Source organism: Actinospineispora eucalypti (assembly GCF_039543365.1).
GTDB classification, from domain to species: domain Bacteria; phylum Actinomycetota; class Actinomycetes; order Mycobacteriales; family Pseudonocardiaceae; genus Pseudonocardia; species Pseudonocardia eucalypti.
This window is the reverse complement of sequence record NZ_BAABJP010000020.1, coordinates 54,936-110,777: the sequence shown is the minus strand read 5'-3', so window position 1 is coordinate 110,777 and position 55,842 is coordinate 54,936. Positions and strand designations below refer to the sequence as shown.

The following is a 55,842-nucleotide window of genomic DNA, read 5'->3' as shown; positions in this document are numbered from 1 at the left end:
GAACCCGGCCAGCGGGATACCGCAGATGCACGCCTCGGCGCCGCCCGCGATGACCACGTCCACCTCGTTGGCCTTCAGCATGCGCCAGCCCCAGGCCAACGCCTCGGCGCCGGAGGCGCAGGCGGACACCGGGGCGTGCACGCCGCCCTGGGCCTTGAACTCCAGGCCGACGTGCGCGGCCGGGCCGTTCGGCATGAGCATCGGAATGGTCAGCGGCGCGACCTTGCGCACCCCCTGGGTCTCCAGGATGTCGTCCTGGGAGAGCAGGGTGACCGCCCCGCCGATTCCAGTGCCGACGATGACCGCCAGCCGGATCGGATCCACCTCGGGCGCGCCGGCGTGCTGCCACGCCTCACGCGCCGCGATGATGGCGACCTGCTCGCAACGGTCCAGCCGCCGCGCCTCGACCCGCTTCAGCACCTCGGTGGGCTCGACGGCCAGCTGCGCGGCGATCTTCACCGGCAGCTCGAACCGGTCCACCCACTCGTGCTCGATCCGAGACACCCCGGACTTGCCGGCCAGAAGGCCCGACCAGGTGGAGTCGACGTCCCCGCCGAGCGGGGTGGTGGCCCCGAGCCCAGTGACGACGACCTGAGTCATTTGTTGGCGGCGATGTAGTTCACCGCATCGCTGACGGTCTTCAGCTCGGCCAGCTGGTCGTCCGGGATCTTCACGCCGAACTTGTCCTCGGCCTGCACCGCGATCTCCACCATGGACAGCGAGTCGATGTCCAGGTCGTCGACGAAGGACTTCTCCGGGGTGACCTCGGCCGCGTCGATACCGGCGATCTCTTCGACGATCTCGGCCAGGCCGGGGAGGATGTCTTCGTTGCTCACGTGGGTTCCCTTTCGATTGGTTGTACTCAAGAACTGACGGATTACGGGTCAGGGGGTGACGACTACCTGGGCGGCATAGCTGAGCCCGGCCCCGAAGCCGACGAGCAGCAGCACGTCGCCCCGGGAGATTTCGCCGGCCGCCCGCATGTGGTCGATGGCCAGCGGGATGGACGCCGAGGACGTGTTGCCGGAGTGCACGATGTCCTTGGCGATCCGCATGTCCTCCCGCGCGCCGGCCTTGTGCAGGCGCTTGGCCACCGCCTCGATGATGCGCAGGTTGGCCTGGTGCGGGACGAACACGTCGATGTCGGCCGGGGTCAGCCCGGCCAGCTCGATGGCCCGCAGCGCCACCGGTGCGATCTTGGTGGTGGCCCAGCGGAACACCTGCTGGCCCTCCTGGCGGATCGAGTTGCTCTCCGGCTCGATCCGGATCGCCTCGTGCGCCTCGCCGTCGCTGCCCCAGGTGAGGGGGCCGACGCCGACCTCGTCCGGGGTGCCGGCCGGGCCCAGCACGGCCGCGCCGGCTCCGTCGGCGAAGATGATGCAGGTGGACCGGTCGTCCCAGTCCAGCCAGTCGGACAGCTTCTCCGCGCCGATCACCAGCACGTGCTTGGCCGAGCCGGCCCTGATCAGGTCGGCGGCGGCGCCGACGCCGTAGCTGAAGCCGGCGCAGGCCGCGTTCAGGTCGAACGCTCCCGGTGCCTGTACCCCGATCCGGGTGGCCACCTGGGCGGCCGCGTTGGGGATCGGGTTGGGCATGGTGCAGCTGGCCACGATGACCGTGTCCACGTCGGTGGGGGAGAGCCCGGCGTCGGCGATCGCCTTGGAACCGGCGTCGGCGGCGATCTCCACCAGCAGCGTCTCCGGCTCGGCGATGCGCCGGCTCTGGATGCCGACCCGGTCGCGGATCCACTCGTCGCTGGTGTCCACCCGCTGGGCCAGGTCGTCGTTGGTGACGATCTTGTCCGGCTGGGAGCTGCCCCAGCCGAGGACGCGGGCGCCCGGCACGGCCTGGGCGAGGCGGATCGCGCGGCTCACGCGGCACCTCCAGTGATCACGTCGGCGGCCGCCGGTACGGCGTCCGGGCTCTTCAACGGGTAGGTCGGGGTGCCCTTGAGCTCCCGCTTGGCGATGCCGGTGAGGGTGCCGGCCGGGGCCAGCTCGATCACTGCGGTGACGCCGAGGTCGCGCATCCGGGCCGAGCACAGGTCCCAGCGCACCGGCAGGGTCACCTGCGCTACCAGCCGGTTGCGCAGGTCGGCGCCGCTGGTCACCTCGGCTCCGTCGGCGTTGGACAGCAGCGGGCGGACCGGGTCGGCGAAGTCCAGCTTGTCGGCGTAGCCGCGCAGCGCCTCCTCGGCGGGGGCCATGAACCGGGTGTGGAAGGCGCCGGCCACGGCAAGCACGCGGACCTTGGCCCGTTCCGGCGGTTCCTCGGCCAGCCGCTCCAACGCGTCCAGCGGGCCGGCGGCGACGATCTGGCCGGCACCGTTGCGGTTCGCCGGGTCCAGGCCCAGCTCGGCCAGCCGGGCCAGCACCTGCTCCTCGACGCCGCCGAGCACCGCGCTCATTCCGGTCGGCTCCAACAGGCAGGCGGCGGCCATCTCCCGGCCGCGCACGGCGGCCAGCTCCACGGCGGCGTCCGGGGTGAGCGAGCCCGCGATGGCGGCGGCGGCCAGCTCACCCACCGAGTGGCCGGCGGTGAGCGTGCCCTCGGGAAGCTCCGCGTCGGCGGTGAGGTGCTGGTAGGCGAGCAGCGCGGCGGCCACGATGAGTGGCTGGGTGACCGCGGTGTCCTTGATCTCGTCGGCCGTCGCCGTGGTGCCGAGGCGGGCGATGTCCAGGCCGGTCGCCTCGGACCAGCGGGCCACGCTGGCGCGCGCGTCGACCCGCTCGGCGGCCGGGCCGTTGAGCCATGGATCGAGCATGCCGGGTGTCTGGGAGCCCTGTCCGGGGGCGAGCACGACAATCACTCGGGCCAGCCAACACCGTAGCCCGGCTGGAGGGGGATAACGACTGGCACGAAACTCACCGGGTGTGGTTTGGAGGTTTCCTACAAAGCAGACGGCGCCCGTCTGTCTTATGCCCAGGTTAATTTGTAGGGTCGTGCCGGTATCTTGGCTGGTCACGCGCCGTTGTCAGGCCAACTACTCCGGGTTCAAACGGCCCAGTACGAGGGCTATCCGGAGCACCAGCGCGTCCCGTGGGACGGTGGGGTCGAACCCGGTGACTTCTCTCACCCTGCGTAGTCGGTAGCGCACGGTGTTGGCGTGCACGAACAGCGCCCGGGCGCAGGGTTCCAGCGCTCCGCCGCCGTCCAGGTAGTTGGTCAGCGTGCGGTGCAGCTCCCCGCCGGCCGCGACCAGCGGCTCCACCACCCGCTCGACCAGCTCGGCGCGCGCCGCCGGGTCCCCGGCCAGGGTCCGCTCCGGCAGCAGGTCGTCGGCGTACACCGGGCGCGGCGCGGCCGGCCGGCCGATCACCGCGCGCAGGCCCTGCAGGGCGTCCCGGGCGCTGGTGTGCGCGGCGGCCAGGTTCGCCGCGGTCGGCCCGATCACCACCGGACCCGGGCCGAACGCCTTGGCCAGGCGCTCCATGGCGGGCTCCCTCGGGCCGGAGAGCAGCGCGACCAGGCGGGGGCCCTGCACGCCCAGCAGCACCGAGCGGCCGAGGCGGGTCGCCGCCCGCCGGATGCCGGCGAGCGGCTCGGAGTGGTTCTCCGGCGGCGGGGTGCCGACCAGCACGGTCACCGCCAGCTCGGCGTCCCAGCCGAGCGCGGAGGACCGGGAGATCAGTGCGTCGTCCACCTCGCCGCGCACCACGCCGTCCACCACCAGGGCCTCGAGCCGGGCGTCCCATGCGCCCCGGGACTCGGCGGCGCTGGCGTACACCAGCGCGGCGGCGAACGCGATCTCGCGGCCGAACTTGAGGATGCCCTCGGTGAGCAGCCGCCGCTCCTCGTCGTCGGCGGCGAGCAGGGGCAGGCGCTGTTCGAAGACCTCGATGGCCACCCGGACCATCTCCACGGTCTGCCGCAGGCTGACCCGGCGGGCGAGATCCCTCGGGGCGTTGCGGAACGCCTCGGCGGTGAGCGGGATGGTCTCGGTAGGCTTGCTCAGCCAGGCGACGAAGTTGGACACGCCGGCCTGGGTCACCAGCAGCACGCCGGCCCGCTGATCGGCGGACAGCCGCCGGAACCACGGGAACCGCTCGGCCATCATGGCCACACTGCTGCTGGCCAGGCCGCCCGACGCCTGCTCCAGGCGCCGCAAGGTACGGCCGGACACCGCAGGTCCGGTGTGCGCGGTTGTCACGTCGCGCAGCATGGCACGTCATCCGTGCCCGGCAACATTCAACCTAGGGACACGTCGCGTCCCCGGGAAACTCGGAAATGGTGCGGATCAGCCCAGTGGCGTTACTCCTGTTGCCTGTGGGCCTTTCTGGCCCTGCTCAATGTCGAACGAAACGCGCTGGCCCTCGTCCAGGGTGCGGTAACCGCTGCTCTGGATCGAGGAGTAGTGCACGAATACGTCCGCGCCACCACCGTCGGGAGCGAGGAAGCCGTAGCCCTTCTCGCTGTTGAACCATTTGACGGTGCCCTCTGCCATTCTTGCTCTCCTCGTGCCTAAATTCCGGGCTCCAGCCCCGGTAGCGCGCCGGCCCGCAGCGTTCTGAGCAGGCCGGGATGCCATTCCCGGCCGAACTCCTCCGCCGAGAAGAGCAACGGCGGCAGAGTACCGCGCCTGGCCCGAATGGGGGAGAGCGATCGCTAGGAGGGGTGATCGGAAATCGATTTACCAGATCATTCCCGACGCCCCCCGGCCCTGATTCAGTGCGTTCGGCACGCTGATTCAGTCACTTCGGGCGGGTGTCTGGGGCGGGGTGTCGGTTCCCGGCGGTGCCGGTTCGGGGATCGCTCGGACGGCGCGGCTCCGGGCCGAGCCTGGCCTGGGTGCGGCCCGTGACGTTTCCATCGGGACGCTTCGCGGGGCGTTTCGTGATCAACAGGGTTTACGTGATCAACAGGACATGAGGGCACTTACGGGTGCCTTTAAGCGGCCACCATGTCCTGTTGATCACGCGACGAGTTCACAGGAACCTCACCGGCCCCACCGGTTACGTGACGTGCCGGCCGCTCGAAACCGGCGCTTACGCGGAGCCCGGGTCGGAGGTCTGGGGACCGGCGGCCCTCGGGTCGTCGATCCGGTACTTGCCGGCGGCGGAAAGCAGCGCGGCGCGATCCAGCTCGCCCCGCTCCACCAGCGTCGCCAACGCCTGCACGGTGATCGACTCGGCGTCCACGGTGAAGTGCCGGCGTACCGCGGGGCGGGTGTCGGAAAGCCCGAACCCGTCGGTGCCCAGCGTGTGGTACTCGCCGGGGACCCAGGGCCGGATCAGGTCCGGCACCGCCCGCATCCAGTCCGAGACCGCGATCACCGGGCCGGCGTGGCCGTCCGGGTCGGCCAGCGCCTCGTGCAGGTACGGCACCCTCGGCTCCTCGTCGGGGTGGCGCAGGTTGTGCTGGTCGCACTCGATGCCGTCGCGGTGCAGCTCACCCCACGAGGTCACCGAATACACGTCGGCGGCCACCGCCCAGTCCTCGGAGAGCAGCTCCTGCGCGCGCAGCGCCCAGGGCAGCCCGACCCCCGAGGCGAGCAGGCGGACCCGGCGCTCGTGCCGGTTCGGCGCCGGGCGGTACCGGTAGATGCCGCGCAGCAGGCCGTCCACGTCCAGGTTCTCCGGCTCGGCCGGCTGGGGATACGGCTCGTTGTACAGCGTCAGGTAGTAGAAGACGTTCGGGTCGCGCCCGGCCCGCGCCTCGTCGTCGCCGAACATGCGGTCCAGCGCGTCGCGCACGATGTGCCCGATCTCGAAGGAGAACGCCGGGTCGTAGGCGAGCACCGCCGGGTTGGTCGCGGCCAGCAGCAGCGAGTGCCCGTCGTTGTGCTGCAGGCCCTCACCGGTCAGGGTGGTCCGCCCGGCGGTGGCGCCGAGCAGGAAGCCGCGGGTCATCTGGTCGGCGGCCGCCCAGATGCCGTCGCCGGTGCGCTGGAAACCGAACATCGAGTAGAAGATGTACAGCGGGATCATCGGCTCGCCGTGGGTGGCGTAGGAGGTGCCGGCCGCGACGAACGACCCGACCGAGCCGGCCTCGTTGATGCCCTCGTGCAGCAGCTGGCCCTGCTCGCTCTCCCGGTAGGCCAGCATCAGCTCGGCGTCCACCGAGGTGTACCGCTGGCCGTGCGGGTTGTAGATCTTCTGCGTGGGAAACATCGAGTCCATGCCGAACGTGCGCGCCTCGTCCGGGATGATCGGCACGAACCGCCCGCCGATCTCCTTGTCCTTGATCAGGTCCCGGAGCAGCCGGACGAAGGCCATGGTGGTGGCCACCTCCTGCTTGCCCGAGCCGCGCCGGACCACCTCGTAGACCTTGTCGCCGGGCAGCACCAGCGGCTGGGCGCGGTCGGGCCGGCTGGGCACCGGGCCGCCGAGCTGGCTGCGCCGCTCTTGCAGGTACTGGATCTCCGGCGCGTCCTCGCCGGGGTGGTAGTACGGCGGCAGGTAGGGGTCGCGCTCCAGCTCCTCGTCGGTGATCGGGATGCGCTGGGTGTCCCGGAAGCTCTTCAGGTCGTCCAGGGTCAGCTTCTTCATCTGGTGCGTGGCGTTGCGGCCCTCGAAGTGCGAGCCCAGCCCGTAGCCCTTGATCGTCTTGGCCAGGATCACCGTGGGCTGGCCGTGGTGGCCGACGGCGGCCGCGTAGGCCGCGTGCACCTTGCGGTAGTCGTGGCCGCCCCGCTTCAGGTTCCAGATCGCCTGGTCGGACATGTCGGCCACCAGCGCCTTGGTGCGCGGGTCGCGGCCGAAGAAGTGGTCCCGTACGTAGCCGCCGTCGTTGGCCTTGTAGGTCTGGTAGTCGCCGTCCGGCGTGGTGTTCATCAGGTTGACCAGCGCGCCGTCCCGGTCGGCGTGCAGCAGTGCGTCCCACTCCCGGCCCCAGATCACCTTGATCACGTTCCAGCCGGCGCCCCGGAAGTAGGCCTCCAGCTCCTGGATGATCTTGCCGTTGCCGCGCACCGGGCCGTCCAGGCGCTGCAGGTTGCAGTTGATCACGAAGGTGAGGTTGTCCAGGCCTTCGGTGGCGGCAACGTGGATGAGCCCGCGCGACTCCGGCTCGTCCATCTCGCCGTCGCCCAGGAACGCCCACACGTGCTGGTCGGAGGTGTCCTTGATGCCCCGGTCGTGCAGGTAACGGTTGAACCGGGCCTGCATGATCGCGTTCAGCGGGCCGAGGCCCATGGACACCGTGGGGAACTCCCAGAACCCGGGCATCAGCCGGGGGTGCGGGTAGGAGGGCAGGCCGTGGCCGGCGCCGCCGTGCGAAAGCTCCTGGCGGAACCCGTCCAGCTGGTCGGCGGACAGCCGCCCCTCCAGGAACGCACGCGCGTAGATGCCCGGCGAGGCGTGGCCCTGGATGTACACCTGGTCGCCGCCGCCGGGGTGGCTCTTGCCCCGGAAGAAGTGGTTGAAGCCGACCTCGTACAGCGAGGCGGAGGAGGCGTAGGTGGAGATGTGCCCGCCGACGCCGACCCCGGGCCGCTGCGCGCGGTGCACCATGATGGCCGCGTTCCACCGGATCCACCGGCGGTAGGCGCGCTCGGTCTCCTCGTCACCGGGGAACCACGGCTCCCGCTCGGTGGGGATGGTGTTCACGTAGTCCGTGCTGGTCAGGGCCGGGATACCGACATGCCGTTCGCGGGCCCGCTGGAGCAGCCGGAGCATCAGATAACGAGCACGCTGCTGGCCGGCCGAGTCGAGCATGCCGTCGAACGATTCGAGCCATTCCTCGGTTTCGTCCGGGTCAACGTCGGGCAGATAGGCCGCCAAGCCGTCACGGATGACGTGTACTCTGCCGCTGCCCTGGGGGTTCTGGCCGGTCACGGGGGTCTCCCTGGAGTCTTCGGTGCACGTGCTGCGATCTTCGTGGGTCGCGATGAGTACCATCCTGCCCGCAGCCGGGGGCAGTATGCAGGATGGCCCCTGGACAATAGGACGAAACAACTCGGTGCGTCCGGTTGCGGTGGAGGGCGCCGACGTGTTCCGATTCCGCAACCGCAATAGTGGTCAATCTCGCACGCGGGGGTCGCGAGCAAGAGCACACAGAGAAAATGGGAGGACGCAACGTGGTCGCCGCCGCGGGAGACGCCGGCAAGGCGGACATCGCTGGGAAGCTCGGCATCGAGCCGGGCATGGTGGTGCAGGAGCTGGGCTGGGACTCCGACGTCGACGAGGAGGTCCGCAACGCCGTCGAGGAGCGATGTGGGGACGACCTGGTCGACGAGGACTCCGATGAGGTGGTTGACGTTGTGCTGCTCTGGTGGCGCGACGGGGACGGTGACCTGGCGGATGCGCTGATCGGAGCCGGCACCCCGCTGACCGAGAGCGGCGTGGTCTGGGTGTTGACGCCCAAGACCGGCCGGCCCGGGCACGTGGAGCCGAGCGAGATCGCCGAGGCCGCTCCCACCGCCGGACTTTCCCAGACGTCGAACGTCAGTGTCAGCGACGAGTGGGCGGGCGCCCGCCTGGTGGCGCCCAGGGCGGCCAAGTCCCGGCGCTGATCAGCTGTAGTCTCGTAGCGGCCGTGCTGACCGGTGCGGCCGAGTTGAACGCTGCGCGTGGGAGGCAGTTGTGGCACCCCAGGTCGGGTCGGAAGCACCCGATTTCACCCTGCGGAATCAGAACAACGAGGAAGTGACGCTGTCCTCTTTCCGGGGGAGGCAGAACGTGCTCGTGGTGTTCTACCCGTTCGCGTTCTCCGGCATCTGCACCGGTGAGCTGTGTGCGGTGCGCGACGACATCGGCACGTTCCAGAACGAGGACGTTCAGGTGCTCGCCGTCTCGGTGGACCACCCGTTCGCGCTCAAGGCCTGGTCCGATGCGCAGAACTACGACTTCCCGCTGCTGGCCGACTTCTGGCCGCACGGTGAGGTGGCGAAGGCCTACGGTGTGTTCGAGGAGTCGCGCGGCATGGCGGTGCGCGGCACCTTCCTGGTCGACAAGTCGGGCGTGGTGCGCTTCGCCGAGGTGAACGCACCGGGCGAGGCCCGGGACCAGGAAGCCTGGAAGAAGGCGCTCGCCTCCGTGTGAGGTGAAGGCCGGGCGTGTAGCTCAGCGGGAGAGCACTCGGTTTACACCCGAGCGGTCGCTGGTTCGAATCCAGTCGCGCCCACCAAGCTGGTCTGGTGACGATCATCAGACACAATCCGGACGCCGTTTTTCCGCCGTACTCGAACTACAGCCACGCGGTCGAGGTGCGCGGCGACGTGCGGATGCTGTTCATCAGCGGCCTCAATGGGTATCGCTCGGATCGGGTGACGATGCCGGAGTCGTTCGAGGGGCAGGCCGAACAGATCTGGCAACACCTAGGGACGGTCCTCCGCGCCGCCGAGATGGGCTACGGCGACCTCGTCTCGGTGCGCACCTACCTTGCCGCCCCGGAGTATCGCGCGGCGAACACCGCCATACGGGCCAGGTACCTGGGCGATCACTGCCCTTCCCTGACCGTGGTCTGCAGCCAGCTCCTGGACCCGGCGTGGAAGCTGGAGCTGGAGGCCGTGGCCGCGCGCTGAGGCCTCGCGAGTCGCCGAACTTGGTGTACGTGCACCCATGCCTCCTTGTTCAGTCTGTGCACAATCATTGCCGGCAATGAGCACAAACCCCTGGCAATCACCGGACAGTGGCAGTCGTCGATGCGCGTTCTGATCGTGACCGCGGGTTCGCGGGGCGACGTCGCCCCGTTCACCGGCCTGGGCCGGCGGCTGCGGCAGGCCGGCCACCAGGTGGCCCTGGCCGCACACGACCGGTTCGCCGGTCTGGTGCGCGAGTGCGGGCTGGAGTACCGGGCACTTCCCGGCGATCCGCTCGAGATGGTGCGCGCACGCACGGCCGCGCCCTCCCCGGAGGACGCGCGGTCGGTGTTCGCCGCGTTCCTCGACGACCTGGGCGAGGGGGTGGTGTCCGCGGTGGCCGCCGGCACCGACGTCCTGCTCACCGCCTTCGGCCCGGCCCCGCTGAGCCGGCTCGTGGCCGAGGGCTTCGGAATCCCGAGCCTCGGGGTGTATCTCGTGCCGGGTGTCCCCACCCGCGAGTTTTCACCTCCCGGCTGGCCGGTGACCGGGGAACCCTCGCCGGCCGACAACCTCGCGGCCGGCCGGGAGCTGCTGGCCCGGACCGACGCCCTCTACTCCGGCGTCCGGCGGCGCCTGCGCGCCCGGCTCGATCTCCCGGCCGCCGGGGGAGCGTCGGACACATCGGACGACTGGCCGATCTGCCACGGCTTCAGCCCGGCGGTGGTGTCCCGACCCGCCGACTGGCCGGCCATGGCGCACGTGACCGGGTACTGGTGGCCGGCCGTACCACCGGAGTGGAGACCTTCCGACGCACTGACCGACTTCCTGCGGGCCGGTCCGCCCCCGGTGTACGTCGGGTTCGGCAGCATGACCGCGGACAACGAGCGGCTCCCGGAGATCGTCGCGGCCGCCGTCAAACGGGCCGGCGTGCGGGCCGTCGTCCAGTCCGGCTGGGCCGGGCTCGGGACCGCCGGTGACGACATCCTGCTCGTCGGTGACCTGCCCCACGAGTGGTTGTTCCCCCGGACGGCCGCGGTGGTCCACCACGCCGGGGCGGGCACCACCGGGGCGGGGCTGCGGGCGGGGGTACCGGCGGTCCCGGTGCCCGTGCTGCTCGACCAGCCCTTCTGGGCGGCCAGGTTGCACGGCCTCGGCGTGGCGCCGCCCCCGCTGCCGCTGCGCGAGCTGACCGCCGAGAACCTGTCCGCCGCGCTGCGGTCCTGTCTCGACCGGCCGGCCTACCGCGACCGCGCCGCTGAACTCGCCCGCCGGATCCGGGCCGAGGACGGCGCGGCCGAGGTGGTCTCGCTGGTCGCGCATCTCGAGGGCGGACGCGGACGGCGCTCCTGAGACGCACAGCTCGAGGCCGGTCGCGCCCCGAGCCGAACTCCATGGTCATCAGGGCGTGGCGGCTGTCTCGGCCCTCCAAAGCGGCCACAGTGCCCTGATGATCACGCCGGTGGTGCGGTGACCGGCCTAGTTCTCGTTGTTCCCGCCCTCGTTGTTCCCGCCCTCGTCGTTGCCGTTGCCGGCGTCGCCACCGTTCTGGTCGTCGCCGCCTTGGTTGCCGTTCGGCTTCTCGTCCTGGTTGTTGCCGCCGGCGGGCTTCTTGCACTGCGGGAGGTTCGGTTGGTTGTCGCACGGGTTGGCCGACCCGCCGGGTTGGGCCGGGCCGCCTTGCTGGCCGATCTGGCCCTGCTTACCTTGCTGACCGGGTTGTCCTGGCTGGCCTTGCTGGCCTTGCTGGCCGGGTTGGCCTTGCTGGCCCGGTTGGCCGAACGGGCCTGGCTGGCCCTGCTGCCCGAGCTGTCCCGGTTTGCCCTGCTGACCGAGTTGTCCTGGCTGGCCTTGCTGCCCGAGCTGTCCCTGTTGGCCTTGCTGTCCGAAGGGCACCGGCTGCTGCCCCTGTTGGCCGAGCTGACCTTGCTGCCCGGGTTGACCTTGCTGCCCGGGTTGCCCTTGTTGGCCGGGTTGCCCCTGCTGGCCGAACTGACCTGGCTGACCTTGCTGGTTTTGCTGGCCCAGTTGACCCTGTTGGTTCTGTTGGTTCTGCTGGTTTTGTTGGCCGGCCGGGTCCACGAGCTGGTTCTGCTGCTGGAGGGGTTGGGCGCCCTGCTGGTCCTGACCGCCGTCCTGGGGCTTGCGCCCGGCGGCCTTGTCGGCGTCCTCCTGCGCCTTGCGCGCCGCCTCGTCGGCGGCCTGCTTGTTCTTCTCGACGGCCTGGGCCGCCTTGGTCTGGAAGTCGGCCTGCTGCCTGGCCGTGCCGGCCTGGTCCCGGGCAGCCTTGGCCGCCGCGGCGGCATCCTTGAACGCCTGCTGCGCGGCCGGGTCGTTGGGGTTGGCCGCGAGCAGTTTGGCCTTGTCGTCGCGGATCTTCTCCAGGGCCAGGGCGTCGGCATCCATGTTCTTCGCGTTGATCTCGAACTGCCGGGCCTTGTCGGCGGCGTCCTTGGCCGCCGTGGCGGCATCCTCGGCCGTCTTCTTCGCCTCGGCCGCCTTGTTCTCCAGGACGGGGTCGGGGTTGACCGGCTTACCGGGTTTCTCGTCGGGCTTGTTGCAGAGCGGGTTGTTCCCCGGACCGGCGACACCCTTGCAGGCAACCGGGACGCCGTCCGGGTCGCACTGCTTGGGGTTGTCCCGGCAGAACTTCTCGCGGGGCGACTCCTGCTTGCCGCCGCCCTTACCTTCACAACCCTTCCAGTTCGGGTGCTTGTCGCACCAGTCGTCCCGGTTCGGGCGGTCGCAGCCCTTCGACCCGCGATGCTCCGAGCACCAGGACTTCTTGACGATGACCACCTTCCGGTGGATGTGGTAGTGGTTGTAGTTGACGATCACTACCCGGCTCGGCCGGACGTAGGTGACATAGGTGGGCTGGAAGGAGTTCCACCGATCGCCCACGAAGTCGGCCTCGCTGAAGTTGGCGCCCCTGGTCAGCGGGTTGCCGTTGTAGCACTTGACGGTCGGCTCGCCGTAGCCGTTCACGAACACCGCCGTGCCGGCCTGCAGCACCGCCGGGTAGGCGAGGAAGGTCGGCGCCTGGTACCCGTGCTCGGTCACCGCCGTGTCCGCGCGCAGGACCACCGGGACCAGGGACTGCGCGTAGACCGGGATGTCCGACGGCACGATGTTCAGGGCCTGCGCCCACGCGTTGGCCTTGGTCGCGTCCGCCTGGAGGTTGGTCAGCAGGTTCTGCACGGTGCAGGCCGGCTTGTCGTCCTCGCCGTAGATCCCGGGGGTGTCGCCGGAGAACTCACCCGAGGCGTTGGCCGGCGGGGTGGCGCCGGTCTGGTCGTCGCCGACCGGCGCCATGAACGGGTTGCCGCCGGCGGACGAGGTGCGCTCCAACTGCACCTCCTGCGCCTCGGCCGTGCCGCGTCCGCCGAGGGCAAAGATGACTCCGGCGGACACCGCGATGACGAAGACCAGCCCGGCGACCAGGAACAGCCTGGGCCGTCCGCTGCCGCCCGCCCTGCCGCCCGGACTGCTCGGCGGCGGTACGGGATCTCCTGCCCATTGACCAGTCATGGTGGCCCCTCCCCGCAGGCAGACAGGTCGGCCACCGTATTCCTTGCGTCCCCCACCCGGGTATCTGTAGCCACTCGAATGGATGACGATCTGGATACGTAGGGTGCCTGGGAATTCGTGCGCGCCGGTGCGCGTTGGACAGGCTGCTTGGGTCGGGGCGGTGTGTCCCCGGGTCTCACATAAGAATCGCTGCCAGGGAAGATCGTTCGGCTGAAGCCCTGGTAAGCCACGCGCCGCGAGGCGACCACCACCCGGCCCAAGCCCTCGAGCCAAGTCCGGCTACGCATCGACGCATTCGCTGAGCGGGCCAAATGGCTGTTCTCGCGCCTGGGCGCGAGGGAATCATGGCGGGCGTGACCCAGGGCGAGCGCTCGGCACCGCGCGGACTTTCGTTGCTGCTGATGATGGCGATGGCGGTGGCCCTGCTGCCGCTGTTCCTGATCGGCGCCCTCGCGCCCTATCTGGTGCGCGAGTTCGACCTCAGCGCGCCACTGCTCGGGGCGCTCGTCACGGTGGGGTACGGCGGTGCCGCCGTGCTCTCGCTGGTCATCGGGTCGGCGGCGAGCGCGGTCGGCCCCCGCTACTGCCTGGTCGCGGTGTTCGGCATCTCGATCGTGGTGCTCACGCTGTTCGCCGGCGCGGGCTCGTACGGCTGGCTGGTAGCGGCGATCGCCGTCTCGGCGCTCGGGCAGTCGCTGGCCAACCCGGCGACCAACCAGTTGATCGCCACCTGGGTCCCGCTCACCCGGCGGGCGGGAGCCACCGGGCTCAAGCAGTCCGGGGTGCAGTTGGGCGGGGTGATCGCGGGCCTTCCGCTGGCGATGGTCGCCGCTTCCTCGGGCTGGCGGGTCGCCGTCGGCGTGGGCGGTGCGCTCGCGGCGGCGTTGGCCGCGACGGCCCTGTGGGTGGTGCCCAGGGACCCGGCGGTCGTCCGCTCGACCAGTCGGCGCGCCGCGCGGGCGAGCCGGGACGCGGTGTGGCTGGCGGCGTTCTCGGTGTTCGTCGGCGCGGGGATCGCGGCGGTCAGCACCTACGTCGCGCTCTACGCCAGCACGCAGCTCGCCCTGTCCACCACCGTCGCCAGCTCGCTGGTCGCGGCGCTGGGGGCGGCGGGCGTGGCCGGCCGGCTCGGCTGGGCCGGCGTCGCCTCGCGCCGGAGCTCGCCGGCCAGCCTGCTGGCGCCGTTGGCGGCGGTGTCCGTGCTCGCCGCGGGCGTGCTCGCCGCGTCGGCCTGGTGGGGCGCCGCCTGGCTGTGGGTGGGCGTGATCGGGGTCGGCGGGTGCGCGGTGGCGGCCAACGCCGTCTCCATGATCACTGTGATCGCCCGGTCCCGGCCCGAGGCGGTGGGGCACGACACAGCGGTGGTTTCCGCCGGGTTCTTCAGCGGTTATGCCGTCGGGCCGCCGGCGATCGGCGCGCTGGCCGAGCTGGCCGGGCGGTACCAGCCCGGCTGGTTCGTCGTCGCGGGATGCTTCGCCTGCGCGGCCGTGCTGGCCTTCTTCTGGCAGCACCGCTGATCATCGGCGCCGGTAGGTGAGGACGACCAGGTCGTCGCCGAGGGTGCGGGTGCCGGCCAGGCGGAGGGGCCTGGCCGCGCTGGTCCCGCCGAACAGGCGCTCGCCGGCGCCGAGCACGACCGGGAACACGATCAGGCGCAGTTCGTCGACCAGGTCGTGTTCCAGCAGGGTCTGGGTCAGCCGGGCGCTGGCGTAGACCACGATCTCGCCGGCCAGCTCACGCCGCAGCCGGGCGGCCTCGGCGACCACCTCCCCGCGCAGCACGGTCGCGTTGCCCCAGCGCGGCTCCCGCGGGCTCGAGGACACGACGTACTTGGGCATGCTGTTCAGCCGGTCGGCCCACTCACCGGTCCGGGGCAGCCAGCGGGCGGCGAACCATTCGTCGGAGCCCCGGCCCAGCAGCAGGGCCTCGGCGCGCAGGGCCTCTTCCAGTTCGAGCTCGGCCCACTGCTTGCGGTCCTCCTCGCCGACCTGGGGGAACCAGCCGCCGCGCTCGAAGCCGTCGTCGCCGGTCGGGTCCTGGACGACCCCGTCCAGCGTGACGTTCATGCTGATGACGATCTTTCCCATCGGTCTCTCCTAAAGTGTTGAAGCACTACCACCGATGAAGACACCGCGACTGGTGGAAACGGGGCGCCGGAGGTGAAGAACGTGGTCGCTGGCGACCTGCTGGACCGCGCGCGGGCCGGGGACGGCCAGGCCTTCCGGGAGCTGACCGAGCCGTACCGCCGGGAGCTGCAGGTGCACTGCTACCGGATGCTCGGCTCGTTCCAGGACGCCGAGGACGCCCTGCAGGACACGATGCTCGCCGCCTGGCGGGGCTTCGGCGGGTTCCAGGGCCGGGCCTCGCTGCGCACCTGGCTCTACCGGATCGCCACCAACCGGTGCCTCAACGCGCGCCGCTCGGCCGGCCGGCGCCACGCCAGGGAGTGGGACATCCCCAACGTGGAGCCGCCCGAACCGACCGGGCTCGGCGAGGTCGTCTGGCTCGAGCCGTTCCCGGACGCGCTGCTCGAGGAGGACGTCGCCGCCCGCCCGGAGGCCCGCTACGAACAGACCGAGGCCATCTCGCTGGCCTTCGTCACCGCGCTGCAGCTGCTGCCGCCGCGCCAGGTCGCCGTGCTGGTGCTGCGGGACGTGCTCGGGTTCCGCACCGACGAGGTGGCCGGCATGCTGGACGCGACCCAGGAGTCGGTGAAGAGCGCGCTCAAACGGGCCCGCGCCACCCTCCGGCCGGTGCCGCCACCGGCCGCCGCGCCGGCCGATGCCGCCGAGGGCACGGTGGTGGCCAGGTTCGTGCGCGCATGGGAGGCCGCCGACGTGGGTGCGCTGGTCACCCTGCTGACCGACGATGTGTTCATGTCCATGCCGCCGATTCCGTTCGAGTACCGGGGGCGGGACGTGGTGGCCCGGTTCTGCGCCGCCATCTTCCGCGCCGGCCGGCGGTTCGACCTGGTGGCGACCCGGGCCAACGGCCAGCCGGCGTTCGGCGCCTACCTGCGCACGCCCAGCGGCCTCCGCCTGGGCACCGGCCTCTACGTGCTCGCCCTCGACGGCGGCCGGATCAGCGCCATGACCCGGTTCGACGACACCGTCCTCCCGTCGTTCGGCCTGCCCCCTTCGCTGCCGGCGAGCTGATCACTCCGAGCGGATCTGCTCCAGGTAGTTGTAGGCGGTGACCCGGGAGATGTTCAGCCGCCGGGCCACCCGGTCCACCGCGCGCTTCACGAAGAAGGCGCCGCGCTCGTCCAGGAAGCGCAGCACGGCCAGCCGGTCGTCGCGGTCCATCACGGCGGGGGTCTTGCCGGTGTGGGCGATGGCGCCGTCGATGAGGTTGTCCAGCACCTCGCTGATGTCCGAGGCGAAGATCTCCTCCTGGACCGGGTTGTCTTCAGCGGTCGGGCGCAGCGCGGCGTCCAGCGCGGACCGGGCCACCTGCAACGGGGTCAGGTCCACGTTGATGCACAGCGCGGCGATCACCCGCCCGTCCGCGTCGCGGAAGTAGGTGGACGAGGAGCGCAGCTCCCGGCCATCCCCGGTGCGGCCCTTGTAGCCGTACTCCTCGTGGTCCTCGTCCTCCCGGCGCAGCAGCTCGAGGCCGAGGTTGGTCGACGGCCCGCCGACCTTGCGGCCGGTGACGTGACCGTTCTCGATGGCCACGATGGTGCGCTCCATGTCCCGCTGGGACAGGTCGTGCAGCACCACCTCGCAGTGCGGGCCGACCGCGCCGGCGATCGCCTTCATGATCGGTTCCAGCGTGGCCAGCAGCTCGTGCGGGGTGCGGGGTAACGAGCTCATATAGAAATTCTGTTCAAGGCGTTGACTTTTTGTCAAATCCGCTTGCACACTCACCGACATCATCGGGCCGCCGGAGGTTCGCCATGACCCAGACCCCAATGGACACGCCACCCATGGGCACCGACACCGACCGTTCGACCCTGCGAAGGGTCGGCATGTCGAGCTTCGTCGGTGCGTTCGTCGAGTGGTACGACTTCTTCCTGTACGGCCAGGCGGCCGCGCTGGTGTTCGGCAAGCTGTTCTTCCCCTCGGGTGATCCGCTGACCGGCACCCTGGCCGCGTTCGCCACGTTCGCGGTCGGGTTCGGTGCGCGGCCGATCGGCGGGGTCATCTTCGGGCACCTGGGTGACCGGTTGGGGCGCAAGTCCGCCCTGGTGGCCACGCTGTTCCTGATGGGTGTGGCGACCTTCCTGATCGGCTGCCTGCCCAGTCACGCGGCGATCGGGGTGTGGGCGCCGGTGCTGCTGGTGGCGCTGCGGCTGTTGCAGGGGGTCGCGGCCGGCGGCGAGTGGGGTGGCGCGGTGCTGATGCTGACCGAACACGCCCCCGCCGAGCGGCGCGGGTTCTACGGCGCCTGGCCGCAGATGGCTTCCTCGGCGGCGCTGATCGGGGCGACCGGGCTGATGTTCGGCATGTCCCAGTGGCTGGGCGACGAGGCGTTCCTGTCCTGGGGCTGGCGGGTGCCGTTCCTGGTGTCGGTCGTGCTCATCTTCGTCGGGATCTTCATCCGGCTGCGCATCCCCGAGTCGCCGGAGTTCGAGCGGGTGAAGGCCACCGAGCAGGTGGCGAAGCAGCCGGTGGTGGAGGCGGTGCGCACTGAGTGGCGGTCGATCCTGCTGGTGATCGGCATGCGGGTGGCGGAGAACGTGTGTGGCTACCTGGTCTCGGTGTTCGCCCTGTCCTACGCGACGAAGAACCTGGGCCTGGCGGCCAGCCTCGGCCTGCTGGCCAACATGCTGGCCGCGACCGTGCAGTTCTTCATCACCCCGCTGTACGGGGCGCTGTCCGACCGGATCGGCCGCAAGCCCGTGTACCTGTTCGGCGCGGCGATGCACGTGGCGCTGGCGTTCCCGTTCTTCATGCTGGTGCAGACCAAGAGCGTGCCGCTCATCCTGCTGGCCTGGGTGCTGGGTTACGCGGTGGCCAACGGCGCGCTGTTCGCCACCCAGCCGGCGTTCTTCACCGAGCTGTTCGGCACCAAGGTCCGCTACTCGGGCATCTCCATCGGCTACCAGTTCTCCGCGATGATCGCGGGCGGGCTGGCGCCGTTCTTGGCTACCTGGCTGGTCGCCGAGGCCGGCGGGGCCACCTGGCCGGTGTCCCTGTACTGGGTGGCGGTCGGCCTGATCACCTTCGTCACCACGCTGTTCTGCCGCGAGACGGCGGTCCGCCGGGCAAGATGACCGCATACGACACGCTGTTCACCGGCGGGGAGCTGATCGACCCCGGCACCGGCCGGGCCGGGCGCTACGACGTGGCGGTCCGGGCCGGCCGGATCGCCGCGGTGGCTCCGTCCCTGTTACCGGAGGATGCCCGGGAAACCGTCGACGTGACGGGGCTGCTGCTCACCCCGGGACTGGTGGACCTGCACACGCACGTCTTCGGATCGGCCACCTACTGGGGCGTCGACCCGGACCCGGTCGCCTGGTACTCCGGCGTGACCACCTGGGTCGACGCGGGCTCGGCGGGGGCGTACGCGCTGGACGCCCTGGCCGCCACCGCGCGCGGCTACCGGGTGCGGGTGGCCGCGCTGCTCAACGTCTCCTCGGTCGGGCTGACCGGTCGCACCGGGGAGAGCGTGGACATCGACAACTGTGACGTCGACCTGGCCATTGCCGCCATCCACGCGCACCGAGACCTGGTGCGCGGCGTCAAGGTGCGGATGGACCGGTTCACCATCGGCGGCAACGGACTCGAACCGCTGCGCCGGGGGATCGCGGTGGCATCGGCGTGCGACATGCCGGTGATGGTGCACGTGGGCTACCCGCCGCCGTCGGTGCGCGAGCTGCTGCCGCTGCTGCGCCCGGGCGACGTGGTCACCCACTGCGCCAGCGGGGCCACCAGCGGCGTCACCAGTGGCGGGGTACTGGACCCGGCGATGAAGGAGGCGTACCAGTCCGGCGTGGTTTTCGACATCGGGCACGGTTCGGGCGGCTTCGCGTTCGACGTGCTGGAGACCCAGCTGGCCGGGGGCCTGGTGCCGCGCACGGTGTCCACCGACCTGCACGCGCGCAGCCTGCACGGGCCGGCATTCGACCTGCCGACCACCATGAACAAGATGCTGGCCGTTGGCCTGCCGCTGCCCGACGTGGTGGCGGCGGCGACCGTGCGCCCGGCCGAGGTGCTCGGCCTGCCCGCCGGCACGCTCCGGGTCGGCGCGCCCGCCGACCTCGCGGTGTTCCGGCTGGAGGAGGGCGAGTTCGCCTGGGCGGATGCACACGGGCAGCGGCGGACCGGGCGCCGGCGGCTGGTCAACGAGGCCACCTATCTGGCCGGGGTGCCCCTGCCGCCCCGGCTGCCGGCGCCGCCACCGCCGTGGGTTCCGCTCACCGCGTCCCAGCGCGCCGCGCTGCGCGAGCGGGAACGGGCCGTTCGTGCGCTACTCACCACTCCGCTGGTCGATCCGGAAGGATTGACCGAGCAGTTCCCCCGTCATAGGGACCCGTGAGTGATTTGTGTGGCTACAGCCACACAAATCACTCACGGGTCCTGGTAAGGACAGTTGATGACAGTTCATACCGCGCCGCTCGCCGGCGCCGTCGCGGAAAGCGCGGCCGAGCCGCTCGGCCCGCACTTCCGCAATTTGCCCCGCACCACCGGCACCGTGGGCGACATCGGCGAGGCCGGCTGGCACGTGTCCGACCTGCTGCTGCCCACCGTCACCCTGCGCCGCTCGGCGCTGGCGCACAACGCGGAGCTGTTCGCCCGCTGGTGTGCCGAGCAGGGCGTGGACCACGCGCCGCACGGCAAGACCACCATGAGCCCGCAGCTGATCGCCGACCAGCTGGCGGCGGGGGCCTGGGGCATCACCGCCGCCACCGTGGCCCAGGCGCGGGCCATGCACGCCTGGGGCGTGCCGAGGGTGGTGCTGGCCAACGAGGTGGTCGACCCGGTGGGGCTGCGCTGGCTGGCCGGCCTGGACGACCCCGGGTTCGAGGTGTACGTCCTCGCCGACGGGCCGGCCGGGGTGGACCGGATGGCCGCCGCGTTGGCCGGCGCGCCCCGGTCGCTGCCGGTGCTGGTCGAGCTGGGCATCCCGGGCGGGCGGGCCGGCGTGCGCTCGCGGGCGGAGGCACTCGCCGTGGCCCGGAAGGTGGCCGAGTCACCAGGCCTCGAGCTGGCCGGTGTGGAGTGCTTCGAGGGCGTCTACCCGAACGACCGGTCGGAGCGCTCGGTCGCCGGGGTGGACCGGTTCGCGTCCGACCTGGCCGAGGTGCTCGCCGACCTCGATCCGCTGGTGGAACGGGACGAGGTGGTGCTCACGGCGGGCGGGTCGGCCTACCCGGACCTGGTGGTCGGCGCCTGGCGATCCCTGCCGGCCACCTCGCGGCCGGTGCGCAAGGTGGTCCGCTCCGGCGGCTACCTCACCCACGACCACGGCATGTACGAGCGCAGCTCGCCGTTCGCCTCGGCGGCGCACCACCCGCTCGGCGCGCTGCGGCCGGCGCTGGAGCTGTGGGCCTACGCGCTCTCCACCCCGGAGCCGGGCCTGGCCATCTGCGGCTTCGGCAAGCGGGACGCGCCCTACGACGTCGACCTGCCGGTCCCGCTGCGTACCGGCAACGGCCCGCTGCCCGGATCCACCGTGGAGAAGCTCAACGACCAGCACGCCTTCGTCCGACACGGGGGCGAGCTAGCCGTCGGCGACACCGTCGTCTTCGGCCTTTCCCACCCGTGCACCGTCTTCGACAAGTGGTCGCTCGTGCCGCTGCTCGACGACGCCGACCAGGTGGTCGGCGCGGTGCGCACCTATTTCTGAACCGGAGGTAACTCAACACCCATGGCCAAGCGCGTCGTCTCCACCCCGGAAGCCGCCCCGCCCGGTGGGCCGTACTCCCAGGCCGTGGTCGCCGGTGACCACGTCTACCTGGCCGGAGCCGTGCCTACCCGGCCGGACGGCACCCCGGTCCGCGGCTCGTTCGAGGAGCAGGGCCGGCAGGCCTTCACCAACCTGCGCAAGACCGCCGAAGCGGCCGGCGCCTCGCTGGCCGACGCCGTGCGGGTCGGCGTCTACCTGCGCGACTTCGGTGACTTCCCGGCGATGAACGCCCTGTTCGCCGAGTTCTTCGGGGAGGAGAACCGGCCGGTGCGCACCACGCTGCCCATCGCCCTGAGTGGTTTCGACATCGAGGTCGACGCTGTGCTTTACACCGGTCCCTGACCGTTTCGAAGCCGGGCCCCTACACCGGTCCCTGACCGTACGAGCGTAGGCCAACAACCGTTGGCCTACGCTTGTTGAATGCCTTTCACCCATCGCTCCGAGGCGAGCCGGACGGCGATCCTGACCGCGGCTCGGCGGCTGCTGGCCGAGCGCGGCTACCAGGGCGCGACGATCCGCGCGGTGGCCGCCGAGGCGGGCATCGACCCGTCCATGGTGATGCGCTACTACGGCAACAAGGACGGGCTGTTCGCCGCGGCGGTGGACCTGGACCTGCGCCTGCCGGACCCGACGGACTGGCCGCGCGCCGAGGTGGGCGCACGGCTGGCCCGGCACGTCGTGGCCGGCTGGGAGCACGGGGCAGTCGTGGTGTTGCTCCGCTCGGCGGGCACCAACAAGGCGGCCGCCGAGGCGCTGCGCAACGTGCTGGACGGCCAGCTCGAGGGGTTCGTGGCCCGGTTGGTCGGCCCCGGGCCGCCGGCCCGCCGCCGCGCCGGCCTACTGGCCGGCCAGCTGCTCGGCGTCGCGCTCTGTCGTCACGTGCTCGAGCTGGACGCGGTCGCGGCGATGGATGGTGACGCGCTCGCCGCGACGCTGGCGCCGGTGGTCCAGCACTACCTGTTCGGCGAGCTGTGATCCTCCGCTCCTGAGTTGCTTCATTGAACTCAGCATGGCTAAGTTGGTGAAACCTACTCAGCTACGTGGAGGATCCCGTGGAGATTCAGAACTCGGTCGCCCTGGTGACCGGCGCCAACCGCGGCCTCGGCCGGCACCTGGCCCAGCAGCTGCTCGACCGCGGCGCGGCGAAGGTGTACGCGGCGGTGCGCAACACCGACTCGGTCGACCTCCCGGGCGTGGTGCCGGTGCGCCTGGACCTCACCGACCCGGAGTCGGTCACCAAGGCGGCCGAGCTGGCCGCCGACACCACCCTGCTGATCAACAACGCCGGCATCAGCACCGGCGTCGGCCTGATCGACGGGGACCTGGCGAAGATCGAGCTGGAGATGCGCACGCACTACTTCGGCACGCTCGGCGTGACCCGGGCCTTCGCCCCGGTGATCGCCGGGAACGGCGGGGGAGCGGTGCTCAACGTGCTGTCCGTGCTCTCCTGGGTGCACCTGCCGCACGTCGGCGGCTACAGCGCGGCGAAGGCGGCGGCGCTGGCGATGACCAACGTGGTCCGGACCGAGCTGGCCCCCTCCCGCATCGACGTGATCGCCCTGCACGTGGGCTACATGGACACCGACATGGCCGCGCACGTGGACCCCTCGGGGAAGATCGACCCCGCCCTGGTGGCCGGCCTGGCGCTGGACGGCATCGAGAAGCGGGCGCTCGAGGTGGTCGCCGACGACACCAGCCGCAACGTCCGTGCCGCCCTGTCCGGTGAGCTGGACTCGCTCTACCCGGGCCTGCCCTACCCTGCCTAGATGGGGCTGGATTCTCCCGCGCGCGCCGAACTGGGCGCGCGCTCGACCGGCGCGTCCCGCGCGTTACCCGCCGCCGAGGTGCGCTGTTCGGTGCAGCGCACCCTGGAGGTGCTCGGCGAGCGCTGGACGCTGTTGATCCTGCGCGAGGCGTTCCGGGGCGCCACCCGGTTCAGCGAGTTCCGCGAGGCGCTGGGGATCGCGCCGGACGTCCTGACCCAGCGGCTGGGCGTACTGGTCGATGCGGGTGTGCTGGAGAAGCGGTCCTACCGCGAACCCGGCTCGCGGGGCAGGGACGCCTACCACCTGACCGATTCCGGCCAGGCGGTGAAGCTCATCCTCGGTGCCCTCCAGCAGTGGGGCGACCAGTACCGCCCGCACCCGGACGGCCCCCGGGTGGCCCAGCGCCGCAACGGGACCGGGCGCGGCCTGCGGGTCGTGTTCGTCGAGGACGGCGAGCCCGGGGTGCCGCTGGACGAGGTGAACCTGCTCGGAGAGCGGTAGTTTTCGGTGCCGGTCGCCGGCTTCGGGCGGTGGTTTTGAAGATCGGCTTGGACGGCTGCGGTTCGGGTGCGGTGCCGGTTTGGAGATCGGCTTGGACGCTGCGGTTCGGGTGCGGTGCCGGTTTAGAGATTGGCTTGGACGGCCGCGGTTGAGGTGGTCTGCCGCAGCTTCGGCTCGGCCGTTGGGTTGGGTGCGGGGCGGAGCTTGGCTACGCGGTGTGACGGCTGGGAGAGTCTCCGGGGGGACTTTGGGCCGGTTCAGTTCGTCGAGATCCACCTGAGCGGGGTCAATTCGAAGATCAAACCCCGCTGAGGTGGATCTCGTGAACGAACGCTCGCCGAGCCCGGCCGGCTAGGACTACGTTCCGTAACCGACAGGCGAACCCGACGCCAAGGCCCGCGCCGCTTCCCGGCGCAACGGCCGAGCCGAAGCCGCGGCAGACCAGCCCACCCGCGGCCGTCCAAGCCGATCTCTTAAACCGGCACCGCACCCGAGCCGCGGTCGTGCAGGCCGAACCGGCACCGCACCCGAGCTGCGGTGTCCAAGCCAAACCGGCACCGCACCCGAGCCGCGGCCGTCCAAGCCGATCTTTAAAACCACCGCCCGAGGCCGGCGGCCGGCACCGGAACGGTCAGTCGGGATCCTCGTGCTCCAGCAGTACCCGGGTGGTTTGCTCGATGTGGGCGGTGAGGGCGGCGACCGCGGCGTCGGGGTCGTGGGCCAGCACCGCCTCCAGGATTTTCCGGTGCTCGCCGGCGACGTCCCGGTCCTGGCCGCCCAGTGGCCATGACCAGCGCCGGTACAGCTCGGCGGCGGCGCGCAGCGACTCGGCCACCCCGACCAGCCGCGGGTTCGGGCAGCCGGAGAGCAGCGCCGCGTGGTAGTCGCGGTGCGCGGCGGCCCACTGCTCGCTGATCCGCTCGGGGTCGTCCGGCTCGGTATGCGGGGTGCGGGCCATCCGGTGGTGTGCGGCGAGCACCCGGGATTCCCACTCGATCCCGCCGTGCGCCACCGACTCGCGCAGCACCAGCGACTCGATGGCCACCCTGGCTTCGGTGAGGTGGCGCAGGTCGGTCTCGGAGATCGGCACCACCCGGAAGCCGTGCCGGGGCACCGCCTCCACCAGGCCCTCGGCGGCGAGCCGGGCCAGCGCCTCCCGGGCCACGCCCATGCTGGCCCCGTACCGCTCGGACAGCGCGGTGAACTGCAACCGGGCGGACGGGCGCAACCGGCCGGCCAGGATGTCCGCGCGCAGCACGGCGTACAGCTGCTCGACCCGGGTGGGTGCCTCACTTCGGGGCATGCCTGGAGGCTAGCAATCTTCAATACCGGTGAACAATGTCGAAAATCTATTGACATAGCGACACTTGCCGCGAAGGCTCTTGGCTCAGAGTCCCCAACGAAGGAGCCTGCAGCGTGCGCATCGGCAACCTGTCCGGTCGGCTGACCCTGTTCACCGACGCGGGCGCGATCGACGTGGCGGATGCCTCGGACGACCGCTTCGGCCCCGATCCGCTGGACGCCTACCGGCACTGGGCGGAGTTCCGGGCGTGGGCGTCCGAAGGCCCGCACGGCCCCGCGACGCCGTTCGAGCCGGCCGAGCTCGGCCCGCCGGTGCCGGCGCCCGGCCAGATCTTCGGCATCGGGCTGAACTACCGGGACCACGCGGCGGAGGCCAACCTGGCGGTGCCGGAGGGCTTCCCGCCGGTGTTCACCAAGTTCCGGGGCGCGCTCACCGGCCCGTACACCACGGTCACGCTGCCCGAAGGCGGGAACACCGACTGGGAGGTCGAGCTGGTCGTGGTGATCGGCCCGACCGCCGACCGGGTGTCCAAGGCGGATGCGTGGCAGCACGTCGCCGGGCTCACGGTGGGCCAGGACCTGTCCGAGCGGATCGGCCAGATGGCCGGCCCCGCGCCCCAGTTCAGCCTGGGTAAGTCGCACCGGGGGTTCGCGCCGGTCGGGCCGTGGGTGGTCACCGTGGACGAGCTGGCCAACCGGGACGACCTGGAGCTGGGCTGTGCCATCGACGGCGAGCCGGTCCAGAAGGGCCGCACCAGCGACCTGATCTTCGACGTGGCCGCACTGGTGGCCGGGCTGAGCGCGGTCACCCCGCTCTCCCCGGGCGACCTGATCTTCACCGGCACCCCGGCCGGCGTGGGCATGGGCCGCAAGCCACCGCGCTTCCTGAAGGCGGGCGAGGAGCTGGTCACCTACATCTCCGGTATCGGGGAGCTGCGGCAGAAGTTCGTCGGATAGGGAGCTCGGCATGACGCTGCACCGTTTGTCTTCCGTGGTCATCGGCGTGCCGAACGTGGCCGAGACCGCGCGGTACTACACCGACTTCGGGCTCACCCCCAGCGGCCCGGACGCGTTCGCCACGGTGGACGGGGGCGAGCAGTTGCGGCTGGTGCACTCGCCGCTGCGCCGCGCGGTGGAGATCGTGGTCGGCGCGGACGACCCGGACGACCTGGACCGGGCGGCCGCCGGACTGACCGGCCTGGGCGTGCCGGTGGAGCGCGGCGCCGACCGGGTGGCCGGCGTCGAACCGGTCACCGGCGTGCGGGTGAGCGTGGTGGTCGAGCCACGCATCCGGCAGCCGGAGCAGCCGGCCACCGCCTACAACGGCCCCGGCCGGCTGGAACGGGTCGGCGGCCGGGCGCCGGTGCTGTCCCGGTCCGGCCCGGTGCGGCCGCGCAAGCTCGGGCACGTGGTGGTCGGCACCACCGACCCGGCGACCACCGAGCGGTTCTTCCTGGAGGGCATCGGGTTCCGGCTGTCCGACCGGATCGCCGGTGCCGGCGCGTTCATGCGCTGCTCCATCGACCACCACAACGTGCTCGCGCTGAACGCCCCGGTGCCCTTCCTGCACCACACGTCCTGGCAGGTGGACGACGTGGACGAGATCGGCCGGGGCGCCTCGGACATGCTCGCCGGCCACCCGGAACGGCACGTCTGGGGGCTGGGCCGGCACCACGCGGGCTCCAACTTCTTCTGGTACCTGATGGACCCGGCCGGCAACTTCTCCGAGTACTACTCCGACATGGACTGCATCGTGGACGACCAGCTCTGGACGCCGGAATCGTTCGAGGGGGCGAAGGGCCTGTTCAGCTGGGGTCCCCCGCCACCGCCGTCGTTCGTTCACCCGGACGACCTGGCCGAGCTGATGGCCGGCGCACACGCCGGCTGATCGCCCGACGCCCTAGGCAAAGTGAGTGCGCACTTCTACTCTTGGTTGAGGTAGCTCAACGGGGAGTGGATCATGAACACACGCATGATGAAGCTGTGCTCCTGGAGTGGTGTGGCGGCGATCGTGCTGATCGCCGGTGGGTTCGTGCTGGCCGGGTTCGTGCCGCCGCCCCCGCCCGGCGCGGACGCGGCGCGGATCGGCGAGCTGTTCCGGGAGGACGCCAACCGCATCCGGTTCGGCATGATCCTCGGCATGTACGGCGCCAGCCTGCTGATGCTGTACGCGGCGGTGATCGCCATCCAGATGCGGCGGATCGAGGGGCGCAACGCGGTGCTCGCGCTGGCCCAGTTCGGCTGCGGCGCGATCTTCGTGCTGGAGTTCATCTACCTGGAGTTCTTCTGGGTCGCCGCGACCTTCCGGGCCGAACGGGCGGACGACTCGTTCCTCCTGCTCAACGACATGGCCTGGATCCCGTTCATCGGCATCAGCTCCACGGTGGTGATCCAGAGCCTGCTGTTCGGCATCGTCATCCTGCGGGACTCCGGCGCGCGGTACTTCCCGCGCTGGCTGGGCTACTACAACATCTGGGCCGCGCTGTCGTTCACCCCCGGCACGTTCAACATGTTCTTCAAGAGCGGCCCGTTGGCCTGGGACGGCGTGCTGGCCTTCTGGTTCCCGGTGCTGGTCTTCGTGTCCTGGCTGATCATCAACCCGCTGTTCCTGGCCAAGTCGGTGGACCGGGCCTCCGAGGCCGAAACCGGCACCGATCCCACCGCCCTGGCCGCCGAACTGGGTGAGCTCCGGGAAAAGCTCGCCCGCCTGACCACGAAACTGGGCGCCAACGCCTGACCGTAGTTCTCGTCGAGGTGTGTGCGGCGCCGGTTTAAAGATTGGCTTGGACGGCGCGGCTGGCGGGTCTGCCGTGGCTTGGGTGCGGCCCGTTGCGGTGGGCTCGGAATGCGGTTACGGAGCGTGGCCAGGTGAGGGCCGTGGCGGGGCCGCAGTGGTTCCGCCCTGGTGAGAATCGTGGGGTGATCGCCGTCTCTGGCGGTCTAGCCTCGATATTCGACGCTGAACCGCCACTAACGACGATCCCCCCTTCCTCCCAGTCGTCACCGTGCGTCACGGCACGCCGAACGCAACAGGCCGCACCCAAGCCGCGGCAGACCACCCACCCGCGCCGTCCAAGCCGATCTTTAACCCGGCACCGCGCCTAACCGGCACATCGGGCCGAGCCGAGAAGACCGAAAAAGGCGTCTACCAGCTGGTCGAAGCCGAGCGTCGCGCGCCTCAGCAGGAGCAATCGGCTGGACCGCAGCATCGCGGTGGCGGCGCGGGCGTAACCGGGGTCGTCCAGGGTTTCCAGGTCGCTCACCTTGGCCAGGCCGATGGTCCGGCGGGCCGCCTCGCAGCCGGCGAAGCCCAGCGCGTCGGCGCGGATCTCGGCCAGCCACCGGGTCAGGTAGGCGTCCGGGTACTTGGCCGGGCAGCGTCGGTCCGGCCAGTGCCCCCGCAGCCGGGTACGGAACCGGTCCCAGGTGATTTCGCAGGTGGCCACCAGGTCGCGCGCCCTCGCGTGATCGCCCAGCACCTCGGCCCGGGCGGCCGCGAACAGCATGTTCGCCCACAGCAGGCCCAGGTCGAAGCCGACCGGGCCGTACCAGGCGAACTCCGGGTCGAAGGCCTTCACCGAGAAGTCGGGGGAGCCCTCGGTGCCCCGGACGAACACCGAGCCGGAGTGCAGGTCACCGTGCAGCAGGGCCTCCTGCACGGTGACGAACCGGTGCTTCATGGCCATCGCCGCGTCGACCCAGGCCGGGTCCGCCTGCAGCTCGGCGACCAGCGGCTCGGCGCTGGGGCGCACCGAGTTGCGCGCGGCGCCGAGGAACGGCTCGGTGAGGATGAGGTCCTCGGTGATGGCGCAGAGCTCCGGGTTCGCCGCGGCGGCCGCGCGGCGGCGGAACTCCTCCTCGCCCAGGGCCAGGAACGAGGTGCCGAAGGCCACGTCGGCGACGTACTCGGCCAGCGGCTCGGTCACCCCGGCGTGCGGGCCGCCGGCGTTGAGCCGGGTGCGCAGCACCTCGTGGTCGGACAAGTCCTCCAGCACGAGCACGTACCGGTCGGCGTCGAAGTCGATGAGCCGGCAGATGTTGTCGGACAACTGGCCGTGCACGCGCAACGCGTTGGCCTCCCGGGTGGCCCGTTCCTCGGTCATCGGCCAGTCCGGCCCGACCAGGCGGACGTAGGGCAGCGCCTGCTTGAGCACCACCCGTCGGCCGGCCCCGTCGGCGCAGATGAAGACCAGGTTCAGGTTGCCGTCGCCGACCTCGGACACGGTAAGCGTCGCCGGGTCCACCAGGCCGCACAGCGCGGGGCGGGCGGCCAGGTACGAAGGGACCTCGGAAGCGGTCAGGGAGGTCATGTCGCCGCCGCCCGGCGCCGCCGACGGAGAGAAAACGACATGAGCAGGGCGAAGATCAGTACCAGGCCCTTGATCAGGTCCTGGGTGAAGTAGGGCAGGCCCAGCTGGGTGAGGCCCTGCAGGATCAACCCGATGAAGATCGCGCCGACCACCGTGCCCAGCGCGTTCGGCTTCTTCGCGCCCAGCACCGCGTAGCCGACCAGCGTCATCGCCACCGCGTCCAGCAGCGCCGAGTCGCCCGCCGTGACGTCGCCCTGGCGCAGCCGGGAGGCCAGGATGATGCCGGCGATCGCGGCCAGCACCCCGGAGATGGCGTACGCGCCGAACTGGTAGCGCCGCACCCGGGCACCGGCCAGCCGGGCCGCCTCGGTGTTGCCGCCGACCGCGTAGAACACCCGGCCGTACCGCGTGCGCTCCAGGAACACCCAGACCAGCACCGCGATCAGCGCGAACAGGTACACCGACAGCGGGATGCCGAACACCTGGCTGCCGTCGATGGCGGTGAAGTCGTCGGTGAACCGGCCGGTCACCCGCTCGCCGCTGGGCAGGGTCATCCCGGTGGTCAGGGTCTGGCCGTCCACCAGCCAGCGCTTGAGTCCCTGGATGGTGAACATGGTGCCCAGCGCGGCCAGCAGCGGCGGCACGTTCAGCAGCACGATCAGCGCCGCGTTGGCGCAGCCCACCAGCAGCCCGGCCAGCAGGCAGGCGCCGATCGCGGTGCCCCCGGTGAGCGCGAACCGGACCATCACCACCGCCGCCACGGTGACCGAGAGCCCGGCCACCGCGCCGACCGAAAGGTCCAGGTCACCGACCACGGCGGTGAGGGTCATGCCCAGTGCGGCGATCGCCGCCACGGCCTGGGTCTGCAGGATGGACACCGCGTTCGCCGGGGTGGCGAACCCGTCGATGGCCACCGAGAACACCACCGCGATGAGCACCCCGACCAGCACCACGCCGTAGCGCACGAAGAACTCGGTGACGGAGAAACCGTTGCGTTCAGTGACGGACACCTCGGTCATCCGGCCGCCCCCCTTCCACTCATCGCGTCGATCAGCCGCTCCCGGGTGGCGTCGGCCAGCTCCAGGTCGGCGGTCAGCCGCCCGTGGTTGAGCACCACGAACCGGTCGCCGACCTCGAGCGCCTCGTCCAGGTCGGAGGTGGCCACCAGCACGGCGGCCGAGTCGGTCAGCTTGCGCACCGTGGCGCCGATGTCGTGCCGGGCGTTGATGTCCACGCCCCGGAACGGCTCGTCCAGCAGCAGCACCGAGGGCGAGCCGAGCAGCCAGCGCCCGATCATCACCTTCTGCTGGTTGCCGCCGGACAGCGTCTGGATCGGGCTGGACGGGTCGCGGGCGACGATGCCGATGTCCGACATCATCTCGGCGGCGGCCTTCCGCTCGGCCGGCGCGCGCATCAGCGCGCCGCTGCTGAAACGCTTCAGGAAGGGCAGCGTCATCTGCTCGGACACCGACCAGCCCGGGATGATCGCCTGCTCGTGCCGGGACTCGGGGAGCAGGTAGACCCCCTGGCCCACCGCGTCGGCGGGGTGCCCCGGGTTGAACGCCGCACCGGCCAGCCGGCGTTCGCCGGCCGGAATCGGCCGGGCGCCGAACACCCACTCCAGCAGCTCGGTCTTGCCACTGCCCAGCAGCCCGAGCAGCACCGTCACCTGGCCCTTGCGCAGGTCCAGGTCGAACGGCGGCGAGTCGGCGAGCACCTGGGCGCCGCGCAGCCCCAGCACGGTCTCGCCACCGGCCAGCCCGGCATGCCGCATCTCCGCCGGGGTGCGGTCGAACAGCGCGGTGAGCACCTTCGGCCACTCGAACGCCGCACCGCCCGCCCGGTAGAACTCGCCGCGCATGGCGCCGTCCCGGAGCACCCCGACGTGCTGGCAGAGCCGGTCGAACTCGGCCAGCTTGTGGCTCACGAACAGCACCGTCATACCCTCCGCCACCAGTGAGGTGACCAGCTCGAACAGCCGGGTGGTCTCCTCGGCGGAGAGCGCCGACGTGGGCTCGTCCAGGATCAGGATCTCCGGCCGGCGGGACAGCGCACGGGCCAGCACCAGCAGCTGCCGCTCGGAGACCCCGAGCCGGCGCACCGGCGCGCGCAGCGCCGGCCGGCTCAGCCGCACGCCCAGCGTGTCCGCCACCTCGAGGGCATACCGCTCGGTGCGCCGGTGGCTGAACCCGATGGGCCCGCGCGCGTCGGTGAGCCGGTCCAGCGCCAGGTTCTCCGCCACTGTCATGTCCAGCACCACGCCGTCGTTCGGGTTCTGGTGCACGGTGCCGACGCCCAGCCGGTGCGCGGCGGTCGGGTCCGGGAAGGTGACCACCCGGCCGCCGACCCTGATCTCCCCGCCATCCGGGGGATACGCCCCGGACAGGATCTTGATCAGCGTGGACTTGCCGGCGCCGTTCGCGCCCATCAGGCCGTAGATGCCGCCCCTGGCCACCTCGAAGCTGACGCCCCGCAGCACCCGGTTGGCGCCGAAGCTCTTGGTGATGCCGTCAATCCGTAGGACGGCGTCGGACGACGCCACGGCGTTACGAACCCGGCTTGATCTGCGGGATCCAGGCGGCGCCGACGATGTCCGGCGTGTTCAGCTCGGGCAGCGCCGCGCGCAGCTGGTCCATGCCGGCCACCCCGCGCTGGCGGAGCATGTCCTGGGTGATCAGTGCGGCCGGGATGGTCAGCTTCTGCGGGGTGCTCACGCCGGCCCCGGCGGCGACCGCCATCCGGGCCACGATCGCGCCGACGTTGGCCGGGTCGGTGGCGGCGGTGGCCCGCCACGGGCTGCCCGGCTCGGTCATCAGCTGGATGTCGGCGGTGGAGATGTCCACCCCGTACACCTTCACCTTGTCTGACATGTTGTTCTGCCGCAGCGCGATCAGGGTGCCCTTGGCCAGCTCGTCGTAGGCGGCGATGGACACCGTGGTGCCCGGCGCCGCCTTCAGCGCGGACGCGCCCTCGGTGGCGGTGTCCGAGGCCACCGACTCGCTGTACTTGCCGAACTTGGCCACCTGGGTGAACGACGTGTTGTCCTTGAGGAACTGCTGGTAGACGGCGTCCCGGGAGTCCAGCGGGGCGATCCCAGAGACGTTCACGTAGGCGATCTTGCCGCCGCCCGGGTTGTCCTGCTTCAGGTAGTCCAGGATCTTCGTGGCGATCGAGGCGTCGTCCTGGGAGATGTACGTGGCCTTGCAGTTGGCGATGTTCACGTCGTAGACCACGACCGGGATGCCCTTGCCGATCGCCTCGTCGATCTTGGGGTTCACCGAGTCGGCGAGGCCGTGGTCGACGATGATCACGTCGGGCTTGGCGGCGATCGCGTCGTTGAACTGGGCGACCTGCTTGGCGTTGTCGCCGCGCGCGTCGTACGAGGTGACCTTGCCGCCGGCCGCCTCGATCTGCGCCGTGGCGCCCCGGCCCCACTGCTCGAAGTAGTCCCCGACGCCGGACTGGCGGACCAGTGCGACGGTGAACCCGTTCTTGAAGCCGGCCGGCTTTTCGGCCGGGGGCTTGAAGTCGTTCTGCACCGTGCGGTCGCAGGGCTGCCCGGGGGCCGGCCCGCCGGCCTGGCCGCCGCCGCTGGGCTGCTGGGCGCAGCCGGCCAGTGCCACCAGCGCCAGTGCGGCCGCTGCCGCGCCGAGCGATGTACGGATCTTCATGCTTCCTCCTCGTTGAGGGCCGGGGTGCCAGGTTGCTCGGGGGGCCGGACCACGCGCCGGTCGGTGACGATCGCGGTGATCAGGCGGGCCGGGGTGACGTCGAACGCCGGGTTGAGCGCGGTGGCGCCCTCCGGCGTGGTGCGCACGCCGTGGAACTCGCACACCTCGGCCGAGCCGCGGTCTTCGATCTTGATCTGTTCACCGGACGGAGTGCCGCCGTCCACCGTGGTCTCCGGGGCGACCACCAGGAACGGCACGCCGGCGTGCGCGGCGGCCAGGGAGAGTGCGAAGGTGCCGATCTTGTTCGCGGTGTCCCCGTTGGCGGCGATCCGGTCCGCGCCGACCAGCACCGCATCCACCCCGCCGGCGGCCAGCACGCTCGCCGCCGCCGAGTCCACGAGCACGTCGTACCGCGCGCCCATCCGCTCCAGCTCCCAGGCGGTCAGTCGGGCGCCCTGCAACAGCGGCCGGGTCTCGCAGGCCAGTGCGCGCGCCAGCCGGCCCTCGGCGTGCAGTTGTTCGACCACGCCGAGCGCGGTGCCGTGCTCGACGGCGGCCAGCGCCCCGGTGTTGCAGATGGTCATCACGGTGAGCTCGATGCGGCCCGGACACAGCCGGGCCAGCAGGTCGACGCCACGCCGGGCCATCGCCCGGCAGGCCGCGATGTCCTGGTCGCGCATCCGCAGCGCGGCGGCCAGCGCCGCGTCGGGTCCGCCGGAGCGGAACGCGGCGAGCGCGGTGTCCACGCCCAGCGCCAGGTTCACGGCGGTCGGCCGGGCCGCGCGCAGCCGCGCGACCTGCCCCATCGCCTCCTGCGCCGGCAGCGTGTCCACGGCCAACGCCACGCCGAGCGCACCGGCCACGCCCAGCGCAGGGGCGCCGCGCACGGCCAGCCGGCCGATCGCGTCCACCAGCTGGTCCACGGTGTGCACGTCCAGCTCGACCAGGGACCCGGGCAGCCGGGTCTGGTCGATCAGCCGGATGTGCCCGGTGTTCGGTCCCGGCACCCAGTCGATCGTGCGCATGGTGTTCGTCTTAACCCCTCGGTATTTCCATCTACCGGGTGAGGTTGTCGGACAAGTGCGCGCGAGTCAAGATGTTCCCATGGCGACTCCGGCCCGGCGCCCGCTCGCGGACGACATCGCCGCCGTCCTCAAGGCGGAGATGCGCGACGGCGTCCACCCGCCGGGCGGCCGGCTGCCCAGTGAGGCCGACCTGTGCCGCCGGTTCGGGGTCTCCCGGGCCACCGTGCGCAGCGCGATCAAGGAGCTTGACGTGCTCGGCCTGGTGCGCACCCAGCACGGCGTCGGCACCTTCGTGCGCCGCCGGCCGGCGGTGCGCGACGGGCTCGAGCGGATGGGTTCGATCAGCGAGTCGATCCGGGCCAGCGGGAAGGTGCCGGGCCACGAGTACGCCCGGCGCACCCTGCGCCCGGTGCTGCCGGACGAGGCCGAGCGGATGGGCGTGCCGGCGGACACCGAGGCGCTGGAGCTGCGCCGGCGCATCACCGCCGACGGCGAGGTGGTGGCCTACTCCTACGACCTGATCCCGCGCGGCCTGCTGCCCTCCGACTACACCCTGGACGAGCCGAACGGCTCGGTGTTCGACTACTTCGAACGGCGGATGGGGGTGCGGGCCACGCTCGGCGTGGCCCGGGTGCACGCGGTGGACTCCGCGCACATCGCCTGGGGTCCGGATGCCGGCAAGCACCGGCTGTTCATCCTGCTGGACCAGCTGCACTACGACACCGCACACCGCCTGCTCGCCTACTCACGCACCTACTTCGTCGAGGGTGCCTATGAGTTCTCGCTGGTCCGCACCGGGGATTAGGGGGACACGCGTCGGCGGCTCTCGGCGAGGTTTCGGTGCGCCGATCGGGCCTCCATCCATGGTCACCATGACGTGGTGGTCGCATCGGGGCGCCGGGAGCGGCCCTGATGTCATGGTGACCATGTAATCGGTGATCATCAGGCTGTCAGGGTGGCTTCGGCGGCCCGGAAACAACCTCGCATCGGTGGCTTCGCGGCTGTCCGGGCTGGCCTCAGCGTGACCAGCGCAGCACGTCCTCCAGGACGTCGATCAGCTCCTGCTTCGGCGGGGCCGGCCGGGGGGAGCCGAGGGCGTGCCGGGCCTGCTTCTCGGCGCCCTCGTCGGGTGAGGGCGTCGGGTCGGGGACCAGCCGCAGGTGCGAGGCGCGCCGGGGCTTGGGCAGATCAGGGGTCGGGTCCAGGGACATCGCCGGTGGCACGGTGCCCTGGCCGGCGGCCATCAGGGGCGGCTCGGTCGGCCGGGGGATGGCCGGCATGATCCCGTACGGCATCGCGTCGCCCGGGGAGGTGCCGCCCAGCATCGCGCGGGCCGGCATGTTGCCCGAGTAGGTCTCATGGCGTGGTCGGTCGAGTCGCTTCGAAGGGGACTCGACCGAGCGGGAGATGAGTGCGCGAGCCGACTGCTCCAGCGGCCAGGAGGAACCCGCCGCCCGCGCCGGCAACTCGGCGACGGCCGACGAGCCGGCCGGGGTCCGCTCCGGCGACCAGGACGGTGCCGGGGGGAGCGTCGGCTTCGCCGGCCAGGACGGCCCGGACGTTCCGGTGGGGAGGGACGGGCGGGCTTCCCAGGACGGACCGGCGGGCAGGGACGTTCCGGTGGGGAGGGACGGGCGGGCTTCCCAGGACGGACCGGCGGGCAGGGACGGGCCGGTGGGGAGGGACGGGCGGGCTTCCCAGGACGGACCGGCGGGCAGGGACGGGCCGGTGGGGAGGGACGGTCCCGCCTCCCAGGACGGTCCCGCTGGCCAGGACGGGCCGGCGCCCAGCGAGGGAGCCGCATCCAGGGAGGACGCCGTGGTCAGGTAGCGACCCGCGTCCGGCGTCGGACCGGGCGACCACGACGGGGCGGCCGACCGGGGCGGCGGTCCGGAGTACGACCCCAGGGGCGGCTGGGCCGACCACGAAGACGGACCCCGCTGGTTCGACCGGTGCTGTTGGGGCGAGCGTGGGGGCGGCGCCGGGCGGCCCGGCGGGGCGGGATAGGAGGGCCACGGGGCGCGGCCGGCAGGCGGGCGCCCCGGGCCCCGGTGCTGGTCCGCACCGCGATACCGGCCCGCGTTGCGGGACTGGTTCTGATGCGGGTAGCCGCCCTGGCGCGGCACGGGCGGCATGCCGTCCCCGTGCGGTCCGGCCCACGAGGGGTGCAGGGCGTCTTTCCGGTCGGCGTCCACGCTCATCTGGTAGAGCTCGCAGGGCCAGCGGCTGACCTCGCAGTCGCGGCAGTTGCCGTTGGCGTCCGCGACATGATCGGCCTGGATGCGCCGTCGCAGATCCGGCATCCGGACCAAGAGCTCCACCATCAGCATCGTGGGTGTCGACCTTCCGTGGGGTACAGCGGACCAACGCCACGCATTGTGCTCAAAGGTCGTGTCCCACGGTGCTCGGGGTAGCCCCTCAGCGGCCAGTGTTCCTGCGGAAACGGTGAATGGCGGGTTCTGGCGGCCGGTTGGCGGAATTCGTTTCACCCAGACGAGGCAGTACGAATCATCACAGAGGGTGATCGCCTGATCGGGTCCGGACCCGCTTACCTGATCTTCTGGGCCAGCTCGGCGAAGCTGTCCAGCTCGGTGAGCGCCTCGGCCTCCGGCTTGGTGCTCAGCAGGAAGGTGACCCGGTCGAGCCCGGCTTCGGCGTACCCGTTCAGCGCCGCGACGTCCCGCTCGGTGCCGAACAGCGTCACCGGCACGTCGGGCCGGCCCCGCTCGGCCAGCCATTCGCGCACCTCGCGGATCCGCGCCAGCGGCGTACCGACCCTCGGGAACCACGCATCACCGTGGTGCAGCAGCCGCTCCAGGGCGGGGGCGGTCTCCCCGCCGACGTAGATCGGCGGGTGCGGCCGTTGCACCGGCTTCGGCCAGGAGAACACCGGGTCGAAGTCGACGAACTCGCCGTGGAACTCGGCCCGTTCCTCGGTCCACAGCTGCTTCAGCGCGGCCAGCCGCTCATTGGTCAGCGCGCCCCTGGTCTTCGGGTCGGCGCCGTGGTTGCGCATCTCCTCGCGGTTCCATCCGCTGCCCACGCCGAGCACCGCCCGCCCGTTCGACACCAGGTCCAGGCTGGCCACCTCCTTGGCCAGGTGCAGCACGTCGCGCTGGGGGATCAGGGCGATGCCGGTGCCGACCAGGATGCGGGAGGTGTGCGCCGCCGCCGCGGTGAGCGCGACGAACGGGTCCAGGGTGCGGTAGTACCGGCGGGGAAGGTCGCCGCCGCCGGGAAACGGGGTCTCCCGGCTCGCGGGGATGTGGGAATGCTCGGTGACGAACAGCGAGTCGAAGCCGCGTTCCTCCACGGCCGGCCCCAGCCGGTCGGGGCGGATGCTCTCGTCGGTCACGAAGGTGGCGATGCCGAATTCCATGCACCGTCGAACGCCCTCGTGGGCCGGCGACATTCCCGGGAGAGTACCCCGCAACCTTGTGCTGGGGGCACGAAGCGTCGCGGAGAGTTCGTGTTCCAGCGACATGGGCATTTCACCCGTGCGGTCTAGCGTCTGGCAAGCGGAATTGTCGTACTTGATCGGAGCGCCGCCGTGGGTTTCATCAACGCTGATCTGCCCGACGTCGACCTGGCCACCTGGAAGGACCGCCCGCACCTGGAGCGGATGCGCATCCTGGCCCTGCACTGGATCGACGCCGGCGCCGGCACGCCGAAGATCATCCACTTGATGTACGCGGTGAAGATACTGTTCTACATCGCGGGCGGCCTCTTCTTTGCCTCGTTGACCGCCGGCATCGGCTCGATGTTCGACGTGGCGAGTTGGTGGACCCAGCCGATCGCGTACCAGAAGATCCTGGTCTGGACGATTCTCTACGAGGTGCTCGGGCTGGGCGCCTCGTGCGGGCCGCTGGCCTTCCGGTTCAAGCCGTGGGTGGGCGGTGTGACCTACTGGCTGCGGCCGGGCACGATCAAGCTGCCGCCGTGGGCGGACAAGAACCCGGTCGCCGGCGGTTCCCGGCGCACCTGGTTCGACGTGCTGGTCTACGGCGCCATGCTGGTCAGCGCGCTGGTCCTGCTCGTCTCGGACGGAGTCCCGCACGCCGGGCAGCCGGAGGGCAGCCTGGGCCTGCTCGACCCGAGGCTGCTGACCGTGCTGATCGTCCTCACGGCGGTCGCCGGCCTGCGTGACCGGCTGATCTTCCTGGCCGCGCGCAGCGAGCAGTACTGGCTGATGTGCATCATGTTCGCCGCACTGCCGTACGTGGACATGATCGTCGGCCTCAAGCTGGTGATGTTCGCGGTGTGGTGGGGCGCGGCGGCGTCCAAGCTCGGCAAGCACTTCTCCTACGTGGTGCAGGGCATGACCACCAACGCGCCACTGATGGTCTCCAAGTGGTTCCGGCACAAGATGTGCCGCGACTACCCGAACGACATCCGCCCGTCGGCGGCCACCGCCGTCCTGGCGCACACCGGCACGGTGATCGAGTTCTGCATCCCGGCCATCCTGCTGCTGTCCACCAACCGGGAGCTGACCCTGGTCGCGGCGGCGGTCATGGTGATCTTCCACATCTACATCACCGTCAACTTCCCGCTCGCGGTGCCGCTGGAGTGGAACATCTTCTACTGCTTCTCGCTGGTGTGGCTGTTCGTGCTGCACCCGGCGCCGGAGTTCGGCCTGGCCTCGGCCGGCTCGCCGTGGCTGGTGCCGGGCATCCTGGTGGTGCTGTTCGGCGTGATCATCCTGGGCAACGTGCGGCCCGACCTGATCTCCTTCCTGCCCTCGGCGCGCTACTACGCGGGCAACTGGGCGACCGGCATGTGGGCGTTCCGCAAGACCGGCGACGGGTTCAGCATGGAGGAGCGGCTGGACGAGAAGATCGTCAAGTCGTCCAAGAACCAGGTGCAGCAGCTCACCGAGATGTACAGCCGCGAGGTCGGCGAGCTGTTCATGCAGAAGGTGCTGGCCTGGCGGCACATGAACACCCACGGCCGGGCGCTTTCCTCGCTGATGCTGACCCACCTGGACGACCCGGAGAACTACACCATCCGGGAGGGCGAGTTCGTGATGAGCTCGGTCGTCGGCTGGCAGTTCGGCGACGGCCACCTGCACAACGAGTTCTTCATCCAGGCGGTCCAGGATCGGTGCAACTTCGCGCCGGGTGACGTCGTGGTGGTCATCCTCGAGTCCCAGCCGATGCACCGGATGATCCAGCACTACCGGATCGTCGACGCGGCGCTCGGCGAGATCGAGCGGGGCTGGGTGGACGTGCACGACATGATCGCCGTGCAGCCCTGGCTGGAGAACGGCCCGATCCCGTTCCACGTGGAGTCCACCGGCGGCTGGCCGGCCCCCGGCAAGGCGGCCGAGAGCCGGGAGTCGGAGCGTCCGAGCCCGGCCGCCGCCCAGGGCGACTGAGCGCCGAAGCGGGCTTCGCGGGCCTAGACTGGTGTGAGGTCAATCTATATATTTGACCTTGCTAATAATTGCTGATCTCGCGGCTTGCCCGTCGCGCGAAATGCGCACAGACCTCGGCGAGCAACCACCGAGACATAACGGTCACGCGGAGGGAGGTCTTGAGCATGCGAGCGGCAATTGTCGCCTTCTCGATGTTGGGTGTGGTCTTCGCCGGCGTTGCCGGGTTGACGCCGACCACCGACACCGTGCAGGCACAGGGTTGTTACACCCCGCCGCCCGGCGGGCCCAATGTGCCGGACTACGGCACCGCGGGTTGTATGAGCCCGTCCGGCAGCGGTAACAGCAGTAACAGTCAGCCCACTTTCAAGAACCCGTAGCTGACGCGGCACCGGCTCGGCGTCGCCCTCACCGGCGGCGCCGAGCCGGGATGCCGGGCCCGCGGCTATTTCCCGCCGGCCAGCTCCCCGAGCGCCGAGCCGAGCGCCGCGACGGCCAGCTCCACCTCGTCGCGCTGGATCACCAGCGGCGGGCCCAGCCTCAGCGTCTGGCCGTGGGTGTCCTTGGCCAGCACGCCGTGTGCGAGCAACCGCTCGCACACCTCCCGGCCGCTTCCCAGCGCCGGGTCGATGTCCACCCCGGCCCACAGGCCGATGCAGCGCACGTCGGTGACCCCCCGGCCGGCCAGTGAGCGCAGCCCCTGCTCCAGGTGGGCGCCCAGCTCCCGCGCGCGCCGCTGGTACTCACCGGTCGCCAGCAGGCCGACCACCGCCCGGCCGACCGCGCAGGCCAGCGGGTTGCCGCCGAACGTGGAGCCGTGCTGCCCGGGGCGCAGGGCCTGGAACACCTCCGGGTCGGCCACCACGGCGGACACCGGCATCACCCCGCCGCCGAGCGCCTTGCCCAGCAGGTACATGTCCGGCACCACGCCGTAGTGCTCGCAGGCCAGCGTGGTCCCGGTGCGGGCCAGCCCGGACTGCACCTCGTCGGCGATGAACAGCACGTTGTTGGCGTCGCACAGCTCGCGCACCCGGGCCAGGTAACCCGGCGGGGGAAGGATCACCCCGGCCTCGCCCTGAATCGGCTCGAGCAGCACGGCCACCGTGGTTTCGTCGATCGCCGCCGCCAGCGCCTCGGCGTCCCCGAACGGCACCGCACGGAAGCCCGGGGTGTACGGGCCGAACCCGGCGCGCGCCTCCTCGTCGTCCGAGAAACTGATCACGGTCGTGGTCCGGCCGTGGAAGTTGTGCGCGGCGACCACGATGCTGGCCTGGTTGTCGGGGACGCCCTTGACCTCGTAGCCCCACTTGCGGGCGACCTTGATGCCGGTCTCCACCGCCTCGGCGCCGGTGTTCATCGGCAGCACCATCTGCTTGCCGACCAGTTCGGCCAGCTCGGCGCAGAACGGCCCGAGCTGGTCGTGGCCGAACGCCCGGCTGGTCAGCGTGACCCGCTCCAGCTGGGCGCGCGCGGCGGCCAGGATCTCCTCGTTGCCGTGCCCGAAGCTGACCGCCGAGTAGCCGGAGAGGCAGTCCAGGTAGCGGCGGCCGTCCACGTCGGTGGCCCAGGGCCCCTTCGCCGAGGCCAGCACCACCGGCAGCGGGCTGTAGTTGTGTGCGGCGTGCGTGTCGACCAGCCGCAGGTGCTCGGTCGCCTCGGTGGTGATGTTGTCCGCGAGCAGGGTCATGACCGGACCTCCAAGGTGCAGCACTTGGCGCTCCCGCCGGCCTTGAGCAGCTCCGACAGGTCGACGCCGATGGGGTGGAAGCCGCGTTCCCGCAGCTGTTCGGCCAGGTTGACCGCCTTCTCGGCGAGCACGACGTTCCGTCCGTCGGAGACCGCGTTGAGCCCGAAGACCATCGCGTCCTTGGCGCCCGCCAGCACCGCGTCCGGGTACAGCTCGCGCAGCACCGACCGGCTGGCCGCGCTGAACGCTTCCGGGTAGTAGGCGACCGTGCGGTCGTCCAGCACGGCCAGCGCGGTGTCCAGGTGGTAGAAGCGCGGGTTCACCAGCTCCAGGGAGACCACCGGCAGGCCGAAGTACTCGGCCACCTCGGCGTGCGCCTTCGGGTCGGTGCGGAAACCGGTTCCGGCCAGCACCCGCCCGCCGACCACCAGGAAGTCGCCCTCGCCCTCGTTGACCTGGACGGCCTGTTTGGCCGGGAAGCCGGCGGCGCGCAGCCAGGCCAGGTAGGCCGGCCCTTCGTCGGCGCGCTGCGGGTAGGCGAAGCGGGCGGCCAGCGCCCGGCCGCCGATGACCAGGCCGCCGTTGGCCGCGAAGACCATGTCGGGCAGCTGGGGCAGTGGCTCGATGATCCGGACGGTGTGGCCGAGCTCCTGGTAGATGTCCCGCAGCCGCTGCCACTGGCGCAGTGCGAGCGACACGTCGCAGGGCTGGTCGGTGTCCATCCACGGGTTGATCGCGTACTCGACGGTGAAGTGCTCGGGTGGGCACATCAGGTACTGGTGCGGGCGCGCGAGGCGCTCCCCGGCGGTGTTGGGGGCTTCCAGCGTTACGGTCACAAATCAACGGTAAGGAGCCATCTTTACGCAATCAATACGCAACTCTTGCGCCTTTGCGATAACTTTATTGCGTCCTTGACGTGACCGTGGAGGTTTGTTGTGCTCGACGTGATCGACCGGCGCATCGTGGACTGCCTGCTGCACGACGGGCGCGCCACGTACGCCCAGATCGGCAGCCGGGTGGGGCTGTCCGCGCCGGCCGCGAAACGCCGGGTGGACCGGCTGCGGGACAGCGGGGCGATCCGCGGCTTCACCGTGCTGCTGGACCCGGCCGCGCTCGGCTGGCGCACCGAGGCCTACGTGCAGGTGTACTGCACGGGCACGGTCAGCCCGCAGGAGCTGCGGCGGAGCCTGGGACGGGTGCCCGAGGTGATCAGCGCGTGCACCGTCTCCGGCGCGGCGGACGCGCTGCTGCACATGGTGGCCACCGACATCCCGCACCTGGAGGAGGCCATGGAACGGGTGCGCGCCGAGCCGAAGGTGGAGCGCACGGAGAGCGTCATCGTGCTGTCCCGGCTGGTCGACCGGCCGATGAGCTAACGCGGAACGCGTGCCGAGCGCGCGCCCAGTTCGGCGCGCGCGGGAGACGCTAGCCTGCCTGGGAGAGGACCCGGCTGCCGAGCTGGCGGCAGGCCACCAGCGCGACCTCCACGTCCAGTCGGCCCTCGGAGAGGGGGCGGCCCCGGATCTCCTCGGCCTTGCGCACCCGGTAGTGCACGGTGTTCTTGTGCAGGTGCAGTCGGGCGGCCGCGTCGGTGAAGCTGCCACCGGTCTCCAGGAAGATCCGCACGGTCTCGCGCAGCCGCTCGGTGGCCTCGTCGTCGCGGGCCAGGGCGCCCAGCGTGCGGCGCACCCAGGTGCGCAGGGAGTCGAGGTTCTCCGACAGCAGCGCGGCGATGCTGACCTCGGCGAAGCTGACCACCCGGGCCACCTGGTCGGGTGAGCTCTCCGCCGCCTCCGCCACCGAGCGCGCGGCCATCGCCTCCCGGTGCGTGGTGCGGAAGCCGTCCAGGCCCTGAGCCGGCTCGCCGATCGCCATCCTCGGCGCGTAACCGAGCGGCCCGCCGGACGCCTCGAGCGCGGCGGCCAGGCCGAGATGGTCCAGCCGGATCGGTTCAACGCTGGTCACCCAGGCCCAGAGCGTGTGGTCGTCGGACAACACGGCCAGCGGCCGCCGCCCGTGCACGGTGGACAGCAGCTGGGCGGCGGACTCCAGGCGGCGCGCGGTGTCCGGCACGTCCTTGTCCATCCAGGCCACCGCGCCGACGTGCCAGCCGCGCATCCGGTAGCCGACCATCGCCTCGGCGGTACCGAGATCCAGCGCCTCGTCGTCCAGCACGGTGCGCAGCGCGATCGCCCGGGCCGCGTCGGTGCGCTGCGTCCACAGCTTGCGCTCGGTCTCGTAGATCTCCACCAGGTGCTCGGAGATCTGGTCGATGTACCGGCCGGCCACCTGCACGATCTCCTGCGTGCAGGCCAGCACCACATCGGCGTCCAGCTCGCGCTGGCTGAGCCCGCGCAGGCACCACTGGTTGAACCGCACCGAGCCGAGCCGGTAGGCGCGCAGCAGGCTCTCGAGCGGCAGGTCCCGCTGGGCGAACCGGCGGGCGTAGGCCGCCGCGGCCGCCGGCACCACCAGCTGCTCGGTCGGCAGTCCGTGTTGCAGCAGGTCGAACATGGTGGACAGGTTCGCCGCCGTGCTGGCCGCCATCAGCTCGCGGACCGCCTCCTCGCCCTGGAAGGCCGGGATCTCCTCCAGGAACAGGTTGGCCAGCTCCGTGGTGCGTTCGGGCAGCTGCGCGGTGAGCTCCTTGGCGACCTGCGCGACTACCCGCCGGGTGTGCGCATCGGTGGCCATGCCACTGGACCCTAATACCGATGGGAATCGACGCGCTCGCGGGTGACGGGCCCGGCGCGCCCGCCGATCATCGGGCGTTACGCTCGCCACATGGCCAAGTACTTCGACGTCCACCCGGACAATCCCCAGAAGCGGCTGGTTGGCCAGGTAGTGCAGCTCGTGCGCGACGGCGGGCTGATCGCCTACCCGACCGACTCGTGCTTCGCCCTCGGCTGCCAGCTCGGCAACCTGGACGGGCTGGGCCGGATCCGGGAGATCCGGCACCTGGACGACCGCCACCACTTCACCCTGGTCTGCGCGGACTTCGGCCAGCTGGGCAGGTTCGTGCACATCGGCAACGCGGTGTTCCGGTCCATCAAGGCCGCCACCCCGGGCAGCTACACGTTCATCCTGCCGGCCACCAAGGACGTGCCGCGCCGGCTGATGAACCCCAAGAAGAAGACCGTCGGCGTGCGCATCCCCGAGCACACGGTGGCCCAGGCGCTGCTGGCCGAGCTGGGCGAGCCGCTGCTCTCCAGCACGTTGCTGCTGCCCGACGAGGAGGAGCCGCTCACCCAGGGGTGGGAGATCAAGGAGCGGCTGGACCACCAGATCGACGCGGTGGTGGACTCCGCCGACTGCGGCACCGAGCCGACCACGGTGGTGGACTTCTCCTCCGGCGAGCCGGAGGTCATCCGCGTGGGCGCGGGTGATCCCGCTCGCTTCGAGTAGCCCGACCAGGCGTTAAGCGGGCCGGCACCTGGGAGCCGCGTTAGGCTCCCGAAATGGCCAGCACACGGGAGTGGTTCGAGAGCGTCGCCGAGGCCCAGCGCCGCGCCAAGCGTCGGTTGCCCAAGTCGGTCTACGGCGCGCTGATCGGCGGCGCGGAGCGCGGGGTCACCCTCGAGGACAACGTCAACGCGTTCAGCGAGCTGGGGTTCCGGCCGCACATCGCCGACCTGCCCCAGCAGCGCGACCAGGCGACCACCGTGCTGGGCCAGGAGATCTCCTTGCCGGTGATCATCTCGCCGACCGGGGTGCAGGCGGTGCACCCGGAGGGCGAGGTCGCGGTGGCCAGGGCGGCGGCCGAGGCCGGCACGGCGATCGGCCTGTCCTCGTTCGCCAGCCGGTCGGTGGAGGACGTGGCGGCGGCCAACCCGAAGACCTTCTTCCAGATGTACTGGGTGGGTTCCAAGGACCGGCTGCTGCAGCGCGCCGACCGGGCCCGCCGCGCCGGGGCGAAGGGCCTGATCATCACCCTGGACTGGACGTTCGCCCACCGCCGGGACTGGGGCAGCCCGCCCATCCCGGAGAAGCTGGACATCCGGGCGATGGCCAAGTTCGCCCCGCAGGTGGCGCTGCGCCCGCTGTGGCTGGCCGAGTTCCTGCGGGCCGGGCAGCTGCCCGACCTGACCACGCCCAACCTCTCCGACGGCCCCGGGCTGCCCGGCCCGACCTTCTTCGGGGCCTACGGCGAGTGGATGGGCACCCCGCTGCCCACCTGGGACGACATCCGCTGGCTGCGGGACGAGTGGGGCGGTCCGTTCATGATCAAGGGGATCATGCACCCGGACGACGCCCGGCGGGCGGTGGACGTCGGCGCCACCGCGATCTCGGTCTCCAACCACGGCGGGAACAACCTGGACGGCACCCCGGCCAGCATCCGGGTGCTGCCCTCGGTGGCGGACGCGGTCGGCGACCAGGTGGAGGTGCTGCTGGACGGCGGCATCCGGCGGGGCAGTGACGTGGTCAAGGCGCTCGCGCTGGGCGCCAAGGCGGTGCTGATCGGGCGGGCCTACCTGTGGGGAATGGCGGCCAACGGGCAGGCCGGCGTGACCAACGTGCTGCAGATCCTGCGCAGCGGCATCGACGAGGCGCTGCTCGGGCTGGGCCGGTCGTCCATCCACGAGCTGGTCAAGGACGACCTGATCATCCCGGCCGACTTCACCCGGGCGCCCGGCCCGGCGTAGGACACGCGCTCAGCGGCGGGTCCAGCCGCGGACCATGCGGGCGCCGACCAGGCCGGCCAGCGCCACGCCGACCAGTGCGCCGATGCCCAGGGTGATGCCGGTGTTCGGGAAGACGGCGGCGGTCACCGAGTAGGCCGGGGCCACCACGGTGGCGATGTTCGAGCCGGTGGCCAGCTTGGCCAGCTGTCCCTGCAGGTCGGAGACCTGGGCCTGCAGGTCGCCCACGGTGGCCGGCGGCGTGGCCGGGTTGGCCAGTTGCCGCTGCGCATTGTCCAGCTGGGCCTGCAGCGCGGCGGCCTGGCCGGAGGCGTTCGCCACGTCCAGGTAGCGCTTCGCCACGGCGTTCGCCAGCTGCATCCCGGACGCCCGGTCCGGGTGGTTGACCTGGATCTGGATGATCTCGCTGTTCGGCACCACCACCGCGGTGGCGTTCTTGGTCAGGTAGTCGACCGGAACCCCGGTGGAGTCGGCCACCGGCTGCAGCACCTCGCGGCCGGTGATGATCACGGTCTGGGTGGTGAGGGTGCGCTCCGCGTCGCTCGAGCGGTCACTCAGGTTGTACCGGATCGTGGTCTGAGCGGCGTAGACGTGCGGCAGCGCGATGGTCGCGACGAAGCCCAGCGCGACGCCGATCACCACCAGGATCGCCGAGACCAGGCCGAGCCGCATCTGCTGCGCGCCGGTGAGCGCCGGCCGGGACTGCGGCGGCATGGGCGGCCGATAGCCGGGCGGCGGGCGGAAGCCGCCGGGCACCGGCGGCGGCCCGGGCAGCCGCGGGGCCGGGCGGCCAGCACCCCCGGTGGGGGCTGAGCTGGGGGTAGCCATCGACTTAGTTGTCTCCTCGAGCGTGTGCGGCGCCGGCCGGTCTCGACCATACAAGCCACCACTCAGGCTAGAGGCGCCCCCCTGAGAAAGCAGCGGTGATTTACAACAGGAAGCGGAAGAGGGGGCTGTCCGGCGGCACCCGCTCGATGTGCGGCGGGGCCACGCGCATCCGCTCCAGCAGCGCGTCCAGGTCCCCCGGGCGGCCCAGCTCGATGCCGACCAGCGCCGGCCCGGTCTCCCGGTTGTTGCGCTTCACGTACTCGAACAGGGTGATGTCGTCGTCCGGGCCGAGCACGTCGTCCAGGAACCGCCGCAACGCGCCCGGCTCCTGCGGGAAGTCCACCAGGAAGTAGTGCTTGAGCCCCTCGTGCACCAGCGCCCGCTCGACCACCTCGGCGTACCGGCTCACGTCGTTGTTCCCGCCGGAGAGCAGGCAGACCACCGTCTCTCCGGGGCGCACGTCGAGGGTGCCAGCAGCCAGCGCGGCCGAGGCGAGCGCCCCGGCCGGCTCGGCGATCACGCCGTCCTGCTGGTAGAGCTCCAGCATCTCCACGCAGACCATTCCCTCGGCCACCGTGCGCAGGCTGGTGGTGCCGGTCAGCACGGCCTCCCGGGTGATCGGGTAGGTCACCTCGCCGGCCCGGCGCACCGAGGCGCCGTCCACGAACGGGTCCAGCTCCGGCAGGTCCACCGGGTGGCCCTCGGCCAGCGCCGCCGCCATGCAGGCCGCGCCGGCCGGCTCCACGCCGATCACCCGCACGTCCGGGTGCCGCTCGCGCAGCCAGATCAGCGTGCCGGCCAGCAGGCCGCCGCCGCCGACCGGCACGACCAGCACGTCCGGTGCGCGGCCGAGCTGTGCGACCACCTCGCGCACCACGGTGCCCTGGCCGGCCACCGTGCGCGGGTCGTCGAAGGGCGGCACCAGCACCGCACCGGTCTCCCCGGTGTCACGCAGGGCGGCGGCCGCCGCGTCGTCGTACGCGTCGCCGGAGACGCGCACCTCGACCACGTCGCCGCCCAGCGAGGCCACCCGGTCACGCTTCTGCCGGGGCGTGGTGCGGGGCAGGTAGACCCGGGCCCGCACGCCCAGCCGGGCGCACGCGTAGGCGACCCCCTGGGCGTGGTTGCCGGCGGACGCGCACACCACGCCGGCGGCCCTGGCCGCCTCGTCCAGCTGGGAGATCAGGTTGTACGCGCCGCGCAGTTTGTAGGAGCGCACCGGGAGCAGGTCCTCCCGCTTGAGCCAGACGGCCGCGTCGGTGCGGGTGGAGAGGCGGGCATTGTGTTGCAGGGGGCTGGGCGCGATCACGCCGCGCAGCCGGGTGGCCGCCGCGTCCACGTCGCTGGCGCTCACCGGTATCACCGAGGTCACCCGGTGACCGTGCCACGCCCCGCCGGACCGCGCGCACCCGGGCCCACCTAACCCGCCATATCGCGGGTTCTACCAGTCCGTGTCGCGGGTTTCGGCATGGCGATATCCGCGACATGCGGTGGTGAAACCCGCGATATGGCTAGGAGGGGTCGGGTTCGGCGGGGGAGCAGACGCCCTTGGCGGCGAGCACCCGGGCGGTGGCCTGGTCGGAGTCGGGCAGCTGGCCGGCGTCGGCGGCCGCCTGCAGCCGGTCCAGCACCGGGCCGACCGGGTCGCCGGAGGTCCACAGCGCCACGTCCGCCCCGGCGCGCAGTGCGGCCAGCACCGCGTCCGGCAGCTTGTACCGGTCGGTCACCGCCTTCATCGCGCCGAGGTCGTCGGTGAACACCAGGCCGTTGAAGCCGAGCTCCTGGCGCAGCAGCCGGTAGGCGGCCGGGCTGAGCGTGGCCGGGTCGTTGCCGGTCAGCCCGGGCACGTTGAGGTGGCCGAGCAGCACGGCGGACGGGCCGGCGGGCAGCAGCCGGCGGTACGGCTCCAGGTCGCTGGTGCGCAGCGCGTCCAGCGGGGGCGTGGTCACCGCGCCGGTGTGCGAGTCGCCGCTGGCCCGTCCGTGCCCGGGGAAGTGCTTGAACACCGGCAGCATGCCGGCGTCGCGCAGTCCGGCGGCGAAGGCGCCGGCGTACTCGGTGACCTTGGCCGGGTCGGTGCCGAACGAGCGGTCGCCGATCACGCCCCGGGGCTGGCTGGTCATGTCCAGCACCGGCGACATGGCCAGCGTGACGCCCCGGGCGCGCAGCTGCTCGGCGCGGCGTTTGGCCAGCGCATGCACCTGGTCCGGGGTCATCGTCTGGGCCATCACCCGGGCGCTGGGCATCGGGCCGTCCAGCTCGTCGATGCGCTGTACCCGGCCGCCCTCCTCGTCCACCGCGACGAACACCGGCAGCGGGCTGGCCGCCCTCATCGGGGCCAGGGCATCGTTGCGCAGGAGGTTGGTCGCGGTGCCGCCGATGAACACGCCGCCGACGCCGTGGTCCGCGACCACGGCCCGGGCCGCGTCCGGCTTGGTCGGGTCGACCCCGACCATCAGCCGCTGGGCCAGCCGGGCGCGCGGGGCGAGCTGGGCCACCCGCTCGGCGCAGCTGGCGCGGTGCTCGTCCACGCCCGGGTCGTGCGCCAGCCGGGTGAGCCCGAAGGTGAGGCCGAGCGCGATGACCACGGCCAGGGAGAGGCCGATCAGCCTGCGCCGGGCCGAGCGGGACCCGCCAGGCCCCGCTTGCGGGGTCCGGTCGGTTTCGGGGAGCGGTCGATCGATGCGCCAGAGCCTACGCGGACGCCTCGCGGGCCCGGCCGGGGTGGGGGAGGATCACCCGCATGACGGAGACCTTGCGCGTGCAACTGCCCGGCCGGCTGGGTAATCCGGCGATGACCCTGCGCGACGACCCGAGGGCGGACCCCCGGGTGGTCGCCGCGCTCAGCCGGTTCGGGCTGGATGTGCCCCCGCCGCCGCCCCCGGTGGGCCTGGACGCGCCGCTGGCCGACCTGCTCGCCATCGCCGACGCCGCCGAGGCCGCCTTCACCCAGGTCTTCGCGGAGGTCTTCGCCGGGATGCCGCCGGTACCCGGGGTGACCACCGAGACCAGGGTGATTCCCGGCCCGGACGGCAACGAGATCACCCTCTACGTGCACCGCCCGACCGGCGCGACCGGTCCGCTGCCCGGCATCGTGCACCTGCACGGCGGCGGCATGGTCATGTTGACCGCCGCCGACGGCTGCTACGTGCGCTGGCGCGAGTCACTGGCGGCGGCCGGCCTGGTGGTGGTCGGGGTGGAGTTCCGCAACGGCGGCGGCAAGCTGGGCGCCCACCCGTTCCCCGCCGGCCTGAACGACTGCGCCACCGCGGTGGCATGGACCCTGGACAACGCCGACGAGCTGGGCATCGGCAAGGTGCTGGTCTCGGGAGAGTCGGGCGGAGGGAACCTGACCCTGGCGACGACCCTGCTGGCCCACCGGCAGGGCTGGGCGGACCGGATCGCCGGGGTCTACGCGCTGTGCCCGTTCATCTCCGGCCGGTGGGCCGAGCGACCGGCCGAGCTCACCTCGCTGCACGAGAACGACGGGTACTTCCTCGCCGCCGAGCTGATGGGCCTGCTCGCCCGGGTCTACGACCCGGAAGGCGCGCACGCCGACGACCCGACCTGCTGGCCACTGGTCGCCGACCCGGCCGACCTGGCCGGCCTGCCGCCGCACGTGATCTCGGTGAACGAGCTGGACCCGCTGCGCGACGAGGGCCTGCTGTACGCGCGCAAGCTGTTCGCGGCCGGGGTCAGCGCGGTGGGTCGGGTGGTGGTCGGCACCAGCCACGGCGCCGACGTGATCCTGGCGACGGAGATCCCCGAGGTCTACGCCGCCACCATCCGGGACATCAAAGGCTTCGCCGACTCGGTGTAGGACGCTTTGGCTCTGCGTGGAGATATGCAACGCCCGGCTTTGGCTCTGCGTGGAGATTTGCAACTGCGGCTAATCCGAGTTCGCTTGGCGTGACAGTTGGGACTGTACGAGTTTGGTGAGACTCGGTCGGTGAACCGCGACGAGCTCGGCTGGGCCGGTGGACCGTCGAGTCGCATCGGTGAATCGGTATTAGCCCCTGGTGGGCGGGCGCAACAGTGTCGGCTGCCGGGCTGGCGATGAGTTCACGCCCACTCGGGCGGTCCTACCCGCATGATTAACCTGGGACCGGCCTGCGGCCGGATGATCGAACTGTTGCACGGCGTGCCGGCGGAGGCGCTCAGCCGGCCGACCCCGTGCGCCGAGTACACGGTGATGGACCTGATCGCGCACGTGGACCAGGTCGCGCGGGGGTTCACCGCGATGGCCGTCAACCAGCCGGAGCAGCCGGCCGGCGCGGACCCGGGGGACGGACTGCCGGAACGGGTCAAGGCGCTCGGCGAGGCGTGGTCCGACGAGGCCGCGTGGCGGGGCACCGCCGTCATCGGCGGCGGCCTGGAGCTGCCCAGGGAGCGCTGGGGCAAGATCGCGCTCACCGAGGTGGTGGTGCACGGCTGGGATCTGGCCGTCGCCACCGGCCAGCCGTTCGAGCCGGACGAGCGGACGCTGCGCGACTGCCTGGCCCACGTGGCCGAGTTCGTACCGGGAGCGCCACTGCCCGAGCTGTGGGGGCCACCGGTCGCGGTGCCGGCGGACGCCCCGCTGTTGGACCGGATCCTGGGTATCACCGGTCGCACGCCGTAGCGCCACGGCTACGCACTGCACGCCGTGGAGGGATCTACTACCGTCTGCGCTGGCGCCGGTGTGTCCCCGAAACCGCCGGTCGCCCAGTTTCGTGACCGCGAAAGAGGGGAATCGATCCGTGCTCACCCGACGAGGGAACCGCTGGCGAGGCGTGGTCACCGTGGCCGCCGCCGCGCTGGCGCTCGGTGTATCCACCGGGGTCGCCGACGCCGCCGGCCTGCCGACGCTGCGTTCCACGCTCGCCACGCCGCAGCCGGTGGCGCCCGGCATGGGCGGCACGCTGAACTACGAGATCACCAACCTGGGGGCCACGCCCACCGAGGGCGTGCTGATGAACGTGTCGCTGCCCAAGCACGTCAAGCTGCCGGCGGACCGGCACTGCCAGCGCACCGGGGCCAACCCCCAGGGCGGCGACCTGATCAGCTGCAACTTCAGCGACGAGCTCGGCAAGCTGGCCCCGGGCCAGACCCGCAGGGCGGCCACCCCGTTCACCGTGGCGCCGGACGCCCCGGCGCACGCCGACCTCGGCCGGATCGGCGTGCTGGTCGTTCCGCTCAAGGCCGGCAAGCCGGCCGAGGACTGGCGCAACCTGACCGGCCGCAACACCGCCTGGACGAACATCAAGACCAACTAAGCGGTGTAGCGGCTGATCCCGTCGGGGTCGGTCCGGTGCAGCCGGCCCTGCTCGGCGAGCAGGTCCAGGTGGGCGGAGGTCTCGGCCACCGCCATGCACTGGTGCGGCAGCTCCAGCTCCTCGAGCTGTCGGCCCCGGCGGGTCCAGGTCAGGCTCTTGGCCACCTCGTAGGCGGTCGCCGCGCCGGCGGCAACCGTGGCGGCCATGGTGTCCAGCCGCTCCGCGTGGTGCGCGAGCAGCTCGTCCACCCGGTTGTGCACGCTGGGCGCCACCGGCCCGTGCGCCGGCAGGTACCGGCGGTCCGGCAGGCCGCGCACCAGGCGCAACGAGTCCAGGTAGTCGCCGAGCGGCGAGTGGGTCAGCTTGGCCTCGAAGCCGATGGACGGCGTGATGTGCGGCAGCACGTGGTCGCCGGCGAACAGGGTGTCCCGCTGCTCGTCCACGAACACCACGTGGCCCTGGGTGTGCCCGGGCGTGGGGATGGCGTGCAGGGTGCGGTCGCGCAGCTCCACATCGGTGGGCGGGGCCAGCCACTTGTCCGGCTCGGCCCAGTCCTGCGCGCGGTGCGTGTCGTCCGAGTCGACCGGCGCGGCGGCCAGCATCTCGGCCAACCGCCCCGCCCCGCCCCGGCGCACCTGCACCAGCATCGACGCCCACGGCGGCCGTTTCGGGTCGGCGGTCAGCCGCAGCGACTCCCGTTCCCGGATGCCCAGGCTGATGTGGTTGCCGAACTCCCGGCGCAGCCGCACGGCCAGCGTGTAGTGGTCCCGGTGCACGTGCGTGATGAGGAACCGGTGCACCTCGCCGAGGTGGTTGCCGATCGCGGCGAGTGCCTTGTCCAGCACCACCCGGGCCTCCTCGATGGCCCAGCCGGAGTCGATCATGACCAGGCCGTCGCCGTCGCGCATCGCGTAGACGTTGACCGCCTTCAACCCGTCCGAGGGCAGCGGTAACGGAATGCGGAAAAGGCCGGGGGATACCTCCCAGGCCCCAGGGGTGGTCCAGTCGCCGTCCGGGTCGTCGGGCTCGAGTCGCATCGGGACTCCTCTCCTCGGCGGACACCCGGTCTTCGTTGACCGGCGTTCGCTCTTGCCCTTGATAAGAACCGTTGCGCGGCGCAACGGCAAGTTGGATGGGGCCGGCGCGACGGACTGTGGCCGGCCTCACCTCCGGGGTTTCCGGCGGCTTTCCGCCTGCACGGCGGGTGCCGGTTCGGGCAGTCTGGTCGGGTGAGCGGAGAGCTGTTGCCGGCCGGATGGCGGGTGCCGATCGGAGTGGTCGTCACGTTGAGTGGCGCTGCGGTACTGGCGCTGAGCTGGCGGTATGCCGGCGCGGACACGGCCGGCCGGTTCGACTCGGCGGTGATCGAACCGCTGGTGGTGCACGGCTGGCAGCGGCACCTGACCTGGTTGGTCGCCGACCTGGGCAGCCCGCCCGCGTTGCTGCTCGGCATGGTGGCGCTGGTGGTGGCCGCGCGCCGGACCGGCCGGCGGGCCGCCCTGTGGCTGGCCGTCGCCGGACCGCTGCTGGCCGTCGCGCTCACCGAGTTCGTGCTGAAGCCCTTGGTCGGGCGCACCTACGACGGCGGCCTTTCGCTGCCCAGCGGGCGGGCCACCTGCATCACGTCCATCGCCTGGGTGCTGGTGCTGGCGTTCGTCGCGGTCGGTCTGCCGGCGGCCGGCTGGTTGCGCGCGGCCCTGGTGGCGCTGGCGGTGGGTGTGGTGGCGGCGGTGTCACTGGCCGTGGTGGCGCTGCGGGTGCACTACCCGACGGACGCGCTGGCCGGGATGCTGGTGGCTACCGCCGTGGTCGGTGCGGTGGCGCTGTTGCTGGACAGATCGGCCCGGTTCAGAGTCTCCGGTGCGCGCCGAACTGGGCGCGCGCTCGGCGAGCGCGTTCCGCGCTAACCTCCCGGGGTGACGCAGACCCGGCGGCGGCTCGGCCCGCGCGACCCGGCGGTGACCAGCCGGATGATGTCCCGGGTGCGGCACAAGGACTCCAAGGCCGAGCTGGCGCTGCGCCGCGCGCTGCACGCCGCCGGGGTCCGCTACCGGTTGCACGCGCCGGACGTGTTCGGCCGGCCGGACCTGGTCATCAGGTCGCGGCGGCTGGCGGTGTTCGTGGACGGCGACCTCTGGCACGGCAACCCGGCCGAGGTGCGGCGCCGGGGGCGGGAAACCCTGGCCGACCTCTTCCCGACCCGCACCGACTGGTGGGTGGCCAAGATCGAACGGACCATGGCGCGGGACCGCGAGGTGACCGAGCGGCTGCGGGCCGAGGGGTGGACCGTGGTGCGGCTGTGGGAGCACGACGTGCTGCACGACGCCCCGGCGTGTGCCCGGACGGTGTGCCGCGCGATCGGCCGCTGACCCGCTGCGCCTCGAGTAGATCGTTTGTCACGTTTTGATGTAGCGTGCAGATGCACGTGCAGCAGAAAGTGCGACGCTTCCGGAGGGGTGGCCTGGCACGGTGCCGTGCGCGGGGAGGGGAGGCACGATGGATCGGTACGACGTGAGCGAAGACGGGGTGAACCCGCACGCCGGCGCGTTGGCCGCCATGCCGGAGGTGTGGCGGCGCCTGCTTGACTCTCATGTGGACGACGGGCACGGCCGCTGCGTGGCCTGCCGCAACTCGAGCACCGCCGGAGTGCCATGGCCCTGCACGCTGCGCGTCATCGCGGAGGACGCGGCGGGCATCTACAACGACGAGCAGGCCGCCATCCCGCGCGAGCTGGCCGGCTGAGGATTCCGCTCCCCAGAGCCGCCGGGCTGGTGCTGGGTGCGGCTGCGGACGCAGTCCTCGGCGACCCGTCCCGGTACCACCCGGTGGCCGGTTTCGGCCGGTTCGCCAGCTGGCTGGAACGGCGGTGCTACCGCGACTCCAAGCCGGCCGGCGCCGGATACCTGGCGCTGGCCGCCGGGTCGGCGGCTGCCTCGGCCACGGCGCTGCACCTGCTGGTCAGAGGCCGGCCGGTGGCCCAGACGCTGGCGGTGGCGGCGGCCACCTGGACCGTGCTCGGCGGTACCTCCCTGGCCCGCGAGGCCACCGCGCTGGCCGACGAGCTGGAGGCGGGCGACCTGGCCGCCGCGCGGGCCCGCATCCCCCACCTGTGCGGCCGGGACCCGGCGGCGCTGGATGCCGCCGGGATGGCCAGGGCCGGCTGCGAGTCGATCGCGGAGAACACCTCGGACGCCGTGGTCGGCCCGCTGTTCTGGGGCGCCGTGGCCGGGCTGCCCGGGCTGATCGGCTACCGGGCGATGAACACCCTGGACGCGATGGTCGGCTACCGCTCGCCCCGGTACGCGCGGTTCGGCTGGGCGTCCGCGCGGGCCGACGACCTGGTCAACCTGGCCCCCGCCCGGCTCACCGCCGCGCTCACCGTGGCCGCCGCGCCCCTGGTCGGAGGGTCCCCCTCGGCCGCCGCTCGAACCTGGCGCCGCGACGCCGGCCGCCACCCCAGCCCGAACGCCGGACCGGTCGAGGCGGCCTCCGCCGGCGCACTCGGCCTGCGCCTCGGCGGCCCCACCCGCTACCCGCACGGCACCGAACTGCGCCCGACACTCGGCGACGGCCGCCCCCCTGAGCCTGCCGACCTCCGCCGGGTCGCCCGCCTCTCCCGCATCGTCACCGCCGGAACCGTCCTGGCGGTCGCGGCGGCCGGCTGTCGAGTGCCGGGTTCTCGAGTGCCGGGTTCTCGAGTGCCCTGAATGTTGCGTATCTCCACGCAGAGCTAGTTGTCGCGGCCCCTGGCGCGTAGCCGTGGTCCGGGCTCGTCCGGGACGGTGGTCGGCTGGAACGGAGGCGGTCAGTGGGACCGGCGACCGGGCCGGTCATCTGGTCGTGCCCAGGGTGTCGATACCCTCGGGCAGGTGCGGACCGGTCGGTTGCGGGTCACCCTGCGTGACGTATCGCCGGCGGTCGTGCGCGTGATCGACGTACCGGCGACCAGCTCGTTGCCGGAGTTGCATGAGCTGTTGCAGGTAGCGGTGGGTTGGACGAACAGCCACCTGCACCAGTTCGTCGCCGGCGACCGGACGTACGGACCCCCGGACCCCGACTGGGGTGACGAGCTGCACGAGGACGAGTCCGAGGCGAGGCTGCCGGACCTGCCGTCGCGGTTCGTCTACCGCTATGACCTCGGGGACTCTTGGGAGCACGACGTCGAGGTCGTCGGTGCTGGTGGCGCCGGCCCGGGCTGTGTCGACGGAGCGGGTGGTTGCCCCCCGGAGGACTGCGGCGGAGCGGACGGTTATGCCGAGCTGCGGTCGGTGCTGGCCGATCCCGGGCATGAACGGCACGCCGCGATGCGGGAGTGGGCGGGGGAGCTCCCAGCTTTCGACCGCCCGGCCACCGACCTTTTGCTGCGGCAGACGGTCGGCGAGGTGCCGGGCAGTGTTCGGCTGCTGCTGGATCTGCTCGCGGACGGCGTGAAGCTGACCCCCGGCGGTCGGTTGCCGCGCTCGATCGTGCGGCAGGTGCAGGAGCGATACCCGGGGTGGCACCCGTTGGGGAGTCCGGCGTCGGTGGAGGAGGATCTGTACCCGCTGGCCGTGCTGCACGCGATCCTTCGCCGAGTCGGGCTGCTGAGGCTCGCCAGGGGCGTGCTGCGGCCCACCCGCGCCGCGTCCGACGATCTGGAGATCG

At 71.7% G+C, this 55,842-nt stretch carries 55 protein-coding genes, 1 tRNA gene and 1 pseudogene (2 of these 57 running past the window's edge); 31 read left to right on the top strand and 26 right to left on the bottom strand.

What is annotated here, in order from left to right; translation table 11 throughout:
• The 7 genes from ABEB12_RS21125 to aceE form a co-directional block, all read right to left on the bottom strand.
• Positions 1-600: the 5' portion of a beta-ketoacyl-ACP synthase II gene (locus ABEB12_RS21125; RefSeq protein ID WP_185060377.1), read on the bottom strand. 624 nt of this gene lie to the left of the window's left edge; 600 of the gene's 1,224 nt are visible here — the first part of the coding sequence; the start codon lies at positions 598-600; its stop codon lies beyond the left edge, outside the window.
• Positions 597-836 (bottom strand): acyl carrier protein, encoded by a 240-nt coding sequence (locus tag ABEB12_RS21120; RefSeq protein ID WP_185060378.1) that lies wholly within the window; start codon positions 834-836, stop codon positions 597-599. The genes ABEB12_RS21125 and ABEB12_RS21120 overlap by 4 nt, the downstream gene beginning before the upstream one ends.
• 48 nt (positions 837-884) lie before the next feature.
• Positions 885-1,874 carry a beta-ketoacyl-ACP synthase III gene (locus ABEB12_RS21115; RefSeq protein ID WP_345702999.1) on the bottom strand — a complete coding sequence of 330 codons (990 nt, stop codon included), beginning with the start codon at positions 1,872-1,874 and terminating at the stop codon, positions 885-887.
• Complete coding sequence (locus ABEB12_RS21110) at positions 1,871-2,809, bottom strand: acyltransferase domain-containing protein (protein WP_185060379.1); 939 nt, start codon at positions 2,807-2,809, stop codon at positions 1,871-1,873. Before ABEB12_RS21110 ends, ABEB12_RS21115 begins: the two co-directional genes overlap by 4 nt.
• 174 nt (positions 2,810-2,983) lie before the next feature.
• Positions 2,984-4,162: a helix-turn-helix domain-containing protein gene (locus ABEB12_RS21105; protein ID WP_185060380.1), complete on the bottom strand. Its 1,179-nt coding sequence runs from the start codon at positions 4,160-4,162 to the stop codon at positions 2,984-2,986.
• Positions 4,163-4,237: 75 nt separating this feature from the next.
• A complete protein-coding gene (locus ABEB12_RS21100) occupies positions 4,238-4,444 on the bottom strand; it encodes a cold shock domain-containing protein (RefSeq protein ID WP_185060381.1) in 207 nt (68 codons plus the stop codon).
• Between the two features lie 541 nt (positions 4,445-4,985).
• Complete coding sequence (gene aceE, locus ABEB12_RS21095; RefSeq protein WP_345702998.1) at positions 4,986-7,775, bottom strand: pyruvate dehydrogenase (acetyl-transferring), homodimeric type; 2,790 nt, start codon at positions 7,773-7,775, stop codon at positions 4,986-4,988.
• 227 nt (positions 7,776-8,002) lie between these two features.
• Here aceE and ABEB12_RS21090 point away from each other — a divergent pair, with 227 nt between their 5' ends.
• From ABEB12_RS21090 to ABEB12_RS21070, 5 genes are all read left to right on the top strand, one after another.
• Complete coding sequence (locus ABEB12_RS21090; RefSeq protein ID WP_185060383.1) at positions 8,003-8,452, top strand: DUF3052 family protein; 450 nt, start codon at positions 8,003-8,005, stop codon at positions 8,450-8,452.
• A 70-nt stretch (positions 8,453-8,522) separates the two neighbouring features.
• A complete protein-coding gene (locus ABEB12_RS21085) occupies positions 8,523-8,981 on the top strand; it encodes a redoxin domain-containing protein (protein ID WP_185060384.1) in 459 nt (152 codons plus the stop codon).
• A gap of 10 nt (positions 8,982-8,991) precedes the next feature.
• Positions 8,992-9,066, top strand: a tRNA-Val gene (locus tag ABEB12_RS21080).
• Between the two features lie 10 nt (positions 9,067-9,076).
• Positions 9,077-9,463: a Rid family hydrolase gene (locus tag ABEB12_RS21075; RefSeq protein ID WP_185060385.1), complete on the top strand. Its 387-nt coding sequence runs from the start codon at positions 9,077-9,079 to the stop codon at positions 9,461-9,463.
• Positions 9,464-9,583: 120 nt separating this feature from the next.
• Complete coding sequence (locus ABEB12_RS21070; protein WP_185060386.1) at positions 9,584-10,813, top strand: nucleotide disphospho-sugar-binding domain-containing protein; 1,230 nt, start codon at positions 9,584-9,586, stop codon at positions 10,811-10,813.
• Positions 10,814-10,939: 126 nt separating this feature from the next.
• Here the strand turns inward: ABEB12_RS21070 and ABEB12_RS21065 are convergent, their stop codons facing one another.
• Positions 10,940-12,988, bottom strand: coding sequence for a DUF6777 domain-containing protein (locus tag ABEB12_RS21065; protein ID WP_185060387.1), 2,049 nt, complete (start codon positions 12,986-12,988; stop codon positions 10,940-10,942).
• 353 nt (positions 12,989-13,341) lie between these two features.
• Between ABEB12_RS21065 and ABEB12_RS21060 the strand changes: the two genes are divergently transcribed.
• Positions 13,342-14,505, top strand: coding sequence for an MFS transporter (locus ABEB12_RS21060; RefSeq protein WP_221497657.1), 1,164 nt, complete (start codon positions 13,342-13,344; stop codon positions 14,503-14,505).
• Here the strand turns inward: ABEB12_RS21060 and ABEB12_RS21055 are convergent, their stop codons facing one another.
• Positions 14,506-15,075: a dihydrofolate reductase family protein gene (locus ABEB12_RS21055; protein WP_185060389.1), complete on the bottom strand. Its 570-nt coding sequence runs from the start codon at positions 15,073-15,075 to the stop codon at positions 14,506-14,508.
• 81 nt (positions 15,076-15,156) lie between these two features.
• Between ABEB12_RS21055 and ABEB12_RS21050 the strand changes: the two genes are divergently transcribed.
• The gene (locus tag ABEB12_RS21050) at positions 15,157-16,143 is read left to right on the top strand and encodes an RNA polymerase subunit sigma-70 (protein WP_185060390.1); all 987 of its coding nucleotides are present in this window, start codon (positions 15,157-15,159) and stop codon (positions 16,141-16,143) included.
• Here the strand turns inward: ABEB12_RS21050 and ABEB12_RS21045 are convergent, their stop codons facing one another.
• Positions 16,144-16,803 (bottom strand): PAS domain-containing protein, encoded by a 660-nt coding sequence (locus ABEB12_RS21045; protein WP_185060391.1) that lies wholly within the window; start codon positions 16,801-16,803, stop codon positions 16,144-16,146.
• An 83-nt stretch (positions 16,804-16,886) separates the two neighbouring features.
• Here ABEB12_RS21045 and ABEB12_RS21040 point away from each other — a divergent pair, with 83 nt between their 5' ends.
• From ABEB12_RS21040 to ABEB12_RS21010, 7 genes are all read left to right on the top strand, one after another.
• A complete protein-coding gene (locus ABEB12_RS21040) occupies positions 16,887-18,206 on the top strand; it encodes an MFS transporter (protein WP_345702997.1) in 1,320 nt (439 codons plus the stop codon).
• The gene (locus tag ABEB12_RS21035) at positions 18,203-19,471 is read left to right on the top strand and encodes an amidohydrolase/deacetylase family metallohydrolase (protein ID WP_185060392.1); all 1,269 of its coding nucleotides are present in this window, start codon (positions 18,203-18,205) and stop codon (positions 19,469-19,471) included. The genes ABEB12_RS21040 and ABEB12_RS21035 overlap by 4 nt, the downstream gene beginning before the upstream one ends.
• Positions 19,472-19,528: 57 nt before the next feature.
• Complete coding sequence (locus ABEB12_RS21030) at positions 19,529-20,782, top strand: alanine racemase (RefSeq protein ID WP_185060393.1); 1,254 nt, start codon at positions 19,529-19,531, stop codon at positions 20,780-20,782.
• Positions 20,783-20,803: 21 nt separating this feature from the next.
• A complete protein-coding gene (locus tag ABEB12_RS21025) occupies positions 20,804-21,184 on the top strand; it encodes a Rid family hydrolase (RefSeq protein WP_185060394.1) in 381 nt (126 codons plus the stop codon).
• Positions 21,185-21,262: 78 nt separating this feature from the next.
• Entirely contained in the window at positions 21,263-21,817 is a 555-nt protein-coding gene (locus ABEB12_RS21020) for a TetR/AcrR family transcriptional regulator (RefSeq protein WP_185060395.1), read from the top strand.
• A gap of 77 nt (positions 21,818-21,894) precedes the next feature.
• Positions 21,895-22,608 (top strand): SDR family oxidoreductase, encoded by a 714-nt coding sequence (locus tag ABEB12_RS21015; protein ID WP_185060396.1) that lies wholly within the window; start codon positions 21,895-21,897, stop codon positions 22,606-22,608.
• A complete protein-coding gene (locus ABEB12_RS21010; protein WP_185060397.1) occupies positions 22,609-23,109 on the top strand; it encodes a winged helix-turn-helix transcriptional regulator in 501 nt (166 codons plus the stop codon).
• Positions 23,110-23,740: 631 nt separating this feature from the next.
• Here ABEB12_RS21010 and ABEB12_RS21005 read toward each other — a convergent pair.
• The gene (locus ABEB12_RS21005) at positions 23,741-24,412 is read right to left on the bottom strand and encodes an FCD domain-containing protein (protein ID WP_185060398.1); all 672 of its coding nucleotides are present in this window, start codon (positions 24,410-24,412) and stop codon (positions 23,741-23,743) included.
• A gap of 113 nt (positions 24,413-24,525) precedes the next feature.
• Here ABEB12_RS21005 and ABEB12_RS21000 point away from each other — a divergent pair, with 113 nt between their 5' ends.
• From ABEB12_RS21000 to ABEB12_RS20990, 3 genes are all read left to right on the top strand, one after another.
• Positions 24,526-25,368: a fumarylacetoacetate hydrolase family protein gene (locus ABEB12_RS21000; RefSeq protein ID WP_185060399.1), complete on the top strand. Its 843-nt coding sequence runs from the start codon at positions 24,526-24,528 to the stop codon at positions 25,366-25,368.
• A gap of 10 nt (positions 25,369-25,378) precedes the next feature.
• Positions 25,379-26,299 carry a VOC family protein gene (locus tag ABEB12_RS20995; RefSeq protein ID WP_185060400.1) on the top strand — a complete coding sequence of 307 codons (921 nt, stop codon included), beginning with the start codon at positions 25,379-25,381 and terminating at the stop codon, positions 26,297-26,299.
• Positions 26,300-26,371: 72 nt separating this feature from the next.
• Complete coding sequence (locus ABEB12_RS20990) at positions 26,372-27,148, top strand: hypothetical protein (protein ID WP_185060401.1); 777 nt, start codon at positions 26,372-26,374, stop codon at positions 27,146-27,148.
• A 364-nt stretch (positions 27,149-27,512) separates the two neighbouring features.
• Here the strand turns inward: ABEB12_RS20990 and mtnK are convergent, their stop codons facing one another.
• The 6 genes and pseudogenes from mtnK to mtnA all read right to left on the bottom strand — a co-directional run bounded on the left by mtnK (position 27,513) and on the right by mtnA (position 33,417).
• Positions 27,513-28,721, bottom strand: a complete 1,209-nt coding sequence (mtnK, locus tag ABEB12_RS20985) for an S-methyl-5-thioribose kinase (protein WP_185060402.1) — start codon at positions 28,719-28,721, stop codon at positions 27,513-27,515.
• Positions 28,718-29,740 (bottom strand): ABC transporter permease subunit, encoded by a 1,023-nt coding sequence (locus ABEB12_RS20980; RefSeq protein WP_185060403.1) that lies wholly within the window; start codon positions 29,738-29,740, stop codon positions 28,718-28,720. Before ABEB12_RS20980 ends, mtnK begins: the two co-directional genes overlap by 4 nt.
• Complete coding sequence (locus ABEB12_RS42165; protein ID WP_425572258.1) at positions 29,737-30,495, bottom strand: ATP-binding cassette domain-containing protein; 759 nt, start codon at positions 30,493-30,495, stop codon at positions 29,737-29,739. The genes ABEB12_RS20980 and ABEB12_RS42165 overlap by 4 nt, the downstream gene beginning before the upstream one ends.
• 243 nt (positions 30,496-30,738) lie before the next feature.
• A pseudogene (locus ABEB12_RS42160) lies at positions 30,739-31,263 on the bottom strand (ATP-binding cassette domain-containing protein); the annotation flags it as partial.
• Between the two features lie 4 nt (positions 31,264-31,267).
• A complete protein-coding gene (locus ABEB12_RS20970) occupies positions 31,268-32,392 on the bottom strand; it encodes a substrate-binding domain-containing protein (RefSeq protein WP_185060405.1) in 1,125 nt (374 codons plus the stop codon).
• Positions 32,389-33,417 carry an S-methyl-5-thioribose-1-phosphate isomerase gene (mtnA, locus tag ABEB12_RS20965; RefSeq protein ID WP_185060406.1) on the bottom strand — a complete coding sequence of 343 codons (1,029 nt, stop codon included), beginning with the start codon at positions 33,415-33,417 and terminating at the stop codon, positions 32,389-32,391. Before mtnA ends, ABEB12_RS20970 begins: the two co-directional genes overlap by 4 nt.
• 79 nt (positions 33,418-33,496) lie before the next feature.
• Between mtnA and ABEB12_RS20960 the strand changes: the two genes are divergently transcribed.
• Entirely contained in the window at positions 33,497-34,222 is a 726-nt protein-coding gene (locus ABEB12_RS20960; RefSeq protein WP_185060407.1) for a GntR family transcriptional regulator, read from the top strand.
• A 211-nt stretch (positions 34,223-34,433) separates the two neighbouring features.
• Here ABEB12_RS20960 and ABEB12_RS20955 read toward each other — a convergent pair whose 3' ends face one another.
• Together ABEB12_RS20955 and ABEB12_RS20950 are read right to left on the bottom strand one after the other, a co-directional pair.
• Positions 34,434-35,738: a hypothetical protein gene (locus tag ABEB12_RS20955; RefSeq protein WP_185060408.1), complete on the bottom strand. Its 1,305-nt coding sequence runs from the start codon at positions 35,736-35,738 to the stop codon at positions 34,434-34,436.
• Positions 35,739-35,965: 227 nt separating this feature from the next.
• Positions 35,966-36,796 (bottom strand): TIGR03619 family F420-dependent LLM class oxidoreductase, encoded by an 831-nt coding sequence (locus ABEB12_RS20950; RefSeq protein WP_185060409.1) that lies wholly within the window; start codon positions 36,794-36,796, stop codon positions 35,966-35,968.
• A 171-nt stretch (positions 36,797-36,967) separates the two neighbouring features.
• On the opposite strand from ABEB12_RS20950, the gene ABEB12_RS20945 reads away from it, so the two are divergent.
• Positions 36,968-38,791, top strand: a complete 1,824-nt coding sequence (locus ABEB12_RS20945) for a DUF3556 domain-containing protein (RefSeq protein WP_185060410.1) — start codon at positions 36,968-36,970, stop codon at positions 38,789-38,791.
• Between the two features lie 164 nt (positions 38,792-38,955).
• Positions 38,956-39,168, top strand: a complete 213-nt coding sequence (locus tag ABEB12_RS20940) for a hypothetical protein (RefSeq protein WP_185060411.1) — start codon at positions 38,956-38,958, stop codon at positions 39,166-39,168.
• 65 nt (positions 39,169-39,233) lie between these two features.
• On the opposite strand, the gene rocD is transcribed toward ABEB12_RS20940, so the two are convergent.
• Both rocD and ddaH read right to left on the bottom strand, forming a co-directional pair.
• Positions 39,234-40,475: an ornithine--oxo-acid transaminase gene (rocD, locus tag ABEB12_RS20935; protein ID WP_185060412.1), complete on the bottom strand. Its 1,242-nt coding sequence runs from the start codon at positions 40,473-40,475 to the stop codon at positions 39,234-39,236.
• Positions 40,472-41,311, bottom strand: coding sequence for a dimethylargininase (ddaH, locus tag ABEB12_RS20930; protein WP_345702996.1), 840 nt, complete (start codon positions 41,309-41,311; stop codon positions 40,472-40,474). Before ddaH ends, rocD begins: the two co-directional genes overlap by 4 nt.
• 99 nt (positions 41,312-41,410) lie before the next feature.
• On the opposite strand from ddaH, the gene ABEB12_RS20925 reads away from it, so the two are divergent.
• Entirely contained in the window at positions 41,411-41,851 is a 441-nt protein-coding gene (locus tag ABEB12_RS20925; RefSeq protein ID WP_185060413.1) for an AsnC family transcriptional regulator, read from the top strand.
• Positions 41,852-41,900: 49 nt separating this feature from the next.
• On the opposite strand, the gene ABEB12_RS20920 is transcribed toward ABEB12_RS20925, so the two are convergent.
• Entirely contained in the window at positions 41,901-43,169 is a 1,269-nt protein-coding gene (locus tag ABEB12_RS20920; protein ID WP_185060414.1) for a helix-turn-helix domain-containing protein, read from the bottom strand.
• Between the two features lie 90 nt (positions 43,170-43,259).
• On the opposite strand from ABEB12_RS20920, the gene ABEB12_RS20915 reads away from it, so the two are divergent.
• Positions 43,260-43,880: an L-threonylcarbamoyladenylate synthase gene (locus ABEB12_RS20915; protein ID WP_185060415.1), complete on the top strand. Its 621-nt coding sequence runs from the start codon at positions 43,260-43,262 to the stop codon at positions 43,878-43,880.
• A gap of 53 nt (positions 43,881-43,933) precedes the next feature.
• Entirely contained in the window at positions 43,934-45,118 is a 1,185-nt protein-coding gene (mftD, locus tag ABEB12_RS20910; protein ID WP_185060416.1) for a pre-mycofactocin synthase MftD, read from the top strand.
• Between the two features lie 9 nt (positions 45,119-45,127).
• On the opposite strand, the gene ABEB12_RS20905 is transcribed toward mftD, so the two are convergent.
• From ABEB12_RS20905 to ABEB12_RS20895, 3 genes are all read right to left on the bottom strand, one after another.
• On the bottom strand, positions 45,128-45,943 hold the full coding sequence (locus tag ABEB12_RS20905; RefSeq protein WP_185060417.1) for a YveK family protein: 816 nt from the start codon (positions 45,941-45,943) through the stop codon (positions 45,128-45,130).
• Positions 45,944-46,043: 100 nt separating this feature from the next.
• The gene (gene ilvA, locus ABEB12_RS20900; RefSeq protein WP_185061311.1) at positions 46,044-47,297 is read right to left on the bottom strand and encodes a threonine ammonia-lyase IlvA; all 1,254 of its coding nucleotides are present in this window, start codon (positions 47,295-47,297) and stop codon (positions 46,044-46,046) included.
• A gap of 157 nt (positions 47,298-47,454) precedes the next feature.
• Complete coding sequence (locus ABEB12_RS20895) at positions 47,455-48,531, bottom strand: glycoside hydrolase family 3 N-terminal domain-containing protein (protein WP_345702995.1); 1,077 nt, start codon at positions 48,529-48,531, stop codon at positions 47,455-47,457.
• Between the two features lie 155 nt (positions 48,532-48,686).
• Here ABEB12_RS20895 and ABEB12_RS20890 point away from each other — a divergent pair, with 155 nt between their 5' ends.
• The 3 genes from ABEB12_RS20890 (at position 48,687) to ABEB12_RS20880 (ending at position 51,198) form a co-directional block, all read left to right on the top strand.
• Positions 48,687-49,763, top strand: coding sequence for an alpha/beta hydrolase fold domain-containing protein (locus ABEB12_RS20890; protein ID WP_221497658.1), 1,077 nt, complete (start codon positions 48,687-48,689; stop codon positions 49,761-49,763).
• Positions 49,764-50,033: 270 nt separating this feature from the next.
• Positions 50,034-50,564: a TIGR03086 family metal-binding protein gene (locus ABEB12_RS20885; protein ID WP_185060418.1), complete on the top strand. Its 531-nt coding sequence runs from the start codon at positions 50,034-50,036 to the stop codon at positions 50,562-50,564.
• 118 nt (positions 50,565-50,682) lie between these two features.
• Positions 50,683-51,198 carry a hypothetical protein gene (locus tag ABEB12_RS20880; RefSeq protein WP_185060419.1) on the top strand — a complete coding sequence of 172 codons (516 nt, stop codon included), beginning with the start codon at positions 50,683-50,685 and terminating at the stop codon, positions 51,196-51,198.
• Here ABEB12_RS20880 and ABEB12_RS20875 read toward each other — a convergent pair.
• Positions 51,195-52,235, bottom strand: coding sequence for an MBL fold metallo-hydrolase (locus ABEB12_RS20875; RefSeq protein WP_185060420.1), 1,041 nt, complete (start codon positions 52,233-52,235; stop codon positions 51,195-51,197). The two genes, ABEB12_RS20880 and ABEB12_RS20875, sit on opposite strands and share 4 nt — an antisense overlap.
• Positions 52,236-52,427: 192 nt before the next feature.
• On the opposite strand from ABEB12_RS20875, the gene ABEB12_RS20870 reads away from it, so the two are divergent.
• The 5 genes from ABEB12_RS20870 to ABEB12_RS20850 form a co-directional block, all read left to right on the top strand.
• Complete coding sequence (locus ABEB12_RS20870; RefSeq protein WP_185060421.1) at positions 52,428-53,105, top strand: phosphatase PAP2 family protein; 678 nt, start codon at positions 52,428-52,430, stop codon at positions 53,103-53,105.
• 9 nt (positions 53,106-53,114) lie between these two features.
• Positions 53,115-53,567 (top strand): DNA mismatch endonuclease Vsr, encoded by a 453-nt coding sequence (locus ABEB12_RS20865; RefSeq protein ID WP_185060422.1) that lies wholly within the window; start codon positions 53,115-53,117, stop codon positions 53,565-53,567.
• A 127-nt stretch (positions 53,568-53,694) separates the two neighbouring features.
• Positions 53,695-53,940 carry a hypothetical protein gene (locus tag ABEB12_RS20860; protein ID WP_185060423.1) on the top strand — a complete coding sequence of 82 codons (246 nt, stop codon included), beginning with the start codon at positions 53,695-53,697 and terminating at the stop codon, positions 53,938-53,940.
• A 2-nt stretch (positions 53,941-53,942) separates the two neighbouring features.
• Positions 53,943-54,905 carry a cobalamin biosynthesis protein gene (locus ABEB12_RS20855; protein WP_345703023.1) on the top strand — a complete coding sequence of 321 codons (963 nt, stop codon included), beginning with the start codon at positions 53,943-53,945 and terminating at the stop codon, positions 54,903-54,905.
• A 162-nt stretch (positions 54,906-55,067) separates the two neighbouring features.
• Positions 55,068-55,842, top strand: partial view of an IS1096 element passenger TnpR family protein gene (locus tag ABEB12_RS20850; protein ID WP_185060425.1) — the 5' portion only. 332 nt of this gene lie beyond the right edge of the window; the window shows 775 of its 1,107 coding nt (coding positions 1-775); its start codon is at positions 55,068-55,070; its stop codon lies beyond the right edge, outside the window.

Bases quoted from the DNA above. Each gene is read 5' to 3' on its own strand.
- ABEB12_RS21105 (WP_185060380.1), bottom strand. From the start codon at position 4,162: ATGCTGCGCGACGTGACAACCGCGCACACCGGACCTGCGGTGTCCGGC.
- ABEB12_RS21100 (WP_185060381.1), bottom strand. From the start codon at position 4,444: ATGGCAGAGGGCACCGTCAAATGGTTCAACAGCGAGAAGGGCTACGGC.
- ABEB12_RS21090 (WP_185060383.1), top strand. From the start codon at position 8,003: ATGGGAGGACGCAACGTGGTCGCCGCCGCGGGAGACGCCGGCAAGGCG.
- ABEB12_RS21070 (WP_185060386.1), top strand. From the start codon at position 9,584: ATGCGCGTTCTGATCGTGACCGCGGGTTCGCGGGGCGACGTCGCCCCG.
- ABEB12_RS21065 (WP_185060387.1), bottom strand. From the start codon at position 12,988: ATGACTGGTCAATGGGCAGGAGATCCCGTACCGCCGCCGAGCAGTCCG.
- ABEB12_RS21055 (WP_185060389.1), bottom strand. From the start codon at position 15,075: ATGGGAAAGATCGTCATCAGCATGAACGTCACGCTGGACGGGGTCGTC.
- ABEB12_RS21045 (WP_185060391.1), bottom strand. From the start codon at position 16,803: ATGAGCTCGTTACCCCGCACCCCGCACGAGCTGCTGGCCACGCTGGAA.
- ABEB12_RS21040 (WP_345702997.1), top strand. From the start codon at position 16,887: ATGACCCAGACCCCAATGGACACGCCACCCATGGGCACCGACACCGAC.
- ABEB12_RS21035 (WP_185060392.1), top strand. From the start codon at position 18,203: ATGACCGCATACGACACGCTGTTCACCGGCGGGGAGCTGATCGACCCC.
- ABEB12_RS21030 (WP_185060393.1), top strand. From the start codon at position 19,529: ATGACAGTTCATACCGCGCCGCTCGCCGGCGCCGTCGCGGAAAGCGCG.
- ABEB12_RS21025 (WP_185060394.1), top strand. From the start codon at position 20,804: ATGGCCAAGCGCGTCGTCTCCACCCCGGAAGCCGCCCCGCCCGGTGGG.
- ABEB12_RS21020 (WP_185060395.1), top strand. From the start codon at position 21,263: ATGCCTTTCACCCATCGCTCCGAGGCGAGCCGGACGGCGATCCTGACC.
- ABEB12_RS21010 (WP_185060397.1), top strand. From the start codon at position 22,609: ATGGGGCTGGATTCTCCCGCGCGCGCCGAACTGGGCGCGCGCTCGACC.
- ABEB12_RS21005 (WP_185060398.1), bottom strand. From the start codon at position 24,412: ATGCCCCGAAGTGAGGCACCCACCCGGGTCGAGCAGCTGTACGCCGTG.
- ABEB12_RS20995 (WP_185060400.1), top strand. From the start codon at position 25,379: ATGACGCTGCACCGTTTGTCTTCCGTGGTCATCGGCGTGCCGAACGTG.
- ABEB12_RS20990 (WP_185060401.1), top strand. From the start codon at position 26,372: ATGAACACACGCATGATGAAGCTGTGCTCCTGGAGTGGTGTGGCGGCG.
- mtnK (WP_185060402.1), bottom strand. From the start codon at position 28,721: ATGACCTCCCTGACCGCTTCCGAGGTCCCTTCGTACCTGGCCGCCCGC.
- ABEB12_RS20980 (WP_185060403.1), bottom strand. From the start codon at position 29,740: ATGACCGAGGTGTCCGTCACTGAACGCAACGGTTTCTCCGTCACCGAG.
- ABEB12_RS42165 (WP_425572258.1), bottom strand. From the start codon at position 30,495: ATGCGGCATGCCGGGCTGGCCGGTGGCGAGACCGTGCTGGGGCTGCGC.
- ABEB12_RS20970 (WP_185060405.1), bottom strand. From the start codon at position 32,392: ATGAAGATCCGTACATCGCTCGGCGCGGCAGCGGCCGCACTGGCGCTG.
- mtnA (WP_185060406.1), bottom strand. From the start codon at position 33,417: ATGCGCACGATCGACTGGGTGCCGGGACCGAACACCGGGCACATCCGG.
- ABEB12_RS20960 (WP_185060407.1), top strand. From the start codon at position 33,497: ATGGCGACTCCGGCCCGGCGCCCGCTCGCGGACGACATCGCCGCCGTC.
- ABEB12_RS20950 (WP_185060409.1), bottom strand. From the start codon at position 36,796: ATGGAATTCGGCATCGCCACCTTCGTGACCGACGAGAGCATCCGCCCC.
- ABEB12_RS20940 (WP_185060411.1), top strand. From the start codon at position 38,956: ATGCGAGCGGCAATTGTCGCCTTCTCGATGTTGGGTGTGGTCTTCGCC.
- rocD (WP_185060412.1), bottom strand. From the start codon at position 40,475: ATGACCCTGCTCGCGGACAACATCACCACCGAGGCGACCGAGCACCTG.
- ABEB12_RS20920 (WP_185060414.1), bottom strand. From the start codon at position 43,169: ATGGCCACCGATGCGCACACCCGGCGGGTAGTCGCGCAGGTCGCCAAG.
- ABEB12_RS20915 (WP_185060415.1), top strand. From the start codon at position 43,260: ATGGCCAAGTACTTCGACGTCCACCCGGACAATCCCCAGAAGCGGCTG.
- mftD (WP_185060416.1), top strand. From the start codon at position 43,934: ATGGCCAGCACACGGGAGTGGTTCGAGAGCGTCGCCGAGGCCCAGCGC.
- ABEB12_RS20905 (WP_185060417.1), bottom strand. From the start codon at position 45,943: ATGGCTACCCCCAGCTCAGCCCCCACCGGGGGTGCTGGCCGCCCGGCC.
- ABEB12_RS20890 (WP_221497658.1), top strand. From the start codon at position 48,687: ATGACGGAGACCTTGCGCGTGCAACTGCCCGGCCGGCTGGGTAATCCG.
- ABEB12_RS20885 (WP_185060418.1), top strand. From the start codon at position 50,034: ATGATTAACCTGGGACCGGCCTGCGGCCGGATGATCGAACTGTTGCAC.
- ABEB12_RS20875 (WP_185060420.1), bottom strand. From the start codon at position 52,235: ATGCGACTCGAGCCCGACGACCCGGACGGCGACTGGACCACCCCTGGG.
- ABEB12_RS20860 (WP_185060423.1), top strand. From the start codon at position 53,695: ATGGATCGGTACGACGTGAGCGAAGACGGGGTGAACCCGCACGCCGGC.